The organism is Bacillus sp. T2.9-1 (assembly GCF_950097965.1).
Taxonomy (GTDB): Bacteria; Bacillota; Bacilli; order Bacillales; family Cytobacillaceae; genus Niallia; species Niallia hominis.
Genome location: NZ_CATNHG010000090.1, coordinates 1 through 48,919, shown reverse-complemented (window position 1 = coordinate 48,919; position 48,919 = coordinate 1). Strand labels below are relative to the sequence as shown.

The following is a 48,919-nucleotide window of genomic DNA, read 5'->3' as shown; positions in this document are numbered from 1 at the left end:
TGACATTTGCAGTTTGGGCATTGATCAAACAATGGAAATTCATTCTTTTTTCCTCTTTCCCCATACTCCACTAGGCTAATACCAAAATCATGAAATTTGATCATAAAAAAACTCCCCCTTCTAATATGCAAAAAATTTAGCACATTATTCCAGAGAAGTATATAAACAATTCTGAAGGAATTTGAAAATTCCAACGGTATTTGAGAGGATATAAAGTGACAGTTTACAGAAATAGCGAGAAAATGAAAGAGCTTCGAGTCTCTGTAAAACAAAAAGGTTGGATAGATGATGACTCTGAAGATTTACATTTATATCGACTACCTGACGGAAAATATACGGTAGCTTCTGGTAATCACCGCATATTTTTATCGCATCAAATAGACATACAAAAGATTAACGCGATGGTTTCCCTTTTAATTCCAGAAAGCTACATACCCGAGAATATAAAAGCCAAAATAAAAGATTATGAGGATAAAGAGAAGACATACCAAATAGAAGTGGAAAAGATCCGCGAATCCTTGGAAGCCCTTGGAGAAATTCGCAAAAACGTAAAAGATGAATTTACTTATAAGAACTTTTGTAATCTAAGAGATGAAATGTATAATAAACGTCAATATCTCCTTCTTAAATTAGCCAAATTTTTAAACTTGGTACCCCATGAAGCAACAGAGTAATCGATATTACCTAATAGAAAATCTGTTCCTATTTATGTAGTAAAACAAAGAAGACTGCAAAATATCCAATCGAATATCTTTGCAGCCTCTTTTCCCTTTTCATTATACATTAAGCTTTTCCTGTTGAAGGAAGTGTTTTTCCTTCTTCACCAATAGTTAAATGAACATCTTTATTAAAATCTATATTTAAAATTGTAATAGTTAAATCGAGACCAAAAATTGTAATTAGCATAAAAGTCACCACCTTTATTAAAAAATACATATAAGCAATCATATTATTAATAAAAATAATTGCTTGTCCTTCCAATATAAGATATGAAAAATTTTAAACTATTGATTGTGTAGATAAATAATTTTAATCTTCTTTAGTACCCTTTCTCTTTATCTGCTCTTCCAATTTTTCTCTCTTCCACTTCACCTAAAAGAATATTATTATACATTCTTCTTTCAGATTTTTTAGATTATCCCCTTTTCTTAATAACATTACTTATTGCTCTCTGAACCGAAATCCATTTTTACAAATCCTATTTCTTAATGAAGATTCAAATTCCATTAATTTTTCACCTTTCTAGGTATAAAAGGTGGTCTTATAAAGAAGAATACCTATTAATTACTTCAGAAGGAGAAAAATTATGTTTGTATTACTAACGAGAATACTCATTGTTTTCATTTCATGGTGCGGATTTTTTGTAATTCCTAAAAAATCTATCTTTAAGTTTTTACCAGTTACTCTGTTTTCAACTATATTTTTATTAGTGGAAACATTACTCTCCATGGAATTTAAATGGTGGAAAGTAAAAGGTGGGATAAAAGGGAAAATTAATAATGCCTTTACATTTATTTTCGGTCCTTATTTTGTCGGAAATATCATCATTTTTCATTTCACCTATAAAAAATTTTGGCTATATGCCCTCCTAAATGGCATTATGGATTATTTACTAGCATATCCACTCAATAGCTTTTTTGAAAAACATAATTTTTATAAGCTCAAAAAGGTAAATAGTCTTTTTCTTTTCCTATCTGCCTATCTATATGCAATGCTAAATTATGGATTTCAAAAAATAATCGATAAAAATGAGCCAAATAATGAGCTCAACAACAGACCAATATAAGAAAATTCAAATTATGGTGATACAGGAACTGTATTAGCATAATTTTTTTGTTAGGATTAGTATAAAACAATTGTCACATAAATTAATTCTTCTACTGGATCTTAGTTGCAAAAAAGGTTTCAAAAAATGTTAGTAATGGATTCAGGAGTTAGTATGAAGTTTAGACAGGATTGATTATGTCAAGGAAGCATAGCCGACTAAGAAAATGATGATTTTTTTCTATATTTTTTTAATATTTCCAGGTGTAAGGTGGGCATCATTTCATTTATTTTTTGACTTACCCTTACTCCCACAAAAGAAAAAAGCCCCGGCACCTACAGCGCCAAGGCTTCTACTTCTTAATACATTTCCATGTATTGATCTCTCTCCCAAGGATGGACTTGCGTTCTGAACATGTCCCATTCAATCTCTTTTGCCTCAACAAAGTGAACAAGGATGTGCTCGCCTAGTGCGTCGATCATTGTTTCATTTTGTTTTAATTCTTCTAATGCATGGGCTAGGGTTGATGGTAAGTCAACAATGCCTTCTGCAATTCTTTCTTCTTTGCTCATGATATAGATATTTCTATCTACAGGAGCTGGAGGAGTCAATTGGTTGGCAATTCCGTCAAGTCCTGCTTTAAGTAAAGCTGCCATAGCTAAGTATGGATTTGCTGCTGGGTCCACGCTACGTACTTCTACACGAGTGCTTAGGCCACGTGATGCTGGAATACGCATTAATGGGGAACGATTTCGAGCAGACCATGCTACATAGCAAGGTGCCTCATAGCCAGGAACTAGGCGTTTATATGAGTTTACAGTCGGGTTAGTAATAGCAGTAAAGCTAGTAGCGTGCTTACCGATACCGGCAATAAATTGAAGTGCTGTATCGCTTAATTCTAACTCACCTTTTGGATCGTAGAAAACATTCTCGCCGTTTTTGAATAAGGAAAGGTTGCAGTGCATCCCTGATCCGTTCACGCCAAATAAAGGTTTTGGCATAAATGTTGCATGTAGACCATGCTTACGAGCAATTGTTTTTACTACTAATTTGAATGTTTGAATTTGGTCACATGCTGTAATTGCATCTGCATATTTAAAATCAATTTCATGCTGACCAGGTGCTACTTCATGGTGAGAAGCTTCAATTTCAAAGCCCATTTCTTCTAATTCTAATACGATATCACGACGACAGTTTTCCCCTAAATCTGTAGGTGCTAAATCAAAGTAACCACCATTATCGTTAAGTTCTAGAGATGGTGCGCCTTTTTCATCCAATTTGAATAAGAAAAATTCTGGCTCAGGTCCAAGATTAAAGTCAGTGAATCCTAAGTCTTCCATCTCTTTTAATATTCTTCTTAGATTATTACGAGGATCGCCTTCAAATGGTGTTCCATCTGGGTTGTAGATATCACAAATCAAACGTGCAACTTTCCCTTTTTCAGCTGTCCAAGGGAAAACGACCCAAGTATTTAGATCAGGATATAGATACATATCTGATTCTTCAATACGAACAAATCCTTCGATAGAGGAACCATCAAACATCATTTTGTTATCCAATGCCTTATCTAGCTGGCTGATTGGAATCTCCACATTCTTGATTGTTCCTAAGATATCCGTAAATTGTAAGCGGATAAATTTTACGTTACTTTCACTTGCAAACTTTCTAATGTCATCTTTAGTGTAATTTTTAGCCACGACTATTCCTCCACTCCCTACTTTTCTTCTTATCTATTTTTGAAAATAACGAGACATGTCTCCTTGTCTCATAGAGGGACGATGAGTATTATTAAAGCGACCTGCATTTAATAATTCTTTGCGCAATAATTTGCGTAAATCCTCATCCGATAATTCTCTGCGTGCTTTTTCTGCTTCTTTCTTCACTTCATCTGTCAGCACTTGTTTTTCTTGAACAGAGAAAATTTGTTTAATTCCAGCAAGGTTTACTCCTTGATCAATTAGATCTTTAATCTCCAATAATTTATCAATATCCGATAATGAAAAAAGTCTTCTATTGCCATCTGATCTTGCTGGAGCCACTAATTCGTGTTCTTCATAGTAACGAATTTGTCGAGCAGACAGCTCTGTTAATTGCATGACAATACTTATTGGAAAAAGAGGCATCGATCGACGAATTTGACTACCAGACATAGCATTCGGCTCCTTTAAATTGATTTAATCCACCTTCATTATATGATTGGGAAAAAAAGATGTCAACTAATGTTACAAATTCTTCCCAATTCATGTGACTGATTACTATATTCAAATAGTAATCAGTTTTTGTTCTAGTAATCGGTTAATCGCGATACATATCGCAATTTTCACATGGGAATAGGTTAATCCCCCTTGTACGTAAGCTACATATGGTGGTCGGATTGGACCATCTGCTGTTAATTCGATGCTTGCCCCTTGAATAAACGTTCCTGCTGCCATAATAACATCATCTTCATAACCTGGCATGTAATTTGGATATGCCGTCACATGGGAGTTTATTGGCGATGCATATTGAATGGCTTGGCAAAAAGCAATCATTTTGTCTTTATCATCAAACTGAACAGACTGAATAAGGTCTGTTCTCTTTGTATTCCAGCTAGGAGAGGAATTCATTCCTAATCGCTCTAGCATTGCTGCTGTGAAAATAGCTCCTTTTAAGCTTTGTCCAACAACATGTGGAGCAAGGAAAAAACCTTGGTACATTTCTTGAAGGCTATAAAGAGAAGCACCCGCTTCAGCTCCGATTCCAGGGGAAGTCATTCGATAAGAACATGCTTTTACAAACTCCTCTTTCCCAACAATATATCCACCCGTTTTCGCTATTCCGCCACCTGGATTTTTAATTAACGATCCAGCCATTAAATCTGCACCAACATGGCATGGCTCGAGATCTTCTACGAACTCTCCATAGCAATTATCAACAAATACAACGACATCTTCTTTAATCTCTTTTACAAAGGCAATCATTTTCTCAATCTCCGCAATTGGAAAAGAAGGTCTTGTTGCATACCCTTTGGAGCGTTGTATGCCAATCATTTTTGTATTTGCATGAATGGATGTAGCAATTTTTTCATAATCAGGCTGCCCGTTTGGAAGCAATTCCACACTGTTATAGCCAATATTAAACTCACGTAGAGATCCTATGCCTTCGCCTCTAATTCCTACGATTTCTTCTAATGTATCATATGGTTTACCTGTAATATACAGAAGTTCATCGCCAGGCCGCAAGATCCCAAACAGCGCTGTGCTAATAGCATGTGTTCCAGAAATAATTTGTGGTCGCACCAAACCAGCTTCCCCACCAAATACTTCTGCATAAATGCTTTCTAACGTGTCACGGCCATTATCATCATATCCATAGCCAGTTGATGGGATAAAGTGGGATTCACTTACCCGGTGATTTTGAAAGCTTGATAAGACACGAAATTGATTGGTATCGATTCTTTTATCAATAGCTTGATGGACTTCTTTAATTTGTTCTTCCACTTCATTTACTAACGTTTCTAGCTGTGTTCCATATGTTAACTGCTTATACATCTATTTCTCCCATTCCTCTACTTCTATCGGCTTTTTATATTTTAAAATAGCATGTTCTTTTAAGGCATACCCTTTACATAAATAGGTTTGTGTTTCTTCATCAAAAATTAAGCTCCGAAGTACTGTCTCATTTTTAAGCTGTGACAATAATTTACCATTATTGCTTTCAACCGTTGTTTCATAATATTCCATGTTTTCAATCATGATTTGTTCAATCGTTTGCTTCAGCCTTTCCCTGTCTTCCTTATCAAAAGCGCTAATTAAAATGCTTTCTGTCTTTGATGTTGGCACAAATTTCGAATGCACCAAATCTTTTTTATTATAGACAGTTAAATGTGGAATCGCAGGTATTTCCAAATCTTCTAGTAATTTATGTACTGTTTCCTCATGCTGATAATATTCCTCATTTGAGCTATCCACAATATGAAGCAATAAGTCTGCTTCGCGTACCTCTTCTAAGGTAGACCGGAATGCGGCAACTAATGTTGTTGGCAAATCTTGAATAAATCCTACTGTATCCGTAATAAGTGCCGAAAAGCCACTTGGCAAAATCAATTTTCTAGTCATTGGATCTAATGTTGCAAACAAGATATCTTCTTCAAATGAATCTGCTTCTGAGAGACGATTAAACAAAGTAGATTTTCCTGCGTTCGTATAACCAACTAATGCGATTTGGAAGGCTCTATTTTTCTTCCGTCTTTCACGATAGCGATCTCTATGTTCGACAATAACGCTTAATTGGCTTTTAATATCATCAATTCTTCGTCTAATATGTCTTCGATCTGACTCAAGCTTCGTTTCACCAGGCCCTCTTGTCCCAATCCCTGCGCCAAGTCTGGATAATTGGAGACCTTGTCCACCTAATCGCGGCAAAAGGTATTGCAATTGGGCTAGCTCTACTTGAAGCTTCCCTTCTTTTGATCTTGCCCTCGATGCAAATATATCTAGAATAAGCTGGGTGCGGTCAATGATTCTTGCATCCAAATTCTTTGATACATTGCGAACCTGACTTGGTGATAATTCATCATTAAAAATGATTAAGTCTGCTTCTAATTCTTCTGCAAGAGTTTCTAATTCTTCTACTTTCCCTTTGCCAATATAGGTAGAAGGATGAATTCTTTCTCGCATTTGCGTTAATGTTGCAACTACTTGTCCATTCGCTGTTTTCGTTAAATTTGCAAGTTCTTCCATTGAATATTCAAATCTGGCAGCGTCATTTTGTGTTTCACAACCAACCAGGATTACTTTTTCTTTATCAACTTTGGTTTCTTTCAACTATGTAACCCTTCTTTCCATGCCGAACTTCATCTATTATAGCAAACAAAATCCAATTCATCTATTTGCTCTTTATAAGATTACCCAAATTATAACGAAGTAAAAATGAATTTGAAAAAGAATGTAAAAAAGCTATTCCAAAAAGTAAACAACTCTTTTAAGAATAGCCTATAAACCTTATTTTTCATTAGAGTCTAACAGTAAATCATTACTTCTTATTGTCATTAGTTCGTATTTATCATAATTACTTTGCATTAATAAGCGCATGGCTTGGGCTCTTATCGATTTCTCGATGATATTGCGGATGTATCGACCATTTGAAAAGCTTTTTGGATGCTGGATATTTCGTACATAGGAAAGATGTTCTTTTAGTTTTTTTTCCGCCTCATGGCTTAATGCATATTCTCTTTCTTTTAGCATACGATCTGCAATCTCCATTAGCTGATCGGTGGAATAATCAGGAAAGTCAATGACAAGGGGGAACCTAGAGTGGAGACCAGGGTTTAAGGATAGAAAAAAATCCATTTCCCTTGAATAGCCTGCCAATATTAAAATAAAGTCATGCTGTTTATCTTCCATATGCTTTACTAATGTATCGATTGCTTCTTTTCCAAAATCCTTCTCTCCGCCTCGCCCTAGCGAATAGGCCTCATCAATAAATAAAATTCCTCCCATTGCTTTTTTTACAAGATCCCTTGTTTTCTGGGCTGTATGTCCGATATATTCGCCAACTAAATCAGCACGCTCTGCTTCAATTAAATGACCTTTTGATAAGACATTCATTTTTTGAAAAAGCTTGCCAATTAGCCTTGCAACCGTTGTTTTCCCTGTACCTGGATTGCCTTTAAACATCATATGCAGTGCCTGTTTCCCCGTTTTCAGACCATTTTCTTCTCGCTTTTTATTGACATAAATCCATGCGTATATCTCTTTTATCATTTTTTTCATTTCATCCATGCCTACAAGGCTTCCTAATTCAGCCTCAATTTCCCTAAGTGCTTCGTGTTCACTTGGAACAGTTCTTTTGATTGACTCAGCTTCTGGCTTTTCCTTTGGAAGAACCTTCTTTTTCTGTGAATTGATTACTACGCTGATCTGTCCATTATTCTTCATCCGGATTGGATGCTCCAAAAGCCACACCTCCTCTTAAAACAAAACGCTAAAAATCTCGCCCATCAAAAGCTTCATTTATGAATTTTTTAAGTATTTTAATCTATTCATACTGTTTGCCACTATTCCCCATTGTTAATGTATATTCAGAACCTCTTCTATTCATTAAACTATTTTAGATTATTTTTTTATCCCCATACAAAGCCTAGTCTGTAACAAGAAATAATCCTATTTTAAACGAATATTTTAGTTGGGTGGATTGGTAAGATAAACCTTAATTTATTTGCTCTTCATGGTAAAATAGAGGGAATTATTTTTAATATTCAAAGATTTATTTTGTATCATAGGGGGGATATAGAAATGGCTAGTATTTTTTTAACTTCAAATGGCTTTTTTACAGAAACAATAAAAGGTGAGTTTTTAGCCACACTTAAAAAACAAAGGATAAATCCGAAAGCTGTCATTATTACTACGGCCTCCACACTTAAAGAAAAAAATAGACTTGCCCTTAAAACGAAAAATGATTTTTTCGAAATGGACATAAAGCATGTCGATTTTATTGATGTTGAAGTGGAAAAGGGAGAAAGACTAAAGGAGTATAATATCATTTATATTAATGGTGGAAACCCCTTTCGCTTACTATATTTTATGAAAAAAAGCGGCGCTGACTTGATATTAAGATCATTGTCAAAACAAAATACTATCTTAATAGGAGCAAGTGCTGGTGCGGTTATTTTAGGACCTTCAATCGATGTTGTCCAGCATTTTTCTCCAGAGTTGAATGAGATAGGCTTGAATGACTATACAGCATTATCGTTAACAGATATCGCTATTTTTCCACATTATGATCGAGAAGATGTTTTTAAAGAAGACACTGGGAAGAGCATAGAGGATCGCTTAAGTGAATTTGAAGAATGGAATAATATCTCAGTAACGAGATTAAAGGACGACCAATACATCCTAATAAATAGATAAATTCGAATAATGCGCACACAAAAAAAGCTTGAGGATAATTCCCCAAGCTTTTTTTGTGTGCTACCTTAAATTGCTATGTACCAGTATCCCCGGACAGCTAATCTCCCACTTATCTCGAGAGCGCCTTAAAGTGAGATTAAACACCGATTAGCCACGTTATTGAACTTGTGTACCTTCTAAATCAATTTGTACATTTTTTTGTGGAGCAAATGTAGAAATCGCATGCTTATAAACGAGCTGTTGCTTTCCTTCTGATTCAAATAATACGGTGAAATTATCGAAACCTTTTATAAATCCACGTATTTGGAATCCGTTTAATAAGAATACCGTTACGTTTGTGCCGTCTTTACGCAGTTGATTTAAAAATTGATCTTGAATGTTAACTGATTGCTTCATGAAAATCCTCCTCTTTTCTCTCTACTATTATGTATTCGATTTTATTTTTAACATTCCTTCTAAATAAGACGAAATTTCCTGTAAATTTTTTGTTATGTCATGTGTTTTGACACTTTCTGTCATATCAAACCATTGTACATTCATTTTGTTGCGAAACCAAGTTAATTGCCTCTTTGCATATCTCCTCGAGTTCTGCTTTAACTCCTCAATTGATTCATCCAAGCTTTGCAGACCATCGAAATACTTATAGATTTCTTTATAACCAATAGCCTGAATGGATTGGCAGTCTCTAATGCCCTTTTCATAGAAGTGCTGAACTTCCTCTATTAAGCCGATATCAAGCATTTGCTCCACTCTTTTATTAATACGCTCATACAAAACACTTCTTTCCATCGTTAAGCCAATTAACGCAGCATCATAAAGTGAGTCCTGCTTCTGTTCTTTTTGAATATCAGACATTTTTCTGCCAGTGACATGAAAGACCTCCAATGCTCGAATCACACGCCTGACATTATGATGGTGAATGGCAGCAGCAGCTTCTGGATCTACTTCTTTCAACATATCATGAATAGTTAGGCTTCCTTCCGTTTGCGCCAATTCTTCTAATTTCGTCCGGAATTCCGTGTCTGTTGCCGTTTCTTGAAACTGATAATCGTATAAAACGGCTTGAATATACAAACCAGTTCCGCCAACAATAAATGGCAATTTACCTCTTGAAGTTATTTCCGTGATTTTTTTTCGAACAAGCTCTTGAAATTGTGCCACAGAAAAACCTTCATCTGGTTCTACAATATCAATTAAATGATGGGGAACCCCTTGCATTTCATCCTTGGATATTTTTGCTGTCGCAATATCCATTCCTCTGTAGATTTGCATGGAATCTCCGCTAATGATTTCCCCGTCGAATTTTTTTGCCAGTTCAATGCTTAGATTGGTCTTCCCTACAGCAGTAGGTCCGATTAATACAACGACTTTTTCCTTTATGGTCAAATGATTCAACTGCCTTTTTCAAACATTTAGCTAAATTTTATGCTATTATAATTATTTTATCACATTCCTGCGTGCAGTTTAACCTGTAAGCATTATTACCCAAACTTTATAAAATATACAATATTTTAATAATCGAGGTTTATTTTTTTCTTACCTGCTGAATAAATATTTATCGTATAAGTATCATTTTGAACAAGCATGTTTATTTCGTCGCTTTGTAAAAATTGGTCTAACGATCGTTTAATAGCACGTGCTATCTCTTCCTTGCTTTTGTCTTTTGTTAGAAAATACGTATAAATATCGATGATTACGTTTTTCTCCGTTGCATTGGTCCTTATTCTTTCTATATTATATTCCTTGCCTAACAAAAATCCTTCATTGAAATAGGGTGATAGTTTTAACCATCTTTCTCTTCGATCAACTATTTGCTTATCATAATAGGAAACTGTCACTGGTGCTTTATGATGATATCCATTTAAAATTTCCTGGACACGCAAAAGTTCTTTTTCCTCTTTTACTAGTTCAATATCGTTAGGAAGCGATACGATCCATCCTATTACTTTTCCTTGATCGGAATAGTCTCCTGGCCAAAGTTTTATCCTTTTCTCGTCTGCCTCTGTTACTATTTTATAGGCTGTTTGGTCCTTGCCTAAAGCTTTTAAATCATAATCCAATTCAACAGTATAAGTAATCTCTTTATCCTTCAATATTTGATAAACAAAAGGAATGATTTCCGACTTCTTTTGATAGAGTTCTTCCTTCTCCACGCTAATATAAACTTCAGCTTCCTCAAAATTGACCAAAACAGAAAACCCATCCTCCTGAAATGCTTCTGTTAATTGCGCTTTTATCATTTCGTCCAATTTATTTCCTTTATAAATCATTAATAAATCAGGTCCTTGTTTCGCTTGTGTCTTTTCTACAATGCCGATATTCATTGCCCCGCCGACGAGAAGAAGATGGAAAATGATGAAAGAGTACAATGCAGTCTTTTTAACATTAATCAAACTCCTCTTATATACATCATCAATTGAGAAGGGATATGCTAGGGTCTTCCCTTTCTCCAGTAGCCTGTCCACAAATGAAGCAAGTGAAATTCCGTTTGTTGCCAGTTGCTGTAGAAATGAAAATTGTATTCTCCTAATCTCTCTTATCGATTTTCGAACGATTCTAGCAATCTGCCTTTTATCTAACTGAAAATAGTAATGTAGCAAAAGAATAATCTGATCGATTTTACCAACCGAACTAAAAGAAAATTCAGAAAATAAAGATTCAAACACCGTTCTACTCTTTTTCACCTTCAACTGTTTTAAAATGTAGCGGTATCCTCTTTCTATTACATGAGGGGTATACCACTTTGTCGAAGGCTTTATTAAAAAAGCCTTCACGATTTTAAGTGCCTTTTCTCTATCGCCTGTAAAGAATTCTGTAAATAAAAGCCAATCTTTCACTTGATTGCTTTCGACAAGCTGCAACCCCTTCATAGTACCCCCTCCCTTTAAGAAATGATATCAAGTATCGAACTCTATCTCTTTTCTATTTATATCATAAATTTTTATTTCATAGGGAACATAGTTAAATTGACTTTGAATGTCTTCATGTTGCAGAAAGAAGTGTAGGGATCTGTTTAACTCTTTGACTGTATCTAAGTTTTTTGCCCTATCTTCCTCTGTTGCGTAGGCTAATTCTGTATATATTTCGATTTTCAATTGATCGTCTTCATAGGTTGGATACACATCATAAACTTGATATTTTTGCTCGCCAAACATATAGGCTTCTAATAGAGCTGGAATGATATCCCACATGGCTCTTTCCATTTCTACAACGCCTGCATCAACCTTTCCAAACGAAAAATCCCATTCTAAATCATACTTTTTTATAATATTTTTAATTTCTTCCTTCAAATTCGTTTCTTCTTCTTCTGTTATCGATTCAGAAAAAATCAACTGCCTTGATTCACCATTTTGATCACTTATATAGCTTTGCGTATAATAATAAGGAGTAGAAGTAACTAATTCGAATATTTCTTGTTCCATATCCATCCGTTTATTCTCAGCTTTTTGTTCCTCTGTTAGTTCTACATCAACCACTTGATTAATTTCTTCATATCTTAACTGATAATCCATGTCTCTTTCCTTTAAATAAGATTCGATAATCGAAGTTACCTCTTCCTTATTTTCTATACTCTCTGGTGTGGCCAATTGGACGTAAAGCGTATTATTTTCGACATCTGGATAGGTATAAATATCCGTATACCCTTTTTCTTGAATCTCCTTTCCAAGCTGTAACACGCCTCCTTCCTTATAAACTTTATACACATCAGGGCCTAAACTAACTCTCGTTTTCCCTATGATTTCCTGATTAATAGATCCTCCAACAAATAAAATCAACAAAATGAAGATAATCACGGGTGCCTTTCCCCTACTAGTCCTTGTCTCGATGTATAGATGTTTCTTTTCTAATACTTGATTAACTGGCATCATACTTTTTAGGAGACTTACATCTTTTTTTATTACGTCCTCTATATCATGAATAGATACTAATTTGCCATTATTTGTCCATAAAATAAGAGAAGCGTATATAATTTGTTTTGTCTTTCTAACTGAAATCGGTAAATATTGCGCTATTTTTTTATAAGAAAAACCGTAGTAATACTTTAGTAAAAAAGCAACTCTAGCTTTTTCGTCAAGCAAACCTAGTCGAGTTAATAGAACACTAGAATCGATTGGTTTATAGTTAATGTCATTATTGCGATGATATTTTCTATATTCCTTGATTATTGGTTTTAGAGAAAAACGTTCACGTGAAGGGAAGGACCACGTATCCCTCACTTGATCTAATGTCCGATCTAACAATCGTTCTGCTAGCCCACTATCACCAGTTAATAAGATTGCTAGTAAATACCATTCATCTATATTGTCTTGTATAATTATTTGCTGCTTCCATTGTCTAGGGCGCATGTTCAGAATATGTTCCGCCTTTCTAGTCATTCTCCATATATTACCTATATTTTAAAGGAAGTTAGAACCATTGTCATCACCTTCTGTTTGAAAATTCACTTTTGAATAACTATTCAATTTAAATAATTAAGAACAAACACGCTGTATTTTATCGAGTTATAACAATAAAGATTTTTCTAAACAATAATCAAACATTAAAAAACTGCCTTGATTCTACAAAGCAGTTTTTCAACTTAGAAATTAGGATAATTCCAACATTCTATCCAATGCTAGTTTTGCATTGGATGCAATTGGCTCTTCGACAATTATTCGATTACTTTCAAAATCCTCTTCAATGGATTCTAAGCACCATACAAAATGAGGCAAATCAATCCGGTTCATTGTTAAACAAGCACACATATATGGATTGAGGGAAATAATTTCTTTATCTGGGTGTTCTTTGATTATCCGATTGACTAAGTTCATTTCCGTACCAATGGCAAAGGCACTTCCTGGCTCTGCCTTTTCGATTACATCAATAATATAGTTCGTGGAACCAGCTAAATCAGATGCTGCTACGACTTCTCTGCTGCACTCCGGATGGACAATGATTTTCATATGTGGATATTGCTTTCTAACTTGCTCAACATTACTAACGGTAAAGTTCTCATGAACAGAGCAATGCCCTTTCCAGAGTATCACTTTAATGTCTTCTATCGCTCCTTCATAAACAAGTTCATTTTTGATTGGATCCCAAATCGCCATTTTTTCTAAAGGAACCCCTAAATTATAGGCTGTATTTCTGCCTAGATGCTGATCAGGTAAAAATAGTAATCTTTCCTTTTGTGTAAAAGCCCAGGATACCATTTTTTCAGCATTGGAGGAGGTTACAGTTGCTCCTCCATTTTCTCCGACAAATGCCTTAATAGCTGCTGTTGAATTGACATAGGTAAGCGGAATAATCGTGTCACCAAATAATTCCTGAAGCTTTGTCCAAGCTCGATTTGTCTGATAAATATCGGCCATATCAGCCATGGAACAACCTGCTCGCATATCTGGCAAATAGACTTTCTGCTTCTCTGTTGTTAAAATATCCGCTGTTTCTGCCATAAAATGAACACCGCAAAAGACAATATACTCTGCTTCTGTGTTTTCTGCAGCAACTTGTGCTAGCTTTAAACTATCCCCTGTAGCATCGGAAAATTGAATGACTTCATCCTTTTGATAATGATGCCCTGGAATAAATAGTTTTTTTCCTAAGCGTTGCTTGATACTTGCTACTCGTTCTTCTAATTCTGTGTTTGTCATCGCTAAGTATTTTTCAGGTATCGTATTCGAAGCTTGTAATCCCTCTAAAATATTCATTTTCCTCTCCCCTTTTATCCTTTAATGAATACTTACTTTTACACTAATATCTAAAGCTTTCACCGAATGCGTTAAAAATCCTAATGAAATATAGTCCACTCCACACTCTCGATAAGAAGCAAGATTATCTAAAGTAATTCCACCAGACGCTTCTGTTGTAACAGTTTCTGGGACATGGGGAATCCACTCGACAATTTCTTCTGGCTTCCGATTATCAAACATAATAACATCTGCGCCAGCCGCTAAAGCTTCAAACATTTGCTCCTTCGTTTCTGTCTCCACTTCCACCTTTACCATATGACCAATCGACTCTTTAACTGCCTTCACTGCATTGGCAATCGAACCGGCGAATGCAATATGGTTATCTTTAATCATTACCGCATCATACAGTCCAAAGCGATGATTATGTCCTCCCCCAACAGTTACTGCATATTTTTCCAACATCCGTAATCCTGGTGTCGTTTTTCTCGTATCACAGATTTTCGTATAGCCACTATTTAATGTTTCTACCGCTTCTCTTGTTTTCGTTGCAATCCCGCTCATTCTTTGGACAAGATTTAAAATAACGCGCTCGCCTTTTAAAAGCTCTCTAATATTTCCTTTTGCTGTCGCCAATTTTTGGCCTGCTTCAATTCGATCTCCATCCTGGACATGCATCGTTACTTCTATTGCTCGGTTTAGAACCTTGAATCCTCTCTGAATGATCTCTTCCCCGCAAAAAACACCATTGTCTTTCGATAGAAAAACAATTTCTCCTTGCTGCTCTTTCGGAAAAATCGCATCTGTCGTCACATCACGTTCGCCGATATCTTCCATAAAAAATGCTTCCAGTTGTTTCTGCAATTTTAATTGGTTCATTTTGATTCTCCTTTGTTCGTTCTCTTTTAAATCTAACCTTTTTCTTCATCCATTCATCCTTTTCCACTGGATAATCGGAGCGAAAATGGCCGCCTCTACTTTCTTTTCTTTCTAAAGCAGATTTTGTAATTAGAAAAGCCGTCATCAGCATAAAGTATTTCTCTATCTCTTCGATTGATTTATTATCAAAAGAGATTTTCTCATAATCCCCTATTCCGAAATCTTCTAGCCACTGCAATTGCATACGCAAGTTTACTTCATTACGGACAATTCCTACATTTTCCATCATTCGTTTTTGGATTTCTTCTTTTTCTGGGAAAATTGGATAGATACCTGAATTCCTTTCTTTGTTATCTATTTGGGTATCCAGCTGTTTTATTTTTGGCGATTGATGAAGGAGCGTTGCTAGATTTTTCCCCATATATAATCCTTCTAAGAGAGAATTGCTGGCAAGGCGGTTGGCTCCATGAAATCCCGTGCAAGCTGCTTCTCCAATTGCATAAAGATTTTGTACAGATGTTCTTCCATAAAGGTCTGTGTCAATGCCGCCCATTAAAAAATGGCTACCTGGCGCAACTGGAAGTAATCCTTTTTGTAAATCAATGCCTTGCTCTACACACATTTTAGTTATCGAAGGAAATCTTTCTTGAAAATTAGCTATCATGGAGATATCTAAATAAACTGTTTCCCCTTTCGATAAATATTGATAGATGGTTTGGGAAACAATATGGCGTGGTGCTAAGTCTTTATATGGATGAATTTGTTCCATCACATACTCTCCCGAAGCTGTAACTAATCTTGCTCCATCTCCTCTGACCGCTTCTGAAATCAGCCCAATCGTTTTTCCATTTACATAGAGTAGTGTAGGGTGAAACTGTACAAACTCCATATCGCTGATGCTGGCCCCAGCTAAATAAGCAAGCGCAATTCCATCTCCTGTAATAGTGGAAGCACTACTCGTATAGGTGTAAAGCTTCCCACATCCACCTGTTGCAATAACCGTATGAGCGCTATAGAATTCTCGTCGAGTGCCATCTGGCAGTATCCCTTTTGCGCCAATACATTGATTAGTATTAGTATTTACCATTAATTCATAGACAAAAACATTTTCGATGATTTCTATATTATTAGTCTTCGTTTCCGTTAGATATTTCATCACCTGTTTTCCTGTTGAATCGCCACCGCTATGGACAATTCTTTTTTCAGAATGAGCCCCTTCCATTCCTAACGCAAGATTTCCAGTTCTATCCTCATCAAAAGTGCATCCAGCGTGCCATAATTCACTTATTAACCTAGGTGCTGCTCTTGTTATTTCTGCAACTACTTCTGGATTATTATGGAATCGCCCTGCTTCTAACGTATCAAGTGCATGCTTTCTATAATTATCTGATTCTCCCATACTTGCAGCAATTCCACCCTGTGCTAAATAAGAATTGCTCATTTCCGCCTTTGATTTTGTGAGAATAATCACATTCAATTCAGTTGAAAGTTTTTTAGCTAGCTGTAAACTTGCGATTCCACTGCCAATAATCAATACATCTGCGTCCATTTTATACCTCCTGTTTTACAGGTGTCTTGACACCTATATTTACATAGATTTAAAATTATGACAAGTGTTTTTTTATTAAAAGATTTTTAAATAATTAAGTTCCTATTTTTCATAGCAAATGAAAAAGCAATAACATTGCATTCCTTTGTCTCCCACAACTTAACCTATTGGAGGAATTTCTAATGAAATATTTTGATTATGCAGCTACTACTTCTTTGGATCCTGATGCTGCTTCTACCTATGTGGAAGTTGCTTGCAAATATTTTGGTAATACAAATAGTCTCCATGATATGGGAGACACAGCTAATAAAATCTTAGAGAATTGCCGAGACGAATGGGGAAAATTAATTAACGTTGATAAAAATGGGGTTTATTTTACAAGTGGCGGTTCGGAAAGTAACTATCTTATCTTGCAAAGCTTGCTATTGGCATCAAAAAAGAACGGAAAACACCTCATTACATCAATAGCAGAGCATGCTTCCATTCATAGTACAATGCAAGCTTTAGCAGATAAAGGCTATGAAATTACCTATCTACCTTTATTAGAAACTGGTGTAATCGATATAGAGTTGCTAGAGGAATCCATTCGACCTGACACCATTCTTGTTTCCATTCAGCATGTGAATTCTGAAATTGGCGCTATCCAACCAATAAAAGAAATCGGTGCAATATGTAAAAAGCATGACGTCCTTTTTCATAGTGATATGGTGCAAAGTATTGGGAAATTAGATGTTAAGGAAGTAACTCCCTTTGTTGATGCCTTGTCCATCTCTAGCCATAAATTTTATGGACCAAAAGGGGTCGGTGTAGCCTATATTAACCCGAATACACCTTGGATGCCATTATTAGCGAATGGTAGTCATGAAAACGGCTTTCGTTCCGGCACAATAAATACAGCTGGGATTGCGAGTATGACAGTTGCTGCGCAAAAGGCGTGTTCGACGATTTCGGAGAACGAAACAAAGCTTTCTCAGCTACGCAATTTATTTACAGAGATGATAACGAAAGAGTCTGTTACTATTTTTGAATGCAAGGAACAATACCCAGGAATTATCGGATTGAGGGTTAAAGGATTGGAAGGCCAATGGCTTATGCTTGAATGCAATCGTCGTGGATTCGCCATTTCAACGGGAAGCGCATGTCAGATTGGAAAACAGGCTCCTTCTAAAACAATGAAGGCGTTGGCTCTGCCAGATGGAGAGGCAAAAGAATTTATTCGGATTTCGATGGGAAGAAATAACACGGAAGAAGATGTAATTGATTTGGTAAATGTAATAAATGAGATAGTTTAAAATTTATTAGAATAAACATCAAAAAATGCTGAACCTATCTTTAGTAATAAATAATAAATGTTGAAAGCCTTATTTTGCGGATTTAATAAGGCTTTCAACCTTCAATTTGTATGAGGTTATGAGAGTTTCTTAATCATGATATAGTCAATTTGCTCTTCATCCCCCATATAAAAAGAATGAGCACCAGTTTGAACGAATCCATTTTTTCGATAAAAACCTATAGCATTTTCATTTTTTTCCCATACACCTAGCCAGATCTTCCTTTTAGATTCTTTCTTAGCAATTTCAATAGCTTTATTTAATAGAAATTGCCCGAGTCCATGTTTTTGAAAATTGCTCTTTATATAGATTCTTTCTATTTCAAGTGAGTCTTCCCCCATTTTTTCAGATTGTGCATCCTTCATATTTACCTTTAAATATCCAGCTAGTTCGCTATTTAAATAGACAAAATAGAATTGTGAAGAAATATCGGATAATTCCTTTTCTAGTTGTTCCAAGTTAAAGGCTTTTTCCAAATAGTCCTTCATGTTTTCTGTTGAATTTTGATTTTTGAAAGTCTCATCAAATGTTTCATAACTTATATCTTGCAGTTTATGTATATCGGAGAATGTACATTCTTTAATATGAATAGTCATTTAACTTTTCACTCCTTGATTATCAATAATTCCGCTTATTTCCTTGCTTCACGTACTCCCAGTCCTTTTCAATATTTTTTCTTACTCGTTGAAGAAAGTTAAACATGACTTCAACCTCTGACTCGGAAAAACCCGTTAAAGCAACTTCATTTGAATACTCATTTTCTTTTTTTATAAAAGGATAAACGTTTCCCCCTTTCTCTGTTGGAAAGAGTTTTTTTATTTTTTTGTTATGTTGATCACCTTTTTTTTCAATAAATCCATTAATCTCCAATTTCTTTATAGCTCTTGCAGCCGTTGTTCGATCTACTTTAATCATCTCTGATAATTTTTCTTGAATGATTCCAGGGTTTTCATATATTCTCACAAGGTATAAATACTGCCCCTTAGTGAGATTATGTTCTTTAAATTCGATATTGCTTATTGAATCTAATGCTCTTCCAATCATACCAATCTCACGAAGAATTTCTTTCATCCTTTCACCCACTCCTGTTTATATTGTTGTATTTGCAACAATATTCAAAATTAAAGATAACCTATTTTTGTTGAAATTGCAATCAAAATATACGGACATAGCATTTTTTTATGCTAATTTACTTTGCAATCTATTTTGGAAAAAATTCTTATTATTTTATGAATAACCGGTGATTGCTTCAATCCCATTGCCTTTCACCAATATTTTAATTTCCAAATACAATTGAAAATAACCTTCAAAATAATCAGATACGCTTACATAAAACTCTTGAAAAAATGTCATATTAATTAAGTAAAGGGGAAAAAACTTCTAATTTAGTGTCTCAATTTAAAAAGTTTGGAGGGTTTTTTATGAAAAAGAATAGCCATCATGTGGAACTTACCACTGCAGAAATAGCAAACCTTTGGACTCAATACATGAACGATTCCTTATCTATTTGCATCCTTACCCATTCAATCGAAAAGGCTGAAGACAAAGATATTAAAGAGATTCTTCTATTTGCCCTTAAACTTGCCGAATCTCATATCGTAAAAATTACAAATTTTTTTAATCAAGAGAACTTTCCCATCCCCAAGGACTTTATATTGGAGGAAGATGTAAATTTAAATGCACCTTCTATATTTACAGATGCTTTTATTATTGCATATTTGCACGTGATGACATTACTAGGTTTAACAGGATATGCTGGAGCCGTTGCATCTTCTTCAAGGGAAGACCAATTAGATTACTTTATAAAATGTAATAATGAAACAATGGAGTTACATAAACGAATCGTTGACGTTATGCTAAATAAAGGATTATATAGTAAAACTTCTAGAATCAATAGACCAAATCAAGTCGACTTTGTTGATGGTCAGAATTATTTAGCAGGCTGGTTTGGAAAAAAACGACCTTTAAATGTTATTGAAATAAGCGGAATGAGCTTTAACATGAAAAAAGACGTAGCAAAAACGGTATTAGAATTAGGTTTTGCTCAAGTATGTCAAACAAAAGAAATACAAAAATATTTTGATCGTGGAAAGAAAGTATGTTTAAATCACTTCACTACTTTTAATAATATACTGACAAAGGAAGACTTATCTTCTCCAAAAACATGGGTTTCGGAAGTAACGAATTCCACTGTTTCCCCTTTTTCCGATAAATTAATGCTCTATCATATTGTTACATTAGTTTCCGCAGCTGTTGGCTATTATGGAGCTGGTTTAGCCGTTTCCCAACGGAGAGATCTAGCAGCTGAATACACTAGATTTATCGCTGGAGTAAGTCTGTACGCGGAAGATGGATGTGAGTTATTAATAAAGCATGGATGGTTAGAACAACCCCCTTTAGCCGATAACAGAGAAAATTTAGCAAATAAGAAGTAATGAGTATCCATGCGAAAAGGATTAGTTTTAGAAAATATACTATGGAGCATAGCATTACCAGGTTTTGCTCAATTACTTAACAAAAGTTATCTAAAAGGATTCTTCTTTATCAGTCTTGAGTTTGTGATAAATATTAAAGCAAACTTTAATCAGACGATATTACTAAGTTTTCATGGAAGAATTCAAGAAGCAATTGGAATCACGAATTTTCAGTGGCTAATGTTTTATCCTTGCTTATATTTCTTTGCAATGTGGGATGCATGCAAGGAATGTGGAGTAAAATTACCCCTATTCGCGTCTCTTCCGTTCGTCTTCTCAGCGTATTTTGTAACAGTAGGATTAATATTATCACCAGAGCTCAAACTTTTCGGAAAACTATTAGGACCTGTATGGCTGCCAATGTTATTTGTCATACCAGGTGTCTGCATTGGATTTTTACTAAAAAAAATCTTATCTACTTTCACTTAAAAAAATACCAAAATGATGGTATTTTTTTGTTTTCTTATTTCTAACTTATTTTTTCTAATAATTGTCGAAATTTGTTTTTCGTTTCTGGATGATAGGTAATGATTTCTTGAAAAGCATATGCCAACAACTCGAACTCTCCCATTTTATCTACTTGTTTAAATCCTTTTCTTTCAAAAAATATTTTGTCTGGTAACCAGCTTTTTTTACTGGTTACCAATACAACTCCATCAAGATTTAATGCTTGGGCATCTTTCATACATTCCTCTAGAAGGATACTACCAAAGCCTTTCCCTTTACTCTGTCCAACTATCCAGAAACAATGGATCACCATATATTCCATTGCATCGATTGCTCTCCACGTAAATTTGCCAGGAATGTATTCAATAAACCCTCTTTGCCGTCCATTTTCTTGCATAATTTTCACTTTTAATCCTTCTTTAAATCGTCCTTCAGCCATGCTAGTTTATTTTGATACCCCTCCGCTTACCTTTCCTAAGCCATCCTTTTTCTAGTTCAATACCTTCCCCATTATCACATACGAAGCCTCATGCTCACTAGGAATAAACGGTTCCTTTATGTCAATCCATCCCATTTGCTTATATAAATGACGGGCGACTGTATTGTTTACTTGTGTTGTTAATACAACCGTTTTGTTTTCAACGCCCTTTAACAATTCATGAATAAGCTTTTTTCCATATCCTTTATTTCGATACAACGGATGGACAGCAAATTCAACTACTTCAAAACAATCTTTTAGCCATGTTTCATATTGTTTTTGATTAACCTCTTTGGAAAGCAATTCATGATAATACTGTCCAGGTAATGAAGTATATCCATATGCAAATCCTAAGAGTTCCTCTTCAGCTGTAATGATTATATATCCTCTAAATCCTTCATAAGTGGTATGCCTAATCAATCGTTCCTTTATGGACTTATTCCATACTTGTTTATATAATTCTTCCATTTTATTGATGATATTTTCGTTTTTATTTATTGCTAATAGCCGGACCACTTTATTCCCTCCCAAATTTCCTATTAAAGCTTCCTTTTTAAGCCCTCATGTGTTACTTGAAAACCTAATCGTTCATAGAATCTTAAAAGCATCTGATCTTTGTTTATCTGTCGTAAGTTGGATTAAATGGCAGCCACGGGATTTCGCACGTTGGATTGCCCAGTTGATTAATGCCGTACCTACTCCTTTTCCCCTAGCAGAAGAAGCAATCCTTACTCCTTCGAAAGTAGCTCTCCATCCTCCCTGATGGGTGATATATGGTGTAAAAGTAATTTGCTGCACTCCTACTACTTAATCTTCGACACATGCTACTAATAATTCATTATTGTGGTCTGCAGAAATTGCCTTATATGCCTCGATGTAGCTATCTGGCAATGGTTGTTCATAACGCTCCAGTTTACTCCCTAAAACATCGTCCGCAAGCATTGCAACATTTTGATCTAAATCTTGTTCTGTCGCCATTCTAAACTGTAATTCTTCCATCTGAGTCTCCCCTGTCAAAAAATCAGTTTCCTTAATTTATTTCTTTCTCATTCTGTCCTTACCCCTCGATATCCTCTAAAACGAAATAGATTTCTTGGATAATAGATTGAATTTTCCAATATTAAAAAAGTATACTAAAAGAGTAAATCGATACAAAATATTTAGAACAAAAAAATAGATCAAATACATTTTCAGTCTATCTTTCTGACCTTTTCCGATATACAGTCAGATTAATGGCATTCAATATGATTGTAACAAGAATAAGGACTGTTGCTGCTACCACCACACCCCTAGTAGTGTCCATAAGTGCGCTCCAATCCTCAACCTTAACGAGATGATAATTATAGATAATCTGAAATAATAAAGAAATCACACAAGCGCTCATGCTAACAAGACCAATTATTAACCGATTTCCCTGATTCTCTCTATTATTTCGCATTAGATTAGCAGCTGGCAATATCCAGGCAATTAAACCAAGCACTAGACTGCCAATATTAAGTAAACCCATCATATTTAGTACCTCCTTTGTTAAATTTGAATCTATACTTGCCAACAATATAAGGAAAAGAGAACGATAACATAAATTAACAATTAATCACAAAGACAATGTAACATATATTTAAAAATTTCCCCATAACCTTTTCCACTCATTTATTCATTAACCATTTAAACCATCTTCCATGGCCGTCCGTATCCGCAATCGTATTTTCGTTTTTTTTACCAGCCAAATAATAATCTAAGTGTAAATATCTATCTTGAATATTATTGTAAAGATGCGATACTGAACATATTTTCTCATTTAATTAAATCCTTTTGAAAAACTTATCAACTTCCTAAGAAGATTTTAAAATAATTATTTGTTTTTCTTTAGATAGTTGTTTTAGCTTGTTTTCGATATCAGGTTTATTCATTTTAGGATAATTCCAAATCCATTTAAAAAAATCTAACTCAAACCTTTCTTGACAGCCTTCTGCCCTATCTTGTCTGGTTTTATTTCGATATTGCCAAATTCTTTTTAAAGCACGATATATACAAATCGTTCGTTTGAAATCGAGAAAAATGATTGTATCACATGCTTGAAGTCTCAAATCCATCGTTCCGCTATAATTACCGTCAATTATCCATTCTTTCTTTTGCATTAATTCATATTGTATTTCCCGTTGTTCTTCTTTTGAGACACTTTCCCAATTCGGTCTCCAAAATAAGGAATCAAGGTGATAGACTTTTATATTTAATTTATCACTTAATTGCCTTGCTAGAGTGGATTTCCCAGAACCACCAGAACCAATTAGTACAATTTTTTTCATTGTTATCCCCTTTGATGCTACTTTCAGATTTTGCTTTTTACAAATAACTGTTCAAAAACCCAAAGCTCTTTTACTATCTTTTCTATATCCATCACGCTATCATATTTCTTTTAAGCCGCTTTTACCTATGTCCATCTATTCGAGCCTGAATGTAGCCGTAATATGCACATGTGCCATTTTGACTTATGTCTTTTACATCAAAGCCACACTTCTCATAAAAACCGTAATTATTGGCGGACGTATGTGCAAACCAATCACCGTGGGGAAGCTTTTTTACACATAGTTCCTTTAACTTTTTACCAATACCTTTTCCGCGATATTCTGATAAAACAATTAAATCCATAATGTTTGCAGCCATGATTTTGTCTGAGAGGACCCTAACCATACCAATCATTCTATTATGATCCCAAACAGTAAATGCCCAAGTGGAGTTTTCGAATATGAGTGTAAATTTCTCTTGCTGCCAAGCTGGAATATTTCTTGCCCATCCAGCATCTTCAAATAATGCTTCCACATAGTCAGCATGAACACCCTCGGTACCTTCTCTTATTATGAAACTGTTGAAATATTGGTACATGGTAAATGTCTCCTTTATTTTTAGGAAATTCTTTAATACTGTCACCCTCGAATTAATTATTTCATATTTCTGAATTTAAAAGTTGCAAAATATTTATTAATATAGTTTTGTCCACAACATTTTTTAACTAAATCATTCTTTTCTCCAAATAACAATTGGAGCAGAAATTGAGTTTTAATAGTCTATTTATTTTTCCGAAATTCCATTTGCCAACAACAAAAAATAGATCCAAACAGATATCGGAATCATAACGGTTATATTAGATAGAATACTAAATAACTTTATACTTTTATGATTTGAATGTACTCCTATAAGGAGAGAAACTAGTAGGCCTATATCAATTAGTAAATACAAGCTTATTGGTATCCATAGATTCAAATTAGGACCTCTTACGAAAAGAAAGACTGCTATTGCAGCTAAGAATAAGACTAAGGTTAGGCCAATGGATAAAAACTCTTTCTTAATTTTTTGTTTTTGTGACAAGGTATTACCTACTTTCGTATTGGAATAAGACTTACCTTACATCTAGCTCAGTCCTAATTAACTAATAAATGGTAATGTTATTTATACGAATTAAATCCATGATAAGTCTCAAAAAGGGAGGATCTCCCCCCTTTCATTTTCAAACTATCCTAATCAACCAGACCATTGCCTATATAAGCAAATGTATTTATATCTGCATAAACAATCATATTGTTTGGAATGGATTTACCTTTTGTTGGAAAATCAAGCAAATATACTTCTTCTCCTTCATATGATTTATCATCAACTAGAGACATCATATTCTTAGTAAGAGTAACTTTCGAAATTTTCCCATCTGCCCAAGTACCATTGATCCTTTCTTTTTGTTCTGCCGACAATTGGTTCCAAACTATTTCTCGGACATCCTCTTTTTTTACAACCTTATCATCCTGTAACAAACTATCAACCATGCCGTCTAACTGATTCAACCATTCTGTTCTCTTCTCTTTTTCCTTTTCATTCTCAATTTGTTCAGCCACTTCAGCGATTTCCTTTAACTGTTCTTTTATTGTTGAATCTCCTTCTAATGCAGCATAATGTTTAGCATATGCCTTTGTTGCATAACCTATATGTTTTTCGTATGATCCCAGGTCACTATAGGGTTCATAGCTCTCAGCATGAATACTATCTTTTATGCTAATTAACCAACTTTTCATATCCGAATATTCCAGTTTTTCAATAATGCCATTTCTTTCATCTACAATTCCATTGTCCTCTGCTATTATTATCAATTGATCCACCGCTCGCTGTAAGTCTAATGTATCTTCTACTTCTATTTCATTTTGAGCTGCAGCTTCCTTTTGTAGATTTTTAGCTAGTACGCCTATTTCCTCCAATTTATCTACAATTCTTTTATTTTCCTGAATTGCAGCGTATTGTTTGGAATGGCTCTCAGCATATTCCCCCACTTCTTTTGCATATTCTTTTCCATTTTGGTACCACATTTCTGAATTTTGCAATTTCAAATTTAGTTCATATAAGAAACTCGCTAGATTAGGATTTTCTTTATTTCCATGTTTGCTAGTACTAGTTGTTTCCTTTTTATCATCTTCTTTATCGTTCACTTGCGCCACTTGATTACGTTGATAATCAAAGTTTCCTGTTTGCTTAAATACATATCCACCTATAAAAACAATAAAACAAGCAACTGCAACAAAGGAAAGTACTGGTGCAAGGGAAAAACGATTTTTCGTTTTTTTATCCTGAATCACAGCACTAAAGAGTTTTTCTTTGTCTGCAGCACTCATTTTCCCATGCTTTAAAACAGTCTTATTCATACTTTCTCTTAAAGATTTCAGATCATCACTCATTCCCACCGCTCCTTTCCAATTTCTTTTGAAGCATTTTCTTTCCTCGTCTCAATCTAGTTTTAATAGTATCAACATTCAAATGGGTTAATGCTTCTATTTCTTTCATTTTTAATTGTTCATAATAGAATAAAATAATAATTTCGCGATATTTAGTTGGAAGCGCTAATACCTTTTGAGATAATTCCAGGTCGTCTAGTTTGTTTATCACATGCTCCTCTATAGAAAATTCATTGTTCCCTATCCTTTCTTGCATAAAGGCAGTAGGATAAAACGAGCGATACCATTTACTTTTCAAATAATCCTTGCATTTATTTCTCGTAATCTTATAAAGCCATGTCTTATAGGAGCTATCTCCTCTAAAATCCTCCATTTTCTCATAGCATTTAATGAATACTTCTTGGGTGATATCATCTGCAGCTGACCAGTTTTTCACATATGTATAAGCTAACCTTTTAATACTCTCCGCATATAACTCAATAAGTTCTTTTAATAGTTCCTCATTACTTGGCGGACTTACTTCCATTTTCCCTATTGACATGGCAACTTTAATCCTCTCCTTCATGTTGATTTACCTATAGACGACTCATCTCAATAAAATGTTTCAATTTTTTACAATGCTAAAATCTACCCATTGCAAATTAGCCATTAGTGGATACCCGCCAATATTAATTTTCCGATTGTCTTATGGAAAACTATTTATAAACATTCCTCTACATGCTAAAATATGGTAACACCTATAAAGCTAAGCTAAGGGGGATTCTATGAAAAGTAAATCTATTGCGTTCTTATTTGTACCTCTCTTGGAAGATGAAATAAAATTTTTTATAGGAGACAATGCATGCCATTAAAAAATATAGATATTTATATAATTACTCGCTCGTTGCTAACTTCCCTTATTTCCGCTATTTTCGTTAGTATGATTCAACTTTTTGGTTCACCCTATTTTAGTTTTTTGGGAATGCTAATCTTTACTACCATTTTCTTTTGCTTTTATCTTGTTATAGCGTCACCTCTCCAAATTATCTTAAATCAAAAGCCTAAGAAATTTAGTATTCTCTACCTTGCTATTTATACTGTTTTTTCTGGAGTGGTAACAGGCATTGTAGCAATTTTTTTTGGTATAAAAACCCCTTTACATTCTTCAGCATTTTATAACCTATTTATTATGTGCGCATTCCTTTTTTGGTTAGTTGATTCAGTCTTACTCCAAAAAAGATGAATATAGAAAAATACCTTTGTGGAATTAGGAGGAACACGATGAAGAATTCATTACAATTAATAGCAGAAGTATCTTATTCATTAAACTTTTTGATTTATGTGCAAAACATCTTTCTCAACCAAAATGAAGATAAGGATAATTGGAAATTTCCCTATCTTCCAACAACTTGCCAGTTTCGAAATGATTTTTTATTACGTTATCGTGCCTTATGGACTACAGTAACGAAACGAATTTCCGAGAATAGAGATATTGACCAGGATATTTTCTATAATGAAAAACACTTATTTTATCAAGAGTTGTTCCATGTTAATGACGATAATTTAACTGCATTTAATGAAATATATGATTCTTATTTCACTTGGTGGACAAGTCTTGCTGGAGGTTTTTCCATTGAAAGGGCTATGGGCGAACGTATAGAGCACATCTATCACGATGTAGCAAATATACTTTTGGAAGAAAGAATCATCCCCAAAAAGCCGTTGAATATTATCTTTATTTATGATGATCCTTTAGTCGAAGATTCACCTCTATTTTCCTATTTTGCTGTTTTATCTATAAAAGAGTGTATGATCCATTATGAAGAGGTAGTTGCTCGAATTAGGCTGTGTGTGGAATAATTAGCTTGTAAAATAGATTCATAGTTATTTTTCATCATTCCGTTATAGAATCGTTAACTTAGTAACGACCTGCCCATCTCTTCCCAGTCCTTCACTCTCGTTATTCGTTCGTGATTACACATTTGGTTATATGGCTTGTCAAGCAGCAGTACATCTATTTCATTTTTCGCAATAGATAATGCATGGGAAGGATTGTCTTCTATAAATAGAGTGACATTATGAATTAAAGTACATTGATCATAAATGGATATGGATTAGCTGAATGCAGTTCCTTTTGGTTTTTTGTAAAAAAATCTAAAAATGCTTCAAAGGAATACCCATATAAATCCGAAACTCCATACTCAACCATTTCTTCGTAATGTAAGTCTTTGTTATGTATTTTATTTAAAAGCTGTACAATCGATTTTCTCATATCTACAACTGTGTCATCGAAATCTAATCCTATGTGATTCATATAACTCCTCGAGTTTTAAATTGTATTTTTTAAATCTCCATGTAAATATTGTTTACTTTTATCTCTAAACCCCAAAAATCCGCGGTACGTGAACTCCCCAGTCAAACAAGATTCCCATTATGGTAAAAACAAAAAACAAAACAATACAAAGGTTTACAAACGCTTTACCAATTCGGTTATCATCTTTACCTTCCCGCTTCTGTTGCACTCTTTCTCTATAGAGTTCTTGAACCATTTTTTGCTTTTGTAATTTCTCTTCTTTGTCTTGATTCATCCCTTTATTCCTCTCCTTTTTCAAATCCTTCCTTCAAAAAAATCCTTTCGTTTTGGATTAGTGTCTATATGGATTTTCAAATAAGGTTGCAATGGGTCATGACCCTAACTATTCATTAACTTTTCCACAATGTTTGGCAATTCTCCTAAATCGTCCACCATATAATCAGCATTTACATTATTCCATTGAGAAACCTTCTTCCAAATGCCTTTCATCCCCACTTTTTTAGCAGCAAGTACGTCATTCTCTGGATGGTCTCCCACAAATATAGCTTCATTTGGTGAAACATTCAGTATTTCTAATGCCTTATTAAATATCCTAGGATCCGGTTTTTTTACCCCTTCCCATTCGGAGACCAAAATAACATCAAAATATTTTTCTATCTCTAAAGCTTTGATATTATCCATTTGAAACTGCCCATATCCATTTGTAATCATTCCTAATGATAAATTATTACTCTTTAATTCTTCCAACATCTTAATAAGGTTAGGAAATGGAACACAACTATCTTTAAATTGACTAATATAATCTTGTAAAAGCTCTTCCCACGTTATTTGCTTTATATCAAATTCATCTACTAATTATTGGTACACTTTATCTTTCCAAACATACCCGCGCTTATCCAACTCTATAAATCTTGTCATATACGTGTCTTTTGGAATATGGTCAAGCTTTTTATTCAGCCTTTCGTGTTGGCTGTCAACAAACACTTTTACTGATGCATCTCTGTTTAATAACGTTCCATCTAAATCAAATATTATCGCTTTAACCATTGTTTGTTTTCAATACCCCTAACTAGATAGATTTTTTAAATTTCAGCTTACTCCGCACTCAAATTATACCAAATTTTTCTATATTATTTCGATTAATTTGTTAAAATAGATATTAGAATTGGAGGGCGATAATATGCTTAAAAGGAAAATGGTTGCAGCTTTCCTTACTTTTGTCTTATCTGTTTTGGTAGTTACTTTATTTCTTCCTCTAGACTTATTTTTTTCCGACGCAGTAAATAGAAAAGGGGATTTTACAGAGGATCTTTTAGCTTATTCTTTTTATTTTAGCTTAGGATTATTTCTATATGGCTTTCCAGTTTCCATCCTTATAGAAAAAATAACGAGGAAACTCCCTGAAGGAAGACGGCCATTTGCCTTTCTTTTATATGTTTTCTTTGGATTTCTTCCATTCTTTTTCCTTTGGATTTTCACTTTTTACTCCTTAGGCATTTCTATTCTATTCTTTATTATGGATGAATTAATAATGCTGTTAAGAAAAGGTAAAAATAAAAACATAGCGGAAGTTCGCTGATATTAACTTACCGTTTTATCCTTTTAAAAGAGGAGAAATAATTTGAAGAAAATAATTATATCTTTAGGAATAAGCGTTTGCCTCTACAAATTGTTCATATCATTTAATATGTAATCAATCCACTCGCGTTGAGGAGAAACAATCTGTGGTAGGCAATCTAATGGAGACCAAAATAATTTAAAGCGGTGATTATCTGTCTCTATTTCCCATTCATCAACCTGACTGTTTGATTGAAAATGATAAAATTGTCTTGTTACTATTGATGCTAAATTTGATTTTTCCGTCCATCCAGTAATCTGATATGTTATGTAATTGGGTTCTGGAAAATGATCTCCTTCTTTATAAGAAATTTGCACAAAATCTCCTTGGCTTCTTTCCTTAAGAACAGTTATACCTCTTCTTATTTCTGCCCACTGTGTACTTGATATATCTGGTCTTGAATATATTTTGGCCTTATCAAAAATTATGTACTTATCCACTAAGATTTGTTCCTGTTTTCCAATACTTCTACATGAAACAAAATCTTTTAAACCGGTTTCTTCAACGGCTTCTCTCCATGCAGCCTGTTGAAAGTCTTCATTTATTTCTACTGTACCTGCTGGTATTTGAATACCTGCATTTGGGTGCTTAATTAAAAGAAGTTCAAGTTTATTGTGTTTTTTTATTCTAGTAATAAAACATGTAACTTTCCCTAATGCTTTTTCCATCGTCTCCTCCAAATAATAGATTAGCTAATTCTAAGTTTTTCCTTGATAGCTTATTCACACAACTTACAAATGTAACTAATGGACCTCTATAATAAAGGCATAGCTCACTTGACCTCTTTTCCAATCAGCTGATATCTCATAGACATAGGAACCTTTTTGGGTTGGAGCTTCTAAAATATTGCCTTTCATATTTGCTTTTACCGTTTTTTCTATATCTTGCCATATATATGCCTCATATTTTCCGTCTATAGGAGAAGGGTTAAAGTCTATATTTATTTTGGATCCTTGGTTAATACTGATTGGTTCAATATTTTCTTCATCAACTAATAAATATGGAGAAAGTAAATCTTCGCATTTGGAATTTAAGAAGCCATTCCAACAATATGATCCCTGCACTGTTGTTACTTTTTTTCCTTCAGAAGTAACCGTAATTGATGGAATTCGATTAACTTTCATGATTATTACTACTAAGAAGAGAACAATTACTAATAATAGTATAAGTTTTTTCACAAAATAAATCTCTCCCTTATTATTTAATAATGAAAATTCAAAAAATATTCCCCCGACTTTCATCAAGTAATAGTGCAAGAAATTTCACGATCAGAAGACTTAATAAAATAGATTTTGAACTTGATGCCTTTATATCACACTTAACTATGGGAATGAACAATACGGTGGTAACATGTCTACTGGACTCCCAAAAGAACGAAAAGTAATGGATAGATTAGCAGACAAAGAATTGACTCCATATCTCCATTTTGAAGTGAATTTACTTAGAGTATTTGAACGAACATCTAAAAGTATAGCGATATTTCTCTAAATAATTTACCTCATTAATGCGAGTGAAAAGAAAAGAAGAGATTATATTATTTTATATTTTGGATTGTTCATTATTTCATTAATCACATGAGGTATATCCAAAGTAGAATTATTACTTGTATTTAAAAAATGCTTTTCTTCTAATTCTGATTCCAAAAACTCATCGAATAAGATTAAACATCTTTCTCCCATTCTATTCTCTGGTTCTCTGAGCTTATCTCTTTTAATTAATGTTTCAATATCAGTCCATAAGACCGCATAAATAACTTCAACATTTAATCCTTTTAGATTTTCTTTCAACCATCTTACTTCTTGTGGAAAGCTTACATAATCCACAACGACATCGTTTCCATATCTAAGGAAATTTTTTGTTAGACTTAAAATATTATCCCAAATTAAAGTGACTTCCTCTCTGCTTTCCCAAGGTTTTTTTCCATTAATATGCATATGACTTATGTAGTCACCAGAAATATATGAACTTTTAGCTAATTTTTTGGCAAGTTCTTTTGAAGTTGTTGATTTACCCACACCTGCAGGACCAGATAATATATACACCTTGTTCGCTTTAATTTTATTCATTAAGTAGATTCCTTCTCCCAAAGTAAAGTAGATATCATTAATAAATCTCTCTTCCACTAATCTCCTTTAGCAAGAGAAATCAACCTTACTGTTTGTGTTATTAATACACATGGTGATGATTTTCGTCAAAGATACTTATAATCCCTCTTTTTCACTAAAATTTAAGCGATGTTTTTCTACTAACCTACTCTATTTCTTTAAGTTCAACCATTCAAATATCTATTAACTATTATTAGAATTCACCTTCTATTTTCTGGTGAATGGTCATATTAATTTACTAGGAAGGTGAATAAAAAATGCAAAAATCTAAAACTCGCTCTATTTTCAACTATTTAAATACAACCGTTCTAGCGATTATTATGCTTTTTGTTATAGTAGCTCTAATCACAACATCGTATTTCTCATTTAAATTTAACTCAACTAATTTGACAAACCTATTTAAATCTGTAAATTCCACTGAATTATATGTAGACATGATGCATAGTGAGAATCATTTGTTTCCAAAATCTGAGGGAAAAGACTTCTCTCTATCCAATTTTTTTCTTCATCTCACAACAAATATACGTTTTGATGACATAAGAACATTATTAGGAAGAGAGTTACCAGCTTTAACATACTTTCATACAGAAATTGCGGTAGCTGAAGAAGGGACTACTCTTGCTAATTTACCATTTGAATCTATACCTTCTCAGGATATGTTAGAAAATCCATTGAAAGTAGATGAAGAAAAAGCAAAGCAAGAAGAAAATTCACAAACACAGCCACCTCCATCAGAAGAGCATAAAAATCCAGTTACCGAACCAAACAATAAAACAGTATTTATATATAATTCACATAACTTAGAGGCTTATCGTCCATTATTAGAAAACACAACGAATAACGAAAATGTAGTTAGTTCAGATGAACGGGCAAATGTAGTTGGTGTAAGTAGTAAACTTACAAACTTGCTTCAACAAGAAGGATTAGGTATAGAGTTTAGTAAAGCAAATATCAACCAAATACTACTTGATAAGAAATGGAATTATTATAGTGCATATAAAGCTTCAAAAGAAGTAGTTGAAGCTGCAGTTTCTAAAAATAATAGTCTAAAATATTTAATTGATATTCATAGAGACGCAGCTGGTAAACAAATAACAACAGCTTCTATTAATGGTAAAAACTATGCAAAGTTATACTTAGTGGTAGGAAAAGGTAACACAAATTATGAAAAAAATCTAGCGTTCTCAATAAGATTACATGATGAATTGAAGAAAAACTATCCTGGGATATCCAGAGGCGTTTTCCTAAAAGGGTACGATGAAGGAGATGGTGTATATAACCAAAATTTCTCTGATCGTGCCATCCTTCTAGAAGTAGGAGGTGTAGATAATACAAATGATGAAATAACTCGTAGTATAGAAGCATTTGCTGAGATATTCAGCAAACTTTATTGGGAAGAGAATAATGCAACACAACAATAAAAACCTGGGAATAAATTTCCTTGGTATCTTGTTTATTATGAAAAGTGATTATTTAATAATTTTTTTATACAACACTAATTTTAGATTCTTTGTTGTGATTTATTATATTGGTTTATATTGTAATAAAAATGGGGAGTTTTTAAACGATTTAATATCTGATGAGTGGTAAAAGAAATGGGAAGATCGAATGTTGAAAAAGAAATTAAAAAGTTACTTAGAATCACCTACTGCGTTAAACCAGACAAAAAATTCATATTGGAACTTGTAGAAAAATTAAAAACAATGGAAGATAGCATAATAATGGCTAGAGGCCGGGACATAAGTATTTCAACCAACAATAAACGCGAACTATAATGTAATTATATTATATAAAAGTTCGTGTTTGTTTTTTAGAAAAAGGTTTAAAAACGAAGTGAAATGGAGCGGAGGACGCTCGACTCCTGCGGGAAACAGAGACGCTTTAGACCCCGCAGTGCATGCAGGAGACCACTGAAAAACTGCAATATAATCATAATTGTTGGTGGCCGACTTTTAAATTCGCGTATTTCATTTGTTTTCCGAGGCGACAGCTCGCTTTCCATGGGGCGAGCGCCGAGCCGCTTCGTCACTGCGTTCCTGCAGGATCTCGGACTTTCTCGCTGCTCCCATAGGAGTCGAGCTGCCGCCTCTCCAAACCAACTTTATATTCGCTTTCAAATAAATACTTATTTAATTTGGAGAAACTATACTTTTTCAGTACCCTCGCAGCGAGGAGGCTTAGCTTCCTCCCCGGCGCATCGTGCGTCTGTAGCGCAATGGAACGTCTTAGTTTTTACACTTACCTATATTAAAAAACAGAGATTAAGTAGCTTTATTTAAGAGCTAAATTAAATATTGTTCGTCTTTAATGATTAGTTATTTTGTTTTGTCCCACCCTCTTTTTATTGAGATTTTTAATGAAAGTTCTTTGCACACTTACATCCTCTAGTAGAGCTTAGGCACCCCCACGAAATTAATATAATTCTTTTACTCTCTTTTTTTAATTACTTATCTAGTTCCTCCATTTGGCAGTCAATTCAGCTATCATCTTGTCTTTATATTCCAGATTCATTTGTTCCCAATCTAATGTAGCCTTACATTCATAATTTGCACTTCGAGACTTACATTGTTTTATCCTCACTTGGCACCCCCACAAAATTAAGGATGAGTATATAAAATGGATACGCAATCAATCCTCCCATCACAAACAGACCAGTAACAGGATTGGGTTCGTCTCCACCATTAGTCATTGGAAATAGTGATGCGAATACATAAATAAAAAGGATAAAATAAGGGACCCAAAGAAGTACTGTCCAAAATTTTGCCTTTCGTCCATCCAACCACTTTTTTGTTAAGAAATGGAGTAGTATTGTTGCACCAACCATTACAATAATAACCGTTACGCATGTTACAATATTTACCGTGCTAAATTCCCAATTTGTTAATCTGGCAATTCTATATACATTTAATATCAGTTCAAGAGGAATAAACACCATAAGAGCATATATTATACTAACAATATTTAGTTTAAAGAAATAATTCATTTAATTAACCCCCTATCAAAATCATCTATCTTCCATTCTACCGCTACATCATTTCCTATATCTACCTTTTTCACTTCTATACTTAAATGCATAATTCCTCTATTATTGGCAAAAAGGCTGAAAGGGTTTTGTTCTTACCAAAATCTAGAAACTTTTAGAGTAAGCTATCACCTTTTCTAGCCCGTGTAACAATTCCTGCGATCTCTATATAGGTAAACAATAACGAACCACTTATCCTAATAGATTTACGGATGTCTAGTTCCTTTTTACCAGCACTTGGATTATAATGCTGATTATAGCAATTAGTTTGTAATATATTATTTTACTATTTTCAATTAAGGTATATTGTGTGTAACAAGGAAAAGAATCACATATGTTCGTGATCATTAATTGAGGTGTTTCTGTGGAAAACAAATTTATTAGAGGAACTTTCTTTTTAACAGCTGCAAGTCTTATCTCCAAAGTTTTGGGATTCATTTATATTATTCCCTTTATGGCTCTAGTTGGTGAACAAGGATATGCATTATATAGATATGCATATGGCCCATATACAATCCTGTTAAGCTTATCAACAGTTGGCCTTCCCCTTGCCGTTTCTAAATTCGTTTCAAAATATAATGAGTTAGGCAACTATAAAATCGGATTAACTCTATTAAAATACGGTATGTACTTAATGGTTCTTACTGGTTTTATCTCCTTTATGGCATTATATTTTTCAGCTCCTATTTTATCAGAAATAGTGGTAAGAAATGATGATTCAGGAGGAAATTCCGTTGAAGATACCGAGTATGTCATTCGGCTCGTTAGCTTTGCTTTGTTAATTATTCCTGCTATGAGTATTTTCAGGGGATATTTTCAAGGGAGCAAATCGATGGGACCTTCAGCATTAAGTACCGTAATGGAACAGGTAGTCAGAATTGTTGTAATCTTAGTAGGTGCCTATTCTGTAATTCACATTTTTAACAGTTCTATTCGAAATGCTGTAGGAATTGCAACCATTGCTGCATTTATAGGAGGTATAGCAGGCTTTATCGTGTTAGTAATTGTGTTCATAAAGAGGAGAGAATTAATTAAAAAAGAAAGAGATAGTAGCCAAAATAACAAGGAAATACCTATTAATTCTATGTTTAAGGAATTGATTGGATATGCAATTCCTTTCGTCATTACCGGTCTTGCTATTCCTATATATCAGAACATTGACATTTATACGATTAACACTTTGTTTCATTCTATAGGCTACACGAATAATGAAGCAGAGCTAATTAATGCCGTAATCGGGTTAGCTCAAGTGCTTGTTTTGGTGCCTGTCTCGTTAGCAACAGCGTTTAGTATGTCTTTAATTCCTGGGATTACCTCTGCTTTTATTGGCGGTAAAATGGAAGAAGTTCAACATAAAATTTCGCAAACCCTTCAAGCGATCATGTTCTTTACTCTTCCAGCTGCAATGGGTTTATGCATTCTTGGAAAACCAGTTTATACAATGGTTTTTGGATTAAATAAAAATCCTGAACTAGGAGGAGTTATTTTACAATGGTATTCCCTTGCTGCCATATTCTTTGCCTTATTTACCGTAACAGCAGCCATTTTACAAGGTATTAATGAACAAAAGAAATTAATTATAGGAATCTTAATTGGGATCATTGTAAAAATAGCCTTAAACTTAGTACTAGTCCCATATATAAAGGAACTCGGCCCTATTCTAGCTACCTATTTTGGGTTTTTCATTTCTATTCTTTCTAACATTTACGTTATTAAAAAGGCACTACAGTATAAGTTCTTGCCATTATTTAAGCAATTACAGGAAGTTTTCTTGTTAGTATTCATCATGTCTCTTTCTGTTTGGGGTGTAAAATGGTTAACAGAGTTATGGTTAACAGAAAATTTAGGGATATATTCCCACGCTTTAATTACTTCAATCATTTCTATTATAATAGGAGTTTTCGTTTATTTAGGAATCGGGTTGAGACTTCCTTTTGTAAAGAAAATACTAGAAAGATATAAAAAATCCGCTAGTTAGTAAATATTAAATCAAAGATAATTTGTCCATATTATAAATAGGTAAGCTGCGTTCAAAGAGCATAAAATAGCATAAAGTCTTAACAAAATACTGTTATTGTTATGCAGAAATCTAAAATACAAGGAGTGTATCAGTTTGAACAACAAAACAAATGTGCTAGATAACGGCCCTTTTTTTCATGGTACGAAAGCAGAACTGAAAATTGGAGATTTATTAGAACCTCAACACTTATCAAATTACCAAGATAAAAAATCGAACTATATATATTTTACTGCAACATTAACTGCTGCTAAATGGGGTGCTGAATTAGCCAGATCTAATTCCAAGGAACGAATATATATTGTTGAACCATTAGGTGATTTTGAAAATGATCCTAACGTAACCGACAAGAGATTTCCTGGAAACCCAACACGTTCTTATCGATCTAAATCTCCTTTGAAAATAATAGCTGAATTAGGGTCATGGGAAAGACACTCTGACGAAGAAATAAATCATATGCTTACATCTTTAAAAGAGTTAAGTGAACAAGGCAAAAATGTAATTTACGATTAATTCAAGTAAGCTAGAAGGTAATATTTTTGCACATTGTTTGAAAGCATCGAACTTTCTAAAAATCCCCCCTTTGTTTATGATGCTTAATCTTTTTTCTTTAGTTTAATAAAATATGGTTGATTTTCGCTAATTAAATAAATATCTTTATTTCGCTACCATTTAGTTACCCTTCTTTACAAGCAACTATTTAGTTGCTTATAATCAATTTATGTGGAACAAATATATTAAAGCACTTGCCGATTCGAATCGGCAACTGATACTAGACGAACGTAATGAGATGACATTATATGAAATTACGGCTCGTCTCATCATGAAGCATAATCTTACCATTTCACGACTAGGGATAGCGAAACATGTTTCCATATTAGAAGATGCTGGACTTGTACAATTAAAACGTAAGGGAAAATATCGAGTACTCCTCTTCAACAATGAACCACTTAGCGATTTGTTGAAAGGATGGATTAAGTAATTTTAGAAACTACTCTAGTGCGAAAAGATAGGAATTACAACCAACCTTCCAATATTAAAGGAGCCAAAAAGGATGAAAATCATTGTTACTAGTTTATTCGTAGAAGATCAAGACAAAGCATTAAAGTTTTATTCTGAAACACTAGGTTTTGTAAAGAAGCACGACGTACCTAGTGGAAAATTCCGATGGATTACCGTTGTTTCTTACGAAGATCAAGGCGGTACTGAGCTTGTTCTCGAACCGAATGATAATCCAATCGCTAACGATTACCAAAAGAAATTATTTGAACAAGGAATCCCAGCGACTATGTTTGGGGTCGATGATGTTCATAAAGAATACAAACGATTATTGGATAAGGGCGTTCATTTTACAATGGAGCCGACAAAAATGGGTGATATCACAATCGCTGTATTTGATGATACTTGTGGTAATCTTATTCAAATCATACAACAGTAACGTTTATATCAGTAAAGGACCTTCTAATAGAGGTCCTTTACTTTATCATTTTCTATTGATACAAGAATATCATTCCTATGCGGCTACTATCTAATTTTCACTATTATTTTCCCTTTTGCCCTTCCTGTCTCCGCATATTCCATCGCTTCTTGAGCATTTTCAAAGGGATAAACTCTATCAATGATAGGTTTGATTTTACCATCCTCTATATAATTTGCGATGGTACGTAATTGCTCACCACTTGGCTTCATAAACAAAAACGAATATTGAACATGATGTTTTTTTTCAAGTGCAGTAAATTTATGGCTGGCTGCTGAAAACAACAATGTTTTAAAAAATCCTGAACCATATTCTCTACCAAAACGAGCATTCGGTAATCCTGAAACGGAAACAATTTTCCCTCCGCTTTTTAACACGCCGAATGATTTTTCCAATATCTCGCCGCCAAGTGTATCAAATACGGCATCATAGTTTTTCAGTTTCTCTTCAAATTTTTCTGTCTTGTAATTTATAATCTCATCTGCACCAAGAGATTTCACTAAATTCGCACCAGCTTCACTTGCAGTCGTTGCAACAAAAGCCCCCATTATTTTTGCCAGTTGAATAGCAAAAGTACCTACACCTCCAGCCCCAGCTTGAATTAAAATCTTTTGTCCTTTTTGTAATTGCATAATGTTTGCAAGTGCTTGGTAGGTAGTTAGCCCAACAAGTGGGATTGATGCTGCTTCTTCAAAGCTCAAATTTTTAGGTTTTAAGGCGATATCATCTTCATGAATGGCGATATATTCAGCAAAAGTACCGATTTTACTTTTACGTGGACGTGCATATATTTCATCACCAACTTTAAAACGAGTCACTTTTGCGCCAACCTTTACAATTACTCCAGAAAAATCATTCCCTAAGATAAGCGGCATTTTATATTTCAGTAATAATTTCACTTTTCCATCACGTATCTTAAAATCAACAGGATTGATACTAGCTGCATGAATCTCTGCTAGCACCTCATACTCTCCAACTTCAGGTGTCGGCATTTCTGCCAGACGCATTGGAACTTTTCCGTACCTATCAATAACCATTGCTCTCATTTCCTATACCTCCAAATAATCTCTATGTTAAATTCAATAATACTTCTCCATGAATGTGTCAATATCTGACATAAGCGTTCTTAATAAACCTAATTCTGAACGTACATTAATATAATTTTGTCCCTTCTTTATGCATTAAAATAACACCTGCATCTCGTAAAACCTTAAGATGATGGGATACAGCAGGTCGAGAAAGATGTGTTTGCTCCGTGATTTCTCCGACGCGTAATCCAGTTTGACAATCAGTCCCCATTAGCACTAACAAGGTCGATTGCCTTGTTTCATCTCCAATTGCCAATAATACCTTTTGACAATTTATAAAATCCTCTTTGATTATATTAAGTTGGTCCTGTTTATTCATTTAGTATAAAACCTCCAATAATCAGTTTAATGGTTTAAGTTGATGAACCATATAACCTAATCCAACAATATGCTATTTTTATATTCCCTGCAATATTGAGAAAGCAAATCGAGACGAATGAAAATTTAGTCGGAAACGTTATTTCCATAACTAATACTTAAGAAAACCATTCAGCAGCTTATCTTTTTTTAGGATATAAATAAAGGACCTCCTAAAAGAGATCCTTTACTTCATACTATCTTTCACTTTTTGAGGTATCATAACAACTTCTGTCTTTAAATCAACTGGCTTAAACGTTTCGTCTATGCATTCGCTCCAAAACTCAATATGCTTTTTATCAATCCAGTGCTCCGATTGTTCTACTTCTTGCCCATCTTCATCTTGGACAGAATACCAGTAGAGATATTCTTCCCCGTTCAGCGTTTCTCTAAATATAGTCTCGACAAACATTTTTTCCACTTCTAATGTGAGAAGAACCTCTTTTTTATTGGCATTTAAAAAACTTAACCATTCATCTACTCTTTCCGATTTTCCTTTTTTCACTTTAAATCTTGTTAATTCAACGTTCATGTTTCTCCTCCTGTTTGTTACTTTTTATGTATGTGAACAAATTTCAGCTTAGAACGAACGATAAAACCACTGAACTCATAAAGCTAACACTTTTCTAGTATCATCTCTTTGCTTCCTATCTTAATAATGGCCAAAATACTTTCAAATAGCTTTTTAATAAGGTTATTTGAATAGGAGACACTGTTATTGATTGTTTTACTATTCGATTCTTATTCTTTAAAAAGTTTTTTATTTGTTTTCTTCTATTATGTACCATATGGAAAGGTAAATTTTGTGAACTAAACCATTCGACTTTTGCGGTTTCCGGTCCTTCTTCTATTGGTATCCCTCCTTTTAATTCTCCCATGAATAAGAATTGCATATCATCGAATTGTGGTTGAAAATATTCCCCGATTTTCCGTTTAATTTGAATATTGTATCCTGTTTCCTCTTCTGTTTCACGAATGGCACAGTCTTCTAAGGTCTCTCCCTTTTCCCATCTACCACCTGGTAAATCCCAAATTGGAAAATCCTTACGTTTTGTTAATAAGATTTGTCCTTTTTCATTCAGTACAATCGTAAAGCAACCTGTTGTTTTTGCCATTTTACATATCCTCTCAAACTTTCTCTTTTATATGCTAGTATGACTTTTTTATGATAAAATCATTTTAACAGATTTTTCTAAATATACGAAACAGGAGTATTCTTTATGAAAATAATCATATTAGGTTCCACTGGATTTTTCGGTTCATCCTTATTTAAACTAGCTGGGTTAAATCCTAATTATTACGTTTGCGGCACTTCTCGCTCCAATAATGCATGTACAAATATTTTACAACTAGATATAAGGAACAAACATCAGGTAACACAACTAGTCAATCATATTGATCCAGATGTAGTTATCTGGTCTTTAATGGATGGGGAAAAGGAAAATCATCTTATAGAAGTTGGTCTCAACCATTTATTATCTGCCATTTCAAAAGAAACTAAATTAATATATTTATCAACAGACGCCGTTTTTGTAGATGGTAAAGGTAACTATGCTGAAACAGATCAACCAGGATTTCTTCCTAGTGAAGCTCCTTTATCTACCTATGTAAATGCCAAACACTTTGGGGAAAAACTTATCTTAGCCAATCATGAAAACCATGTCATTATTCGTACTGGTCCCCTCTATGGGAAAGATGCCAATCACGAGATTGAAGCCAGAACAAAACGTATCATTCATGAGATAAATACGAATGGGTATGCGAATGCTGCTATCAACTCGTTCAAATCTTTTGTGCATATTGATGATTTAGCAAAAGCGATAATCGAAATGATAGAAATGGATTTAACAGGAATTATACACGTTGGTCCAAAGCAGAAGGAAAGCTATTATTCCTTTTATAGCAAAAGACTTTCGCAAATTGGAGTAGATACTACCAATCTTCTCCACTATAACATTAGCAAGTTAGAAAAACCTTATCATTCTTTTGATACATCTCTAAACACCCAAAAAGCTACTAGCCTACTGGCAACCTACTTTCGAAATGTGGATGAACTAGATACTAGAAATCACTAGGAATAGTTATGATTTAAATTATGAAAGAGTCATTTGGAAGGGATTTAGAGAATATATTTAGAAGGTTAGCGGCTCACTTTATAAGGTTATTTACTTTTAAGCTGATTCTTTGAGGGAATAATTTTAGCCAAATTATATTTATCGAATGTAATTAGGTAATTTTCCCCCTCGCTAAAGAAATTCAAATATTGATTATCGATTATATTCATAACAAATCTATCAATACTTTCAATCTTTATATCCTTTTTTTCATTCTATATGCCAACAGAAATGGAAATATCGGTAGTACTACCACTATTCTTAACCAATTTTCAGCTCCAAGAAAATAGAGAGATGGAACCAATATGGCTAATCCACTAATGAATAAAGCTTTCCATGATGCCAACCACAGACCATATAATAGTAATAAGGATGAGACACCTATTAATAACCAAAATAGTAGACCGAACCAGAAAAATTCCATAATTTAGTACTCCTTTAACCTTACTTTGTTTCAAGCAAAATTTGATTATCGACTAATAATTGTTTTTAGTAAATAGGAAAGAAATCGACTTCTCTTATTAGGTGTTTTATCATTCTAAATATAACAATATACTTTTTTACAATAAACACCAAATAATAGTATCAAAAATAATACTATAAAATTGTGGATAAGAAAGATTATACAAGGAGGTTTTACCTTGCCGGCAAATAAATTATCCTATATTTGTGTAGCTATTAATATTATTGCAATTTTAAGTTTCTACATTGTGTTAACTATCCATTTCATAGCTGATTTGTTTGAACCCTTCTTTTTACTATTGATAGTTATTTATCCAATGGTCTCCTTTATTGGGATACTTCTTGGTATAGGTGCTATAGTTCTAAAAGAGCCCTTTCTAAAATGTATTACTGCGATCATTTTAAACTTCTTGTGTCTTTTGATATTCTTTAAAGTTTCTCTAATTTAAATTAAATATCGAAAGCTCATTGGTAAGAGTGAACACATTAAGAAATATTCGTACAGAATCTGCTTTCTTAAGATTTCTCGGCCCAAGCATTCTGGAAATCATGGAGAGATATGGTGATAATCAGCTTTATATGGATGCAAAAATCGAAACCATTATCTTTAATGAACAAAAAGATACATACGAGGTGGCCTTACATGTCGGCTTTGAGGGAGCACATAATCCTCCTTATCATTTCATTCGAATGGTTCTTCGAATTCCTGGTGAAGAAAAGAAAACTGGTCATTATGATGTGATTTCCTATTAGAATCATCTGCCTGAGAGTAAAATCATCAAACAGGACGAAATTTTTTTTCCTTATAAAGACGAACTCATTCATTTCCCTCATCATCTGTTTGCGTTTTAAATGTTTTCTCGATAAATTCTTGCTCCTCTTCTTCACTCAATATTCCAGTTGCTTTCCCAATATTACCGTCTTGTAGACTCCAAAGGGCGTTATGATCCTCATCTGCTGTACGAAAATCTCCTTCTTTCCACTTTGACAAAATTTTTAATAAAGCATCTTTATTATGGTAAGTGCTATTTTTTACGATGTCATTAAGCATGTCTATTCGCTCTTCTGTCATTTCAACCGCTCCCCATTTTTGATCGGCTCTCACCTTTTGATGCGTCATCTCATGCATGGTAGAAATAACTCGATCCTCATGCCAATAGTCATAATCAATTTTGCTTATGTCAACTTCGCCTTCCACTTCTTTACTTTTACTTTTTTCGATACTTTGATCGATAGCCTCCCCCTCTACCGATACAAAAGAACCCTCGATCGAATCTGTAAAATAATGCTGATAATATATGTATGTACCAACACCGATTAATAAGAGAAATGAAATACTCCATATACAATATTTAAGCCAGCTTTTCTTTTTAAGTCTTTTTGATTCTTCCATTTTCCATCAACTATCCCCCTTTGAAAGAATTTTCAATTTTTTCCATTATATCAAAGAATCTCTTTATGTAAAACACGTATTTTCTTTTTCTTCAGGCTCTATGAGAAAAGCCAGTTCGCTTGGAACTGGCTAATAATTTATGCTTGTTGTTTTATTTTCGCTTTAGATGGTACAAAGAAAGTTAATATCAATGCCACTACAGCTAAAATGGTCATGAAATAATACGCATCACTTGAACCTAATATAGAAGCAAGCTTGCGGATTACTTCAGCTGTTGCATTTGGTGTTTCTTGCATTAGTGTCTCTGCATGGCTAGTTGATTGTGCGGTAAATACAGTTATAACTACTGCCGTTCCAATTGCACCTGCTATTTGACGTAATGTATTATTCACGGCCGTACCATGTGTTACCAGTTCCTTTGGTAAAGCATTCAAACTAGCCGTATTCAATGGCATTGTAATAAAGCTTAAACCAATTCGAAGAAAAATGGTTCGTATCATGAGAAAAACAAAGGTTGTTGTCTCTGTTAAATCGGTAACCACCCACATGGAAGGAATGATGAAGATCAAACCAATAATGAATAATGGTTTGGCTCCAAAACGATCATACATTTTTCCAGTAACAGGCGACATAAAAGCATTAATTACTGCACCTGGCAATAGTAGCAATCCTGCATTAAACGCCGTAAATCCTCGTCCATCTTGAAGATAGATTGGTAATAAAATCATATCTGCATACATCATCATCGTGACGATAATATTAATGATTGATGTTAGTGTAAATACTTTATTTTTAAATACATTTAAGTTGAGTAATGGATCAGAAGACTTCATTTGTCTTAGACAGAATAGGAAAGTAGTGATAATCCCTACTAGGATAGTAATAATAACGAGTTTGTCATCCCATCCTCTGCTCCCCGCATTACTAAATCCATATAAAATTAGCCCAAAACCAATGGTGGATAAAATAACACTTACAACATCTAGCTTAGCCTTTGCCGTTTCTGAAACATTGATCAAATATTTCATGGATAATAATAGAACGATTACGACAAGTGGTATTAGACCGATAAATAACCAGCGCCATGAATAGTATTCAATGACAAAACCGGCTAATGTTGGTGCAATGGCTGGAGCGAATATAATAGCGAGGCCAATTAGTCCCATCATACTGCCTCTTTTTTCTGGTGGAAAAATAAACATAACGACACTCATTAATAATGGCATAATAATTCCTGCACCAATAGCTTGTATCATACGTCCCGTAAGTAAGATAGAAAATGTAGGCGCTGCTGCGCATAAAATGGAGCCTATTAATAGAAATAACATGGCGCTGATAAATAATTGACATGTTGAAAAACGCTTCATTAAAAATGCGGTAATTGGGACCAATATCCCGTTAATTAACATAAATCCTGTTGATAGCCACTGTACAGTTGGAGCTGATACTGAAAATATATCCATTAAACTACTTAATGCAACGTTTAACAGTGTTTGATTTAGTGTTGATAAAAAACAACCTAATATAAGCACTGTTAATAAAACCTTTTTATTGATAGATTCTGGCATAAAGAATATCCTTTCTTCCCTTGTTTTTTTTACAATATGTCAATAAAATAAAGAATAACATTTATTTTATATAGTGCCCATTCACAATTTCTTAGATTCTGTTTACTATACAACACATTTATAAAAAGTATCAATAAAACAGAAAATAATAGATAAAGAGGACTAAAAATGACGATACAAAAAAAGGAAGATCCACGTGCTGCTCGCTCTAAACGAATGATTAAACAAGCCGTTATAGATATAGTAATTGAGAATCCCGATATTTCAAAACTCACTGTTCAACAAATCACTAAAAGAGCCGAGTTAAATCGAGCAACATTTTATTTGCATTTCCTCGATATTAACGATTTATTAAGGCAACTGGTTTACGATATTTTCGACAACCTGTTGTTGGAAACATCACCTATTTTACAATTAGATAAGAAAAATAACCGTGATCGTCTAATTTTATTTTTAGATTATTTTTATCAACATCGAAAATTATTTGCCGTCCTTTTTGAACATAGTGGTTTTAAGAAAAAATTACAGATGGTCTTAAAGGATTCGATTGTCATTCAACGTGTGAGAGAAGAGTCTCCCACAACAGAAACCACTTTATCATTAGATATCCTTGCCTCTTCCACTTTAGGAATCATCATGTGGTGGTTGAAAGATGGCGTTCATTTTAGTTCCGAGTATATAGCTGATCAAATGATTGAATTGTATCGATAGACATTTCAATCAAATAGGGAAGGCAGTAAAACATAACCTCCCCTACTTCTTTTTTTATCTATGTTTTTAAAAAACATAATTGAGTATTAATTTCGTAGTTTAATCGTTTATAATAAGATAAAAAGGAGGGATTTATTATGAAGTGGCAAGAAGTTAGAGAATTATTTCCTAATCAATTTGTATTACTATCAATCCTCGACTATCATGAGGAAAATGGAAAAAAAATAATCGATGAAGTAGCACCCATTCGCTCTATTTCAAGTGAAAACGCTAATAAAGAGTTCTTTAAAGTAAAACAAGGCAACATTGTTTACCATACATCGAACGAGAGATGTATTGTCCATATTCGTAAAGACCCGTTATTAAGAGCGAGACGAATTTAATGCAAATTTCATCTGATGGACAACTCCTAACAACATCTCTCATTATTACTTTTCGCGGAAGAATACTACAAGTGAATGATATTATTATTGATACAGGCTCATCTCACACAGTTATTAGCCCAGATATTTTAGAAGAGATAGGGGTAGTATATGAATATGGAGACAATATTTATGAAGCCTATGGGATAGGTGGCTCAGTGCCTTTTTATACTAAAATAATGGATGAAATTCAAATTGATACGTTTATAGTGAAGGACATTGAAGTGGATGTAGGAATTCTCCCTAAAGATCATAAAGGACTTCTAGGGTTAGATATTTTATTGACCTACAATTTTATAATAGATATGAACAAGTTAGAATTATCCCCCTCAAAGAAATAGAATGAAGTTTAATAGAAAAATCTACTCTTTCCACGTATATACAATTCTCATTCATCTCAAACTCATGTTAGAAATAGAACACATATGAGAAATAGTTGCTTTCATGCTTAATTGTTTATTCGATTTTCAGCTCATTACTATAATAGTTGTAATAATTTCAGAATCTTCATTGCCTATTTTTGAAAAACGGAGTTCATTTTATCTCTGAATATATTGCTTATAAGATGATTGAATTGTGTCGATAGATATAAAAGAGAAGGCTGTAGAAACTGAACTGGCACCCATGTCAAGGACACAATAAAAAAAGAGATTAAGCAACGAGAAGATGGTTCCTATATTGAATAGGGGTCATCTTTTTTAAATTCCATTGATATCGATAATTGTTATAGTAAACCATGTAATGATTTATTTTTGCCTTTAGTTCTTTTAAGGATTTACAAGATTGATAGTCCACATCATCTTTTAAATGACCAAAGAATGACTCTTGAGGCGCATTGTCCCAACAGTTTCCTTTTCTAGACATTGATTGGCCAAGACCATATTTTTTTAATAACCTTTGATATTTTGGGCTCGTATAATGACTTCCTTGATCTGAATGAATAAAGGCGTCTTTATGTAAAATAACTTTCTTGTTGTTCATCAATTTCTGGATTGTCTTCGTTGCTATATCTAAGGTAATACGGTCAGAAACATGATAAGCTAGGAGTTCGTTTGTGGAAGCATCTTTTACGGTCGACAAATAAGCCATACTATTTCCGTTATATGGCAAATAAGTGATATCCGTTAATAAAACTTTTCCTGGTATACCCTGCTTAAACTCTCTGTTTAGCTTGTTTGGTACGACTTGATGCTCCTTTGTAGCTTTAGCGATTTTTTTATAAGGATTTGCTTTCCTATGAGGACAGACTATTCCATATTTCTTCATGATTCTTTGGATCTTTTTACGACTAAATATAATGTTATATTCATTCTCCAAGATCATTTTTATGGACCGGGAGCCTTTCTTATATCCCCGTCGATTAAAGGCTTTTAGTATGACTTCTTTCGCTTCCAAGTCCAATTGTTCTCTCGCTTCTCGGAGAGTATATGCTTGAAGGAAGCTGTAGTATCCAGAACGAGAAACCTTTAAAAGATCGCAAAAATACTTGGTCATACGCTTAAATCCACCTTGTTTAATGGTCTCAGAAATTAATGGATATACTCTACTTGGTTCTAGGTTTTTTGTTTCGTTTAGCAGCCTCCTTTCTGTCACTTCTAGCTTTTTTAATAACTCTACCTGTCCCTCCAATAGCTTAATTCTAGCTTCTTGCCTTTCAATCACTTCAGACGGCGTAAGTTCTCGCTTTAATGGTCTACCAGAACCGGCCTTTCTTGAGTCTGTAAGTCCGATTAGCCCATCCTTTTCATAGGCTTTCTTCCACCTGTATGCGGATTGTTCCATTCGCTTCATTCCTATCACGTCCATATCAAAGCCGTTTTCCATGAAGATTTGTCGAGGAAGTTTTCCACCTAGATACTCATCCATAAATCTATTTTTAAATGAATCCGTATAGGTAATAGCTCGCTCACTGACACTTTGTACATTTGGATTCCTTTTAAGCATTTTTATCTCTTTCGTTGAAAATGTTATCTTACTCATGTTGTCTCCTAATCCCTTTTTAGTAATTTAAGTATATAAAAAAATACCTGTAGATAAAACACTCTTTTTCAAGTGTCCTAACTACAGGTACCATTTTA

Annotated in this window: 56 protein-coding genes and 3 pseudogenes; 20 read left to right on the top strand and 39 right to left on the bottom strand. The window is 33.9% G+C overall.

Annotated features, from left to right (window positions below; genetic code table 11):
* Positions 1-215 precede the first annotated feature (215 nt).
* Positions 216-674 (top strand): hypothetical protein, encoded by a 459-nt coding sequence (locus QQZ16_RS11745; protein WP_031538276.1) that lies wholly within the window; start codon positions 216-218, stop codon positions 672-674.
* Positions 675-783: 109 nt separating this feature from the next.
* Here the strand turns inward: QQZ16_RS11745 and QQZ16_RS11740 are convergent, their stop codons facing one another.
* Positions 784-906, bottom strand: a complete 123-nt coding sequence (locus QQZ16_RS11740; protein ID WP_268817986.1) for a hypothetical protein — start codon at positions 904-906, stop codon at positions 784-786.
* Positions 907-1,306: 400 nt separating this feature from the next.
* On the opposite strand from QQZ16_RS11740, the gene QQZ16_RS11735 reads away from it, so the two are divergent.
* On the top strand, positions 1,307-1,786 hold the full coding sequence (locus QQZ16_RS11735; RefSeq protein WP_031538275.1) for a hypothetical protein: 480 nt from the start codon (positions 1,307-1,309) through the stop codon (positions 1,784-1,786).
* Between the two features lie 338 nt (positions 1,787-2,124).
* Here QQZ16_RS11735 and glnA read toward each other — a convergent pair whose 3' ends face one another.
* The 5 genes from glnA to spoVK all read right to left on the bottom strand — a co-directional run bounded on the left by glnA (position 2,125) and on the right by spoVK (position 7,701).
* Positions 2,125-3,462 carry a type I glutamate--ammonia ligase gene (glnA, locus tag QQZ16_RS11730; protein ID WP_031538274.1) on the bottom strand — a complete coding sequence of 446 codons (1,338 nt, stop codon included), beginning with the start codon at positions 3,460-3,462 and terminating at the stop codon, positions 2,125-2,127.
* A 33-nt stretch (positions 3,463-3,495) separates the two neighbouring features.
* Positions 3,496-3,915, bottom strand: coding sequence for a MerR family transcriptional regulator (locus QQZ16_RS11725; RefSeq protein WP_031538273.1), 420 nt, complete (start codon positions 3,913-3,915; stop codon positions 3,496-3,498).
* Between the two features lie 111 nt (positions 3,916-4,026).
* Positions 4,027-5,295, bottom strand: coding sequence for a methionine gamma-lyase family protein (locus QQZ16_RS11720; RefSeq protein ID WP_031538272.1), 1,269 nt, complete (start codon positions 5,293-5,295; stop codon positions 4,027-4,029).
* Complete coding sequence (gene hflX / locus QQZ16_RS11715; RefSeq protein ID WP_031538271.1) at positions 5,296-6,570, bottom strand: GTPase HflX; 1,275 nt, start codon at positions 6,568-6,570, stop codon at positions 5,296-5,298. It lies immediately after the preceding gene.
* A gap of 177 nt (positions 6,571-6,747) precedes the next feature.
* The gene (gene spoVK / locus QQZ16_RS11710) at positions 6,748-7,701 is read right to left on the bottom strand and encodes a stage V sporulation protein K (RefSeq protein WP_031538270.1); all 954 of its coding nucleotides are present in this window, start codon (positions 7,699-7,701) and stop codon (positions 6,748-6,750) included.
* 339 nt (positions 7,702-8,040) lie between these two features.
* On the opposite strand from spoVK, the gene QQZ16_RS11705 reads away from it, so the two are divergent.
* Positions 8,041-8,655, top strand: coding sequence for a Type 1 glutamine amidotransferase-like domain-containing protein (locus QQZ16_RS11705; protein ID WP_031538269.1), 615 nt, complete (start codon positions 8,041-8,043; stop codon positions 8,653-8,655).
* 156 nt (positions 8,656-8,811) lie between these two features.
* On the opposite strand, the gene hfq is transcribed toward QQZ16_RS11705, so the two are convergent.
* The 7 genes from hfq to nadB all read right to left on the bottom strand — a co-directional run bounded on the left by hfq (position 8,812) and on the right by nadB (position 16,752).
* Complete coding sequence (gene hfq, locus QQZ16_RS11700) at positions 8,812-9,051, bottom strand: RNA chaperone Hfq (protein ID WP_031538267.1); 240 nt, start codon at positions 9,049-9,051, stop codon at positions 8,812-8,814.
* A 27-nt stretch (positions 9,052-9,078) separates the two neighbouring features.
* On the bottom strand, positions 9,079-10,041 hold the full coding sequence (miaA, locus tag QQZ16_RS11695) for a tRNA (adenosine(37)-N6)-dimethylallyltransferase MiaA (RefSeq protein ID WP_031538266.1): 963 nt from the start codon (positions 10,039-10,041) through the stop codon (positions 9,079-9,081).
* Between the two features lie 125 nt (positions 10,042-10,166).
* On the bottom strand, positions 10,167-11,525 hold the full coding sequence (locus QQZ16_RS11690) for a DUF4030 domain-containing protein (RefSeq protein WP_031538265.1): 1,359 nt from the start codon (positions 11,523-11,525) through the stop codon (positions 10,167-10,169).
* A 27-nt stretch (positions 11,526-11,552) separates the two neighbouring features.
* On the bottom strand, positions 11,553-13,031 hold the full coding sequence (locus tag QQZ16_RS11685; protein ID WP_031538264.1) for a sigma factor-like helix-turn-helix DNA-binding protein: 1,479 nt from the start codon (positions 13,029-13,031) through the stop codon (positions 11,553-11,555).
* A gap of 210 nt (positions 13,032-13,241) precedes the next feature.
* Entirely contained in the window at positions 13,242-14,345 is a 1,104-nt protein-coding gene (nadA, locus tag QQZ16_RS11680; protein WP_031538263.1) for a quinolinate synthase NadA, read from the bottom strand.
* A gap of 21 nt (positions 14,346-14,366) precedes the next feature.
* On the bottom strand, positions 14,367-15,203 hold the full coding sequence (gene nadC / locus QQZ16_RS11675; protein WP_031538262.1) for a carboxylating nicotinate-nucleotide diphosphorylase: 837 nt from the start codon (positions 15,201-15,203) through the stop codon (positions 14,367-14,369).
* A complete protein-coding gene (gene nadB, locus QQZ16_RS11670; protein ID WP_035416522.1) occupies positions 15,139-16,752 on the bottom strand; it encodes an L-aspartate oxidase in 1,614 nt (537 codons plus the stop codon). The genes nadC and nadB overlap by 65 nt, the downstream gene beginning before the upstream one ends.
* A gap of 182 nt (positions 16,753-16,934) precedes the next feature.
* Between nadB and QQZ16_RS11665 the strand changes: the two genes are divergently transcribed.
* Entirely contained in the window at positions 16,935-18,044 is a 1,110-nt protein-coding gene (locus tag QQZ16_RS11665) for an IscS subfamily cysteine desulfurase (RefSeq protein WP_031538259.1), read from the top strand.
* Between the two features lie 116 nt (positions 18,045-18,160).
* On the opposite strand, the gene QQZ16_RS11660 is transcribed toward QQZ16_RS11665, so the two are convergent.
* From QQZ16_RS11660 to QQZ16_RS11650, 3 genes are all read right to left on the bottom strand, one after another.
* Positions 18,161-18,679, bottom strand: coding sequence for a GNAT family N-acetyltransferase (locus QQZ16_RS11660; protein WP_031538258.1), 519 nt, complete (start codon positions 18,677-18,679; stop codon positions 18,161-18,163).
* A 22-nt stretch (positions 18,680-18,701) separates the two neighbouring features.
* Positions 18,702-19,154, bottom strand: a complete 453-nt coding sequence (locus QQZ16_RS11655; protein WP_031538257.1) for a MarR family winged helix-turn-helix transcriptional regulator — start codon at positions 19,152-19,154, stop codon at positions 18,702-18,704.
* A gap of 156 nt (positions 19,155-19,310) precedes the next feature.
* Positions 19,311-19,436, bottom strand: coding sequence for a hypothetical protein (locus tag QQZ16_RS11650; RefSeq protein WP_284561363.1), 126 nt, complete (start codon positions 19,434-19,436; stop codon positions 19,311-19,313).
* A gap of 68 nt (positions 19,437-19,504) precedes the next feature.
* On the opposite strand from QQZ16_RS11650, the gene QQZ16_RS11645 reads away from it, so the two are divergent.
* Both QQZ16_RS11645 and QQZ16_RS11640 read left to right on the top strand, forming a co-directional pair.
* Positions 19,505-20,518 carry a DUF3231 family protein gene (locus QQZ16_RS11645; RefSeq protein WP_031538256.1) on the top strand — a complete coding sequence of 338 codons (1,014 nt, stop codon included), beginning with the start codon at positions 19,505-19,507 and terminating at the stop codon, positions 20,516-20,518.
* A 9-nt stretch (positions 20,519-20,527) separates the two neighbouring features.
* A complete protein-coding gene (locus QQZ16_RS11640; RefSeq protein ID WP_031538254.1) occupies positions 20,528-20,986 on the top strand; it encodes a hypothetical protein in 459 nt (152 codons plus the stop codon).
* 40 nt (positions 20,987-21,026) lie between these two features.
* On the opposite strand, the gene QQZ16_RS11635 is transcribed toward QQZ16_RS11640, so the two are convergent.
* The 8 genes and pseudogenes from QQZ16_RS11635 to QQZ16_RS11595 all read right to left on the bottom strand — a co-directional run bounded on the left by QQZ16_RS11635 (position 21,027) and on the right by QQZ16_RS11595 (position 26,759).
* Positions 21,027-21,443, bottom strand: a complete 417-nt coding sequence (locus QQZ16_RS11635; RefSeq protein ID WP_048718231.1) for a hypothetical protein — start codon at positions 21,441-21,443, stop codon at positions 21,027-21,029.
* A gap of 51 nt (positions 21,444-21,494) precedes the next feature.
* Positions 21,495-21,998, bottom strand: a complete 504-nt coding sequence (locus QQZ16_RS11630) for a GNAT family N-acetyltransferase (RefSeq protein WP_031538250.1) — start codon at positions 21,996-21,998, stop codon at positions 21,495-21,497.
* Between the two features lie 23 nt (positions 21,999-22,021).
* A pseudogene (locus tag QQZ16_RS11625) lies at positions 22,022-22,481 on the bottom strand (N-acetyltransferase family protein).
* A 196-nt stretch (positions 22,482-22,677) separates the two neighbouring features.
* Positions 22,678-22,992, bottom strand: coding sequence for a hypothetical protein (locus QQZ16_RS11620; RefSeq protein WP_031538249.1), 315 nt, complete (start codon positions 22,990-22,992; stop codon positions 22,678-22,680).
* A gap of 322 nt (positions 22,993-23,314) precedes the next feature.
* The gene (locus QQZ16_RS11610; protein WP_031538248.1) at positions 23,315-23,788 is read right to left on the bottom strand and encodes a DNA topology modulation protein; all 474 of its coding nucleotides are present in this window, start codon (positions 23,786-23,788) and stop codon (positions 23,315-23,317) included.
* Between the two features lie 121 nt (positions 23,789-23,909).
* A complete protein-coding gene (locus tag QQZ16_RS11605) occupies positions 23,910-24,365 on the bottom strand; it encodes a GNAT family N-acetyltransferase (protein WP_031538246.1) in 456 nt (151 codons plus the stop codon).
* A 632-nt stretch (positions 24,366-24,997) separates the two neighbouring features.
* Entirely contained in the window at positions 24,998-26,197 is a 1,200-nt protein-coding gene (locus tag QQZ16_RS11600; protein WP_192840951.1) for a hypothetical protein, read from the bottom strand.
* Positions 26,190-26,759 (bottom strand): sigma-70 family RNA polymerase sigma factor, encoded by a 570-nt coding sequence (locus QQZ16_RS11595; RefSeq protein WP_031538242.1) that lies wholly within the window; start codon positions 26,757-26,759, stop codon positions 26,190-26,192. The genes QQZ16_RS11600 and QQZ16_RS11595 overlap by 8 nt, the downstream gene beginning before the upstream one ends.
* A gap of 276 nt (positions 26,760-27,035) precedes the next feature.
* On the opposite strand from QQZ16_RS11595, the gene QQZ16_RS23250 reads away from it, so the two are divergent.
* Together QQZ16_RS23250 and QQZ16_RS11590 are read left to right on the top strand one after the other, a co-directional pair.
* Positions 27,036-27,416, top strand: coding sequence for a UPF0715 family protein (locus QQZ16_RS23250; protein WP_031538241.1), 381 nt, complete (start codon positions 27,036-27,038; stop codon positions 27,414-27,416).
* Between the two features lie 38 nt (positions 27,417-27,454).
* A complete protein-coding gene (locus QQZ16_RS11590) occupies positions 27,455-28,033 on the top strand; it encodes a hypothetical protein (protein WP_031538240.1) in 579 nt (192 codons plus the stop codon).
* A gap of 223 nt (positions 28,034-28,256) precedes the next feature.
* On the opposite strand, the gene QQZ16_RS11585 is transcribed toward QQZ16_RS11590, so the two are convergent.
* The 3 genes and pseudogenes from QQZ16_RS11585 to QQZ16_RS11575 form a co-directional block, all read right to left on the bottom strand.
* The gene (locus QQZ16_RS11585) at positions 28,257-28,487 is read right to left on the bottom strand and encodes a hypothetical protein (RefSeq protein WP_031538239.1); all 231 of its coding nucleotides are present in this window, start codon (positions 28,485-28,487) and stop codon (positions 28,257-28,259) included.
* Positions 28,488-28,551: 64 nt separating this feature from the next.
* Positions 28,552-28,761: a hypothetical protein gene (locus tag QQZ16_RS11580; protein WP_031538237.1), complete on the bottom strand. Its 210-nt coding sequence runs from the start codon at positions 28,759-28,761 to the stop codon at positions 28,552-28,554.
* A 104-nt stretch (positions 28,762-28,865) separates the two neighbouring features.
* Positions 28,866-29,534, bottom strand: a pseudogene (locus QQZ16_RS11575) (HAD family hydrolase).
* Between the two features lie 133 nt (positions 29,535-29,667).
* Here QQZ16_RS11575 and QQZ16_RS11570 point away from each other — a divergent pair.
* A complete protein-coding gene (locus QQZ16_RS11570) occupies positions 29,668-30,066 on the top strand; it encodes a hypothetical protein (RefSeq protein ID WP_031538236.1) in 399 nt (132 codons plus the stop codon).
* 83 nt (positions 30,067-30,149) lie between these two features.
* On the opposite strand, the gene QQZ16_RS11565 is transcribed toward QQZ16_RS11570, so the two are convergent.
* A complete protein-coding gene (locus tag QQZ16_RS11565) occupies positions 30,150-30,773 on the bottom strand; it encodes an NUDIX domain-containing protein (protein ID WP_051640976.1) in 624 nt (207 codons plus the stop codon).
* Positions 30,774-30,848: 75 nt separating this feature from the next.
* A complete protein-coding gene (locus QQZ16_RS11560) occupies positions 30,849-31,283 on the bottom strand; it encodes a hypothetical protein (protein ID WP_048718229.1) in 435 nt (144 codons plus the stop codon).
* 172 nt (positions 31,284-31,455) lie between these two features.
* Here QQZ16_RS11560 and QQZ16_RS11555 point away from each other — a divergent pair, with 172 nt between their 5' ends.
* Positions 31,456-31,593 (top strand): hypothetical protein, encoded by a 138-nt coding sequence (locus QQZ16_RS11555; RefSeq protein ID WP_155986758.1) that lies wholly within the window; start codon positions 31,456-31,458, stop codon positions 31,591-31,593.
* A gap of 41 nt (positions 31,594-31,634) precedes the next feature.
* On the opposite strand, the gene QQZ16_RS11550 is transcribed toward QQZ16_RS11555, so the two are convergent.
* Positions 31,635-32,171 (bottom strand): AAA family ATPase, encoded by a 537-nt coding sequence (locus QQZ16_RS11550; RefSeq protein ID WP_031538232.1) that lies wholly within the window; start codon positions 32,169-32,171, stop codon positions 31,635-31,637.
* A gap of 296 nt (positions 32,172-32,467) precedes the next feature.
* Here QQZ16_RS11550 and spoIIP point away from each other — a divergent pair, with 296 nt between their 5' ends.
* Positions 32,468-33,631: a stage II sporulation protein P gene (gene spoIIP, locus QQZ16_RS11545; protein ID WP_031538231.1), complete on the top strand. Its 1,164-nt coding sequence runs from the start codon at positions 32,468-32,470 to the stop codon at positions 33,629-33,631.
* 1,139 nt (positions 33,632-34,770) lie between these two features.
* Here the strand turns inward: spoIIP and QQZ16_RS11540 are convergent.
* Positions 34,771-35,193 (bottom strand): hypothetical protein, encoded by a 423-nt coding sequence (locus QQZ16_RS11540; RefSeq protein ID WP_031538227.1) that lies wholly within the window; start codon positions 35,191-35,193, stop codon positions 34,771-34,773.
* Between the two features lie 403 nt (positions 35,194-35,596).
* Here QQZ16_RS11540 and QQZ16_RS11535 point away from each other — a divergent pair, with 403 nt between their 5' ends.
* From QQZ16_RS11535 to QQZ16_RS11520, 4 genes are all read left to right on the top strand, one after another.
* A complete protein-coding gene (locus tag QQZ16_RS11535; RefSeq protein ID WP_235252608.1) occupies positions 35,597-37,210 on the top strand; it encodes a putative polysaccharide biosynthesis protein in 1,614 nt (537 codons plus the stop codon).
* Positions 37,211-37,345: 135 nt separating this feature from the next.
* Complete coding sequence (arr, locus tag QQZ16_RS11530) at positions 37,346-37,762, top strand: NAD(+)--rifampin ADP-ribosyltransferase (protein WP_031539797.1); 417 nt, start codon at positions 37,346-37,348, stop codon at positions 37,760-37,762.
* Between the two features lie 208 nt (positions 37,763-37,970).
* Positions 37,971-38,231 carry an ArsR/SmtB family transcription factor gene (locus tag QQZ16_RS11525; protein WP_031539799.1) on the top strand — a complete coding sequence of 87 codons (261 nt, stop codon included), beginning with the start codon at positions 37,971-37,973 and terminating at the stop codon, positions 38,229-38,231.
* A 72-nt stretch (positions 38,232-38,303) separates the two neighbouring features.
* The gene (locus QQZ16_RS11520) at positions 38,304-38,687 is read left to right on the top strand and encodes a VOC family protein (protein ID WP_031539800.1); all 384 of its coding nucleotides are present in this window, start codon (positions 38,304-38,306) and stop codon (positions 38,685-38,687) included.
* A gap of 86 nt (positions 38,688-38,773) precedes the next feature.
* Here the strand turns inward: QQZ16_RS11520 and QQZ16_RS11515 are convergent, their stop codons facing one another.
* The 4 genes and pseudogenes from QQZ16_RS11515 to QQZ16_RS11500 form a co-directional block, all read right to left on the bottom strand.
* On the bottom strand, positions 38,774-39,772 hold the full coding sequence (locus QQZ16_RS11515) for an NADP-dependent oxidoreductase (RefSeq protein WP_031539801.1): 999 nt from the start codon (positions 39,770-39,772) through the stop codon (positions 38,774-38,776).
* A 33-nt stretch (positions 39,773-39,805) separates the two neighbouring features.
* Positions 39,806-40,133, bottom strand: a pseudogene (locus QQZ16_RS11510) (ArsR/SmtB family transcription factor).
* A 225-nt stretch (positions 40,134-40,358) separates the two neighbouring features.
* Positions 40,359-40,703 (bottom strand): DUF6176 family protein, encoded by a 345-nt coding sequence (locus QQZ16_RS11505; protein ID WP_031539803.1) that lies wholly within the window; start codon positions 40,701-40,703, stop codon positions 40,359-40,361.
* A gap of 115 nt (positions 40,704-40,818) precedes the next feature.
* Entirely contained in the window at positions 40,819-41,286 is a 468-nt protein-coding gene (locus tag QQZ16_RS11500; protein WP_031539804.1) for an NUDIX hydrolase, read from the bottom strand.
* A gap of 105 nt (positions 41,287-41,391) precedes the next feature.
* Here QQZ16_RS11500 and QQZ16_RS11495 point away from each other — a divergent pair, with 105 nt between their 5' ends.
* Positions 41,392-42,246: a sugar nucleotide-binding protein gene (locus tag QQZ16_RS11495; RefSeq protein WP_031539805.1), complete on the top strand. Its 855-nt coding sequence runs from the start codon at positions 41,392-41,394 to the stop codon at positions 42,244-42,246.
* A gap of 235 nt (positions 42,247-42,481) precedes the next feature.
* Here QQZ16_RS11495 and QQZ16_RS11490 read toward each other — a convergent pair whose 3' ends face one another.
* Positions 42,482-42,709 (bottom strand): hypothetical protein, encoded by a 228-nt coding sequence (locus tag QQZ16_RS11490; protein WP_031539807.1) that lies wholly within the window; start codon positions 42,707-42,709, stop codon positions 42,482-42,484.
* Between the two features lie 515 nt (positions 42,710-43,224).
* On the opposite strand from QQZ16_RS11490, the gene QQZ16_RS11485 reads away from it, so the two are divergent.
* Positions 43,225-43,500, top strand: coding sequence for a DUF3888 domain-containing protein (locus tag QQZ16_RS11485; protein WP_155986784.1), 276 nt, complete (start codon positions 43,225-43,227; stop codon positions 43,498-43,500).
* A gap of 64 nt (positions 43,501-43,564) precedes the next feature.
* On the opposite strand, the gene QQZ16_RS11480 is transcribed toward QQZ16_RS11485, so the two are convergent.
* Together QQZ16_RS11480 and QQZ16_RS11475 are read right to left on the bottom strand one after the other, a co-directional pair.
* On the bottom strand, positions 43,565-44,140 hold the full coding sequence (locus QQZ16_RS11480; protein ID WP_031539812.1) for a DUF6241 domain-containing protein: 576 nt from the start codon (positions 44,138-44,140) through the stop codon (positions 43,565-43,567).
* 137 nt (positions 44,141-44,277) lie between these two features.
* Entirely contained in the window at positions 44,278-45,708 is a 1,431-nt protein-coding gene (locus QQZ16_RS11475; RefSeq protein ID WP_031539813.1) for a DHA2 family efflux MFS transporter permease subunit, read from the bottom strand.
* Positions 45,709-45,876: 168 nt separating this feature from the next.
* Here QQZ16_RS11475 and QQZ16_RS11470 point away from each other — a divergent pair, with 168 nt between their 5' ends.
* The 3 genes from QQZ16_RS11470 to QQZ16_RS11460 all read left to right on the top strand — a co-directional run bounded on the left by QQZ16_RS11470 (position 45,877) and on the right by QQZ16_RS11460 (position 47,182).
* Entirely contained in the window at positions 45,877-46,419 is a 543-nt protein-coding gene (locus tag QQZ16_RS11470; protein ID WP_031539814.1) for a TetR/AcrR family transcriptional regulator, read from the top strand.
* Positions 46,420-46,556: 137 nt separating this feature from the next.
* Positions 46,557-46,802 carry a hypothetical protein gene (locus tag QQZ16_RS11465; protein ID WP_031539816.1) on the top strand — a complete coding sequence of 82 codons (246 nt, stop codon included), beginning with the start codon at positions 46,557-46,559 and terminating at the stop codon, positions 46,800-46,802.
* Positions 46,802-47,182, top strand: coding sequence for a retropepsin-like aspartic protease (locus QQZ16_RS11460; RefSeq protein WP_031539818.1), 381 nt, complete (start codon positions 46,802-46,804; stop codon positions 47,180-47,182). Before QQZ16_RS11465 ends, QQZ16_RS11460 begins: the two co-directional genes overlap by 1 nt.
* Positions 47,183-47,492: 310 nt before the next feature.
* Here the strand turns inward: QQZ16_RS11460 and QQZ16_RS11455 are convergent, their stop codons facing one another.
* On the bottom strand, positions 47,493-48,821 hold the full coding sequence (locus QQZ16_RS11455) for an IS3 family transposase (protein ID WP_284561362.1): 1,329 nt from the start codon (positions 48,819-48,821) through the stop codon (positions 47,493-47,495).
* Positions 48,822-48,919: the final 98 nt, after the last annotated feature.

Excerpts from the sequence above, each read along its gene's own strand:
- QQZ16_RS11740 (WP_268817986.1), bottom strand. The coding sequence starts at position 906 with ATGCTAATTACAATTTTTGGTCTCGATTTAACTATTACAATTTTAAAT.
- QQZ16_RS11735 (WP_031538275.1), top strand. The coding sequence starts at position 1,307 with ATGTTTGTATTACTAACGAGAATACTCATTGTTTTCATTTCATGGTGC.
- QQZ16_RS11725 (WP_031538273.1), bottom strand. The coding sequence starts at position 3,915 with ATGTCTGGTAGTCAAATTCGTCGATCGATGCCTCTTTTTCCAATAAGT.
- QQZ16_RS11720 (WP_031538272.1), bottom strand. The coding sequence starts at position 5,295 with ATGTATAAGCAGTTAACATATGGAACACAGCTAGAAACGTTAGTAAAT.
- QQZ16_RS11705 (WP_031538269.1), top strand. The coding sequence starts at position 8,041 with ATGGCTAGTATTTTTTTAACTTCAAATGGCTTTTTTACAGAAACAATA.
- hfq (WP_031538267.1), bottom strand. The coding sequence starts at position 9,051 with ATGAAGCAATCAGTTAACATTCAAGATCAATTTTTAAATCAACTGCGT.
- QQZ16_RS11690 (WP_031538265.1), bottom strand. The coding sequence starts at position 11,525 with ATGAAGGGGTTGCAGCTTGTCGAAAGCAATCAAGTGAAAGATTGGCTT.
- QQZ16_RS11685 (WP_031538264.1), bottom strand. The coding sequence starts at position 13,031 with ATGACTAGAAAGGCGGAACATATTCTGAACATGCGCCCTAGACAATGG.
- nadA (WP_031538263.1), bottom strand. The coding sequence starts at position 14,345 with ATGAATATTTTAGAGGGATTACAAGCTTCGAATACGATACCTGAAAAA.
- nadC (WP_031538262.1), bottom strand. The coding sequence starts at position 15,203 with ATGAACCAATTAAAATTGCAGAAACAACTGGAAGCATTTTTTATGGAA.
- nadB (WP_035416522.1), bottom strand. The coding sequence starts at position 16,752 with ATGGACGCAGATGTATTGATTATTGGCAGTGGAATCGCAAGTTTACAG.
- QQZ16_RS11665 (WP_031538259.1), top strand. The coding sequence starts at position 16,935 with ATGAAATATTTTGATTATGCAGCTACTACTTCTTTGGATCCTGATGCT.
- QQZ16_RS11660 (WP_031538258.1), bottom strand. The coding sequence starts at position 18,679 with ATGACTATTCATATTAAAGAATGTACATTCTCCGATATACATAAACTG.
- QQZ16_RS11655 (WP_031538257.1), bottom strand. The coding sequence starts at position 19,154 with ATGAAAGAAATTCTTCGTGAGATTGGTATGATTGGAAGAGCATTAGAT.
- QQZ16_RS11650 (WP_284561363.1), bottom strand. The coding sequence starts at position 19,436 with ATGACATTTTTTCAAGAGTTTTATGTAAGCGTATCTGATTATTTTGAA.
- QQZ16_RS11645 (WP_031538256.1), top strand. The coding sequence starts at position 19,505 with ATGAAAAAGAATAGCCATCATGTGGAACTTACCACTGCAGAAATAGCA.
- QQZ16_RS11640 (WP_031538254.1), top strand. The coding sequence starts at position 20,528 with ATGCGAAAAGGATTAGTTTTAGAAAATATACTATGGAGCATAGCATTA.
- QQZ16_RS11635 (WP_048718231.1), bottom strand. The coding sequence starts at position 21,443 with ATGGCTGAAGGACGATTTAAAGAAGGATTAAAAGTGAAAATTATGCAA.
- QQZ16_RS11620 (WP_031538249.1), bottom strand. The coding sequence starts at position 22,992 with ATGATGGGTTTACTTAATATTGGCAGTCTAGTGCTTGGTTTAATTGCC.
- QQZ16_RS11610 (WP_031538248.1), bottom strand. The coding sequence starts at position 23,788 with ATGAAAAAAATTGTACTAATTGGTTCTGGTGGTTCTGGGAAATCCACT.
- QQZ16_RS11605 (WP_031538246.1), bottom strand. The coding sequence starts at position 24,365 with ATGTACCAATATTTCAACAGTTTCATAATAAGAGAAGGTACCGAGGGT.
- QQZ16_RS11600 (WP_192840951.1), bottom strand. The coding sequence starts at position 26,197 with ATGAGTGATGATCTGAAATCTTTAAGAGAAAGTATGAATAAGACTGTT.
- QQZ16_RS11595 (WP_031538242.1), bottom strand. The coding sequence starts at position 26,759 with ATGAAGGAGAGGATTAAAGTTGCCATGTCAATAGGGAAAATGGAAGTA.
- QQZ16_RS23250 (WP_031538241.1), top strand. The coding sequence starts at position 27,036 with ATGCCATTAAAAAATATAGATATTTATATAATTACTCGCTCGTTGCTA.
- QQZ16_RS11590 (WP_031538240.1), top strand. The coding sequence starts at position 27,455 with ATGAAGAATTCATTACAATTAATAGCAGAAGTATCTTATTCATTAAAC.
- QQZ16_RS11585 (WP_031538239.1), bottom strand. The coding sequence starts at position 28,487 with ATGAATCACATAGGATTAGATTTCGATGACACAGTTGTAGATATGAGA.
- QQZ16_RS11580 (WP_031538237.1), bottom strand. The coding sequence starts at position 28,761 with ATGAATCAAGACAAAGAAGAGAAATTACAAAAGCAAAAAATGGTTCAA.
- QQZ16_RS11570 (WP_031538236.1), top strand. The coding sequence starts at position 29,668 with ATGCTTAAAAGGAAAATGGTTGCAGCTTTCCTTACTTTTGTCTTATCT.
- QQZ16_RS11565 (WP_051640976.1), bottom strand. The coding sequence starts at position 30,773 with ATGGAAAAAGCATTAGGGAAAGTTACATGTTTTATTACTAGAATAAAA.
- QQZ16_RS11555 (WP_155986758.1), top strand. The coding sequence starts at position 31,456 with ATGTCTACTGGACTCCCAAAAGAACGAAAAGTAATGGATAGATTAGCA.
- QQZ16_RS11550 (WP_031538232.1), bottom strand. The coding sequence starts at position 32,171 with ATGAATAAAATTAAAGCGAACAAGGTGTATATATTATCTGGTCCTGCA.
- spoIIP (WP_031538231.1), top strand. The coding sequence starts at position 32,468 with ATGCAAAAATCTAAAACTCGCTCTATTTTCAACTATTTAAATACAACC.
- QQZ16_RS11540 (WP_031538227.1), bottom strand. The coding sequence starts at position 35,193 with ATGAATTATTTCTTTAAACTAAATATTGTTAGTATAATATATGCTCTT.
- QQZ16_RS11525 (WP_031539799.1), top strand. The coding sequence starts at position 37,971 with ATGTGGAACAAATATATTAAAGCACTTGCCGATTCGAATCGGCAACTG.
- QQZ16_RS11520 (WP_031539800.1), top strand. The coding sequence starts at position 38,304 with ATGAAAATCATTGTTACTAGTTTATTCGTAGAAGATCAAGACAAAGCA.
- QQZ16_RS11515 (WP_031539801.1), bottom strand. The coding sequence starts at position 39,772 with ATGAGAGCAATGGTTATTGATAGGTACGGAAAAGTTCCAATGCGTCTG.
- QQZ16_RS11505 (WP_031539803.1), bottom strand. The coding sequence starts at position 40,703 with ATGAACGTTGAATTAACAAGATTTAAAGTGAAAAAAGGAAAATCGGAA.
- QQZ16_RS11500 (WP_031539804.1), bottom strand. The coding sequence starts at position 41,286 with ATGGCAAAAACAACAGGTTGCTTTACGATTGTACTGAATGAAAAAGGA.
- QQZ16_RS11495 (WP_031539805.1), top strand. The coding sequence starts at position 41,392 with ATGAAAATAATCATATTAGGTTCCACTGGATTTTTCGGTTCATCCTTA.
- QQZ16_RS11490 (WP_031539807.1), bottom strand. The coding sequence starts at position 42,709 with ATGGAATTTTTCTGGTTCGGTCTACTATTTTGGTTATTAATAGGTGTC.
- QQZ16_RS11480 (WP_031539812.1), bottom strand. The coding sequence starts at position 44,140 with ATGGAAGAATCAAAAAGACTTAAAAAGAAAAGCTGGCTTAAATATTGT.
- QQZ16_RS11475 (WP_031539813.1), bottom strand. The coding sequence starts at position 45,708 with ATGCCAGAATCTATCAATAAAAAGGTTTTATTAACAGTGCTTATATTA.
- QQZ16_RS11470 (WP_031539814.1), top strand. The coding sequence starts at position 45,877 with ATGACGATACAAAAAAAGGAAGATCCACGTGCTGCTCGCTCTAAACGA.
- QQZ16_RS11465 (WP_031539816.1), top strand. The coding sequence starts at position 46,557 with ATGAAGTGGCAAGAAGTTAGAGAATTATTTCCTAATCAATTTGTATTA.
- QQZ16_RS11460 (WP_031539818.1), top strand. The coding sequence starts at position 46,802 with ATGCAAATTTCATCTGATGGACAACTCCTAACAACATCTCTCATTATT.
- QQZ16_RS11455 (WP_284561362.1), bottom strand. The coding sequence starts at position 48,821 with ATGAGTAAGATAACATTTTCAACGAAAGAGATAAAAATGCTTAAAAGG.